The organism is Roseovarius confluentis (assembly GCF_002917925.1).
GTDB lineage: Bacteria > Pseudomonadota > Alphaproteobacteria > Rhodobacterales > Rhodobacteraceae > Roseovarius > Roseovarius confluentis.
On the sequence record NZ_PPFE01000008.1, the window covers coordinates 112,708 to 168,680 of the forward strand.

53 protein-coding genes (2 of these 53 only partly in view) are annotated in these 55,973 nt (G+C 64.6%); 35 read left to right on the forward strand and 18 right to left on the reverse strand.

What is annotated here, in order from left to right:
• Window positions 1-71, forward strand: the end of a protein-coding gene (gene ispG, locus C2I35_RS16760) for a flavodoxin-dependent (E)-4-hydroxy-3-methylbut-2-enyl-diphosphate synthase (protein ID WP_103764199.1). It extends 1,063 nt beyond the left edge of the window; 71 of the gene's 1,134 nt are visible here — the last part of the coding sequence; its start codon lies beyond the left edge, outside the window; the stop codon is at window positions 69-71.
• 39 nt (window positions 72-110) lie between these two features.
• On the opposite strand, the gene C2I35_RS16765 is transcribed toward ispG, so the two are convergent.
• Window positions 111-863 (reverse strand): DsbA family protein, encoded by a 753-nt coding sequence (locus tag C2I35_RS16765; protein ID WP_103764200.1) that lies wholly within the window; start codon window positions 861-863, stop codon window positions 111-113.
• Window positions 864-1,076: 213 nt separating this feature from the next.
• Here C2I35_RS16765 and C2I35_RS16770 point away from each other — a divergent pair, with 213 nt between their 5' ends.
• From C2I35_RS16770 to C2I35_RS16795, 6 genes are all read left to right on the forward strand, one after another.
• Complete coding sequence (locus tag C2I35_RS16770; protein ID WP_103764201.1) at window positions 1,077-2,288, forward strand: N-acetylmuramoyl-L-alanine amidase; 1,212 nt, start codon at window positions 1,077-1,079, stop codon at window positions 2,286-2,288.
• Between the two features lie 88 nt (window positions 2,289-2,376).
• Entirely contained in the window at window positions 2,377-4,899 is a 2,523-nt protein-coding gene (locus C2I35_RS16775) for a penicillin-binding protein 1A (RefSeq protein ID WP_103764202.1), read from the forward strand.
• 98 nt (window positions 4,900-4,997) lie between these two features.
• Window positions 4,998-6,128, forward strand: a complete 1,131-nt coding sequence (prfB, locus tag C2I35_RS16780; RefSeq protein ID WP_103764203.1) for a peptide chain release factor 2 — start codon at window positions 4,998-5,000, stop codon at window positions 6,126-6,128.
• A complete protein-coding gene (locus tag C2I35_RS16785; RefSeq protein ID WP_146050059.1) occupies window positions 6,121-6,945 on the forward strand; it encodes a hypothetical protein in 825 nt (274 codons plus the stop codon). The genes prfB and C2I35_RS16785 overlap by 8 nt, the downstream gene beginning before the upstream one ends.
• Entirely contained in the window at window positions 6,935-8,347 is a 1,413-nt protein-coding gene (locus tag C2I35_RS16790) for an amidase (protein WP_103764205.1), read from the forward strand. Before C2I35_RS16785 ends, C2I35_RS16790 begins: the two co-directional genes overlap by 11 nt.
• Before the next feature lie 72 nt (window positions 8,348-8,419).
• Window positions 8,420-9,259 (forward strand): DUF2189 domain-containing protein, encoded by an 840-nt coding sequence (locus tag C2I35_RS16795; RefSeq protein WP_103764206.1) that lies wholly within the window; start codon window positions 8,420-8,422, stop codon window positions 9,257-9,259.
• Window positions 9,260-9,261: 2 nt separating this feature from the next.
• Here the strand turns inward: C2I35_RS16795 and mazG are convergent, their stop codons facing one another.
• The gene (mazG, locus tag C2I35_RS16800) at window positions 9,262-10,074 is read right to left on the reverse strand and encodes a nucleoside triphosphate pyrophosphohydrolase (protein WP_103764207.1); all 813 of its coding nucleotides are present in this window, start codon (window positions 10,072-10,074) and stop codon (window positions 9,262-9,264) included.
• Window positions 10,075-10,138: 64 nt separating this feature from the next.
• On the opposite strand from mazG, the gene C2I35_RS16805 reads away from it, so the two are divergent.
• Genes C2I35_RS16805 through C2I35_RS16815 form a run of 3 tightly spaced genes read left to right on the forward strand, consistent with a single transcriptional unit; the run spans window position 10,139 to window position 12,706 of the window.
• Window positions 10,139-11,308 (forward strand): M20 aminoacylase family protein, encoded by a 1,170-nt coding sequence (locus C2I35_RS16805; protein WP_103764208.1) that lies wholly within the window; start codon window positions 10,139-10,141, stop codon window positions 11,306-11,308.
• 16 nt (window positions 11,309-11,324) lie between these two features.
• The gene (speB, locus tag C2I35_RS16810; protein WP_103764209.1) at window positions 11,325-12,287 is read left to right on the forward strand and encodes an agmatinase; all 963 of its coding nucleotides are present in this window, start codon (window positions 11,325-11,327) and stop codon (window positions 12,285-12,287) included.
• Window positions 12,288-12,298: 11 nt separating this feature from the next.
• Window positions 12,299-12,706, forward strand: coding sequence for a DUF1499 domain-containing protein (locus C2I35_RS16815; protein WP_103764280.1), 408 nt, complete (start codon window positions 12,299-12,301; stop codon window positions 12,704-12,706).
• Here the strand turns inward: C2I35_RS16815 and C2I35_RS16820 are convergent.
• Window positions 12,701-12,922 carry a hypothetical protein gene (locus C2I35_RS16820; protein ID WP_103764210.1) on the reverse strand — a complete coding sequence of 74 codons (222 nt, stop codon included), beginning with the start codon at window positions 12,920-12,922 and terminating at the stop codon, window positions 12,701-12,703. The genes C2I35_RS16815 and C2I35_RS16820 overlap by 6 nt on opposite strands.
• A 62-nt stretch (window positions 12,923-12,984) precedes the next feature.
• On the opposite strand from C2I35_RS16820, the gene prfA reads away from it, so the two are divergent.
• From prfA to C2I35_RS16835, 3 genes are all read left to right on the forward strand, one after another.
• Complete coding sequence (prfA, locus tag C2I35_RS16825; protein ID WP_103764211.1) at window positions 12,985-14,034, forward strand: peptide chain release factor 1; 1,050 nt, start codon at window positions 12,985-12,987, stop codon at window positions 14,032-14,034.
• Window positions 14,031-14,870: a peptide chain release factor N(5)-glutamine methyltransferase gene (gene prmC, locus C2I35_RS16830; protein ID WP_103764212.1), complete on the forward strand. Its 840-nt coding sequence runs from the start codon at window positions 14,031-14,033 to the stop codon at window positions 14,868-14,870. Before prfA ends, prmC begins: the two co-directional genes overlap by 4 nt.
• A 222-nt stretch (window positions 14,871-15,092) precedes the next feature.
• A complete protein-coding gene (locus C2I35_RS16835; RefSeq protein ID WP_103764213.1) occupies window positions 15,093-15,662 on the forward strand; it encodes a DUF4167 domain-containing protein in 570 nt (189 codons plus the stop codon).
• A 36-nt stretch (window positions 15,663-15,698) separates the two neighbouring features.
• Here C2I35_RS16835 and rsmA read toward each other — a convergent pair whose 3' ends face one another.
• From rsmA to lptF, 6 genes are read right to left on the reverse strand one after another with little or no spacing between them, the layout of a single operon-like run.
• Window positions 15,699-16,535: a 16S rRNA (adenine(1518)-N(6)/adenine(1519)-N(6))-dimethyltransferase RsmA gene (gene rsmA / locus C2I35_RS16840; RefSeq protein WP_103764214.1), complete on the reverse strand. Its 837-nt coding sequence runs from the start codon at window positions 16,533-16,535 to the stop codon at window positions 15,699-15,701.
• The gene (pdxA, locus tag C2I35_RS16845) at window positions 16,532-17,512 is read right to left on the reverse strand and encodes a 4-hydroxythreonine-4-phosphate dehydrogenase PdxA (protein WP_103764215.1); all 981 of its coding nucleotides are present in this window, start codon (window positions 17,510-17,512) and stop codon (window positions 16,532-16,534) included. Before pdxA ends, rsmA begins: the two co-directional genes overlap by 4 nt.
• Entirely contained in the window at window positions 17,509-18,765 is a 1,257-nt protein-coding gene (locus C2I35_RS16850) for a peptidylprolyl isomerase (protein WP_342749723.1), read from the reverse strand. The genes pdxA and C2I35_RS16850 overlap by 4 nt, the downstream gene beginning before the upstream one ends.
• A complete protein-coding gene (locus tag C2I35_RS16855; protein ID WP_103764216.1) occupies window positions 18,753-20,978 on the reverse strand; it encodes an LPS-assembly protein LptD in 2,226 nt (741 codons plus the stop codon). Before C2I35_RS16855 ends, C2I35_RS16850 begins: the two co-directional genes overlap by 13 nt.
• Window positions 20,975-22,066: an LPS export ABC transporter permease LptG gene (lptG, locus tag C2I35_RS16860; RefSeq protein WP_103764217.1), complete on the reverse strand. Its 1,092-nt coding sequence runs from the start codon at window positions 22,064-22,066 to the stop codon at window positions 20,975-20,977. Before lptG ends, C2I35_RS16855 begins: the two co-directional genes overlap by 4 nt.
• Window positions 22,063-23,202 carry an LPS export ABC transporter permease LptF gene (gene lptF, locus C2I35_RS16865; RefSeq protein WP_103764218.1) on the reverse strand — a complete coding sequence of 380 codons (1,140 nt, stop codon included), beginning with the start codon at window positions 23,200-23,202 and terminating at the stop codon, window positions 22,063-22,065. Before lptF ends, lptG begins: the two co-directional genes overlap by 4 nt.
• Before the next feature lie 193 nt (window positions 23,203-23,395).
• Here lptF and C2I35_RS16870 point away from each other — a divergent pair, with 193 nt between their 5' ends.
• Both C2I35_RS16870 and C2I35_RS16875 read left to right on the forward strand, forming a co-directional pair.
• Window positions 23,396-24,868 (forward strand): leucyl aminopeptidase, encoded by a 1,473-nt coding sequence (locus C2I35_RS16870; protein ID WP_103764219.1) that lies wholly within the window; start codon window positions 23,396-23,398, stop codon window positions 24,866-24,868.
• Window positions 24,868-25,323, forward strand: coding sequence for a DNA polymerase III subunit chi (locus tag C2I35_RS16875; RefSeq protein ID WP_103764220.1), 456 nt, complete (start codon window positions 24,868-24,870; stop codon window positions 25,321-25,323). The genes C2I35_RS16870 and C2I35_RS16875 overlap by 1 nt, the downstream gene beginning before the upstream one ends.
• Window positions 25,324-25,337: 14 nt before the next feature.
• On the opposite strand, the gene C2I35_RS16880 is transcribed toward C2I35_RS16875, so the two are convergent.
• From C2I35_RS16880 to C2I35_RS16890, 3 genes are read right to left on the reverse strand one after another with little or no spacing between them, the layout of a single operon-like run.
• Window positions 25,338-25,919 carry a retropepsin-like aspartic protease family protein gene (locus C2I35_RS16880; protein ID WP_103764282.1) on the reverse strand — a complete coding sequence of 194 codons (582 nt, stop codon included), beginning with the start codon at window positions 25,917-25,919 and terminating at the stop codon, window positions 25,338-25,340.
• 24 nt (window positions 25,920-25,943) lie between these two features.
• Entirely contained in the window at window positions 25,944-26,564 is a 621-nt protein-coding gene (locus C2I35_RS16885; protein WP_103764221.1) for a MarC family protein, read from the reverse strand.
• 46 nt (window positions 26,565-26,610) lie between these two features.
• A complete protein-coding gene (locus tag C2I35_RS16890; protein WP_103764222.1) occupies window positions 26,611-28,476 on the reverse strand; it encodes an ABC-F family ATP-binding cassette domain-containing protein in 1,866 nt (621 codons plus the stop codon).
• A 132-nt stretch (window positions 28,477-28,608) separates the two neighbouring features.
• Between C2I35_RS16890 and ndk the strand changes: the two genes are divergently transcribed.
• Complete coding sequence (gene ndk, locus C2I35_RS16895) at window positions 28,609-29,031, forward strand: nucleoside-diphosphate kinase (protein WP_103764223.1); 423 nt, start codon at window positions 28,609-28,611, stop codon at window positions 29,029-29,031.
• A 70-nt stretch (window positions 29,032-29,101) separates the two neighbouring features.
• On the opposite strand, the gene C2I35_RS22655 is transcribed toward ndk, so the two are convergent.
• Window positions 29,102-29,227, reverse strand: coding sequence for a hypothetical protein (locus C2I35_RS22655; RefSeq protein WP_274594292.1), 126 nt, complete (start codon window positions 29,225-29,227; stop codon window positions 29,102-29,104).
• A gap of 198 nt (window positions 29,228-29,425) precedes the next feature.
• Here C2I35_RS22655 and C2I35_RS16900 point away from each other — a divergent pair, with 198 nt between their 5' ends.
• The 7 genes from C2I35_RS16900 to C2I35_RS16930 all read left to right on the forward strand — a co-directional run bounded on the left by C2I35_RS16900 (window position 29,426) and on the right by C2I35_RS16930 (window position 37,246).
• The gene (locus tag C2I35_RS16900; RefSeq protein ID WP_103764224.1) at window positions 29,426-30,058 is read left to right on the forward strand and encodes a helix-turn-helix domain-containing protein; all 633 of its coding nucleotides are present in this window, start codon (window positions 29,426-29,428) and stop codon (window positions 30,056-30,058) included.
• Between the two features lie 85 nt (window positions 30,059-30,143).
• Window positions 30,144-31,037 (forward strand): class II glutamine amidotransferase, encoded by an 894-nt coding sequence (locus tag C2I35_RS16905; protein WP_103764225.1) that lies wholly within the window; start codon window positions 30,144-30,146, stop codon window positions 31,035-31,037.
• Between the two features lies 1 nt (window position 31,038).
• The gene (locus C2I35_RS16910; protein WP_103764226.1) at window positions 31,039-31,710 is read left to right on the forward strand and encodes a GltB/FmdC/FwdC-like GXGXG domain-containing protein; all 672 of its coding nucleotides are present in this window, start codon (window positions 31,039-31,041) and stop codon (window positions 31,708-31,710) included.
• 11 nt (window positions 31,711-31,721) lie between these two features.
• Window positions 31,722-33,059 carry an FMN-binding glutamate synthase family protein gene (locus tag C2I35_RS16915; protein ID WP_103764227.1) on the forward strand — a complete coding sequence of 446 codons (1,338 nt, stop codon included), beginning with the start codon at window positions 31,722-31,724 and terminating at the stop codon, window positions 33,057-33,059.
• A gap of 42 nt (window positions 33,060-33,101) precedes the next feature.
• Complete coding sequence (gene glnT, locus C2I35_RS16920) at window positions 33,102-34,436, forward strand: type III glutamate--ammonia ligase (protein ID WP_103764228.1); 1,335 nt, start codon at window positions 33,102-33,104, stop codon at window positions 34,434-34,436.
• Window positions 34,437-34,494: 58 nt separating this feature from the next.
• A complete protein-coding gene (locus C2I35_RS16925) occupies window positions 34,495-35,448 on the forward strand; it encodes a TAXI family TRAP transporter solute-binding subunit (RefSeq protein WP_103764229.1) in 954 nt (317 codons plus the stop codon).
• A gap of 10 nt (window positions 35,449-35,458) precedes the next feature.
• Window positions 35,459-37,246 (forward strand): TRAP transporter permease, encoded by a 1,788-nt coding sequence (locus C2I35_RS16930; RefSeq protein ID WP_103764283.1) that lies wholly within the window; start codon window positions 35,459-35,461, stop codon window positions 37,244-37,246.
• Between the two features lie 178 nt (window positions 37,247-37,424).
• Here C2I35_RS16930 and grxD read toward each other — a convergent pair whose 3' ends face one another.
• From grxD to purL, 4 genes are all read right to left on the reverse strand, one after another.
• Window positions 37,425-37,787, reverse strand: coding sequence for a Grx4 family monothiol glutaredoxin (gene grxD, locus C2I35_RS16935; RefSeq protein ID WP_103764230.1), 363 nt, complete (start codon window positions 37,785-37,787; stop codon window positions 37,425-37,427).
• Complete coding sequence (locus tag C2I35_RS16940; protein ID WP_103764231.1) at window positions 37,784-38,020, reverse strand: hypothetical protein; 237 nt, start codon at window positions 38,018-38,020, stop codon at window positions 37,784-37,786. The genes grxD and C2I35_RS16940 overlap by 4 nt, the downstream gene beginning before the upstream one ends.
• Before the next feature lie 4 nt (window positions 38,021-38,024).
• Window positions 38,025-38,267, reverse strand: coding sequence for a BolA/IbaG family iron-sulfur metabolism protein (locus tag C2I35_RS16945; protein ID WP_057793905.1), 243 nt, complete (start codon window positions 38,265-38,267; stop codon window positions 38,025-38,027).
• Window positions 38,268-38,427: 160 nt separating this feature from the next.
• Complete coding sequence (gene purL / locus C2I35_RS16950; protein WP_103764284.1) at window positions 38,428-40,593, reverse strand: phosphoribosylformylglycinamidine synthase subunit PurL; 2,166 nt, start codon at window positions 40,591-40,593, stop codon at window positions 38,428-38,430.
• A gap of 146 nt (window positions 40,594-40,739) precedes the next feature.
• Between purL and C2I35_RS16955 the strand changes: the two genes are divergently transcribed.
• Window positions 40,740-41,771, forward strand: a complete 1,032-nt coding sequence (locus C2I35_RS16955) for a pyridoxal-phosphate dependent enzyme (RefSeq protein WP_103764232.1) — start codon at window positions 40,740-40,742, stop codon at window positions 41,769-41,771.
• The gene (locus C2I35_RS16960) at window positions 41,768-42,898 is read left to right on the forward strand and encodes a M24 family metallopeptidase (RefSeq protein WP_103764233.1); all 1,131 of its coding nucleotides are present in this window, start codon (window positions 41,768-41,770) and stop codon (window positions 42,896-42,898) included. Before C2I35_RS16955 ends, C2I35_RS16960 begins: the two co-directional genes overlap by 4 nt.
• A gap of 494 nt (window positions 42,899-43,392) precedes the next feature.
• On the opposite strand, the gene C2I35_RS16965 is transcribed toward C2I35_RS16960, so the two are convergent.
• Entirely contained in the window at window positions 43,393-44,286 is an 894-nt protein-coding gene (locus tag C2I35_RS16965) for a LysR family transcriptional regulator (RefSeq protein WP_103764234.1), read from the reverse strand.
• A gap of 178 nt (window positions 44,287-44,464) precedes the next feature.
• Between C2I35_RS16965 and C2I35_RS16970 the strand changes: the two genes are divergently transcribed.
• From C2I35_RS16970 to C2I35_RS17015, 10 genes are all read left to right on the forward strand, one after another.
• Window positions 44,465-47,884 (forward strand): indolepyruvate ferredoxin oxidoreductase family protein, encoded by a 3,420-nt coding sequence (locus C2I35_RS16970; protein WP_103764235.1) that lies wholly within the window; start codon window positions 44,465-44,467, stop codon window positions 47,882-47,884.
• 91 nt (window positions 47,885-47,975) lie between these two features.
• Complete coding sequence (locus tag C2I35_RS16975; RefSeq protein WP_103764236.1) at window positions 47,976-48,839, forward strand: lysophospholipid acyltransferase family protein; 864 nt, start codon at window positions 47,976-47,978, stop codon at window positions 48,837-48,839.
• A gap of 22 nt (window positions 48,840-48,861) precedes the next feature.
• Window positions 48,862-49,677: a glutamate racemase gene (locus C2I35_RS16980; protein WP_103764237.1), complete on the forward strand. Its 816-nt coding sequence runs from the start codon at window positions 48,862-48,864 to the stop codon at window positions 49,675-49,677.
• 71 nt (window positions 49,678-49,748) lie between these two features.
• The gene (gene argC, locus C2I35_RS16985) at window positions 49,749-50,777 is read left to right on the forward strand and encodes an N-acetyl-gamma-glutamyl-phosphate reductase (protein WP_103764238.1); all 1,029 of its coding nucleotides are present in this window, start codon (window positions 49,749-49,751) and stop codon (window positions 50,775-50,777) included.
• 27 nt (window positions 50,778-50,804) lie between these two features.
• Complete coding sequence (gene ccmE, locus C2I35_RS16990; protein ID WP_103764239.1) at window positions 50,805-51,251, forward strand: cytochrome c maturation protein CcmE; 447 nt, start codon at window positions 50,805-50,807, stop codon at window positions 51,249-51,251.
• A gap of 67 nt (window positions 51,252-51,318) precedes the next feature.
• The gene (locus tag C2I35_RS16995; RefSeq protein WP_103764240.1) at window positions 51,319-51,930 is read left to right on the forward strand and encodes a holin-associated N-acetylmuramidase; all 612 of its coding nucleotides are present in this window, start codon (window positions 51,319-51,321) and stop codon (window positions 51,928-51,930) included.
• Complete coding sequence (locus C2I35_RS17000; RefSeq protein WP_211286168.1) at window positions 51,921-52,508, forward strand: holin family protein; 588 nt, start codon at window positions 51,921-51,923, stop codon at window positions 52,506-52,508. Before C2I35_RS16995 ends, C2I35_RS17000 begins: the two co-directional genes overlap by 10 nt.
• Before the next feature lie 256 nt (window positions 52,509-52,764).
• Window positions 52,765-54,732 (forward strand): heme lyase CcmF/NrfE family subunit, encoded by a 1,968-nt coding sequence (locus tag C2I35_RS17005; protein ID WP_103764241.1) that lies wholly within the window; start codon window positions 52,765-52,767, stop codon window positions 54,730-54,732.
• Complete coding sequence (locus C2I35_RS17010; RefSeq protein WP_103764242.1) at window positions 54,729-55,181, forward strand: cytochrome c-type biogenesis protein; 453 nt, start codon at window positions 54,729-54,731, stop codon at window positions 55,179-55,181. The genes C2I35_RS17005 and C2I35_RS17010 overlap by 4 nt, the downstream gene beginning before the upstream one ends.
• A 73-nt stretch (window positions 55,182-55,254) precedes the next feature.
• Window positions 55,255-55,973 carry the 5' portion of an enoyl-CoA hydratase-related protein gene (locus C2I35_RS17015; RefSeq protein ID WP_103764286.1) on the forward strand. The gene runs 61 nt beyond the window's last position, so 719 of the gene's 780 nt are visible here — the first part of the coding sequence; it begins with the start codon at window positions 55,255-55,257; its stop codon lies beyond the right edge, outside the window.

The window sequence follows — 55,973 nt, forward strand, 5'->3', positions numbered from 1 at the left end:
TCGAAGAGGTCGAAAAGAAGGCCGCCGCGTTGGAGGCCGAGGGAGCGGAAGAGCCGCAAGCTGCGGAATAAGTATATATTGCAGCGGCTTGCAGATGGTTCTTCGCGCGGTCACCCGCCGTTGCGGATATCCTCTGCGATCAATTCCATCTCGGCTTGCGGGACATAGCCGCGCAGCATCTGGTTTTCCATCACGAAGGACGGCGTGCCGGAAATCTGAAGGGCGCGGCCAAGCGCGTGGTTGGTCTCGATCACCTCGGAGACGGCGTCGCTTCCCATTTCCGCGATGATTTCGTCGAACGGAAGGCCGAGCGGTTCGGCGATCCGGCGCAGTGCCGGTTCGGTGATATCACCGGAATAGGCAATCAGTGCCTCGCTGACGGAATGATAGGCCTCATCCCCGGCCACCTGCCGGGTTGCGATGGCAAAGCGCGAGGCGGTCACCGACTGTTCGCCAAGAATGGGAAACTCCTTCAGCACGAAGCGGATGTTGCCGTCTTCTTCCAGCAGGTTGGTCACCTCGGGGTGGGCGCGTTTGCAGTAGCCGCAACGGTAGTCGATGAACTCGACCAGGGTGATGTCGCCCTCGGGATTGCCGCCGACCCAGGAACTGTCGTCGTTGAAGAGCGCGTCCGCGTTTTCCGCGACAAGGTCCTGATCGTTTTGCGCCTGCGCCTCGGCCTCGCGCTGTTCCAGGACCGAGACGGCCTCCATGATCACTTCCGGATTTTCCAGAAGGTAGGCGCGAATTTCCTCGCGAAAGGCTTCGCGTTCGGCGTCGGACATGGACTCGAGGTCGAGCGCGCTGACGGGCAGGGCGCAACTCAAGGTCAGGGCGGTCGCTGAGACAAGGCGGCGGATCATCCGGGGCTCTCCTGTACGTAAGACGTGGCATGTGTCGGGTTTCAGAGCGATAAGGTCAAGGCGTTATAGGTCCGATCCCCTGATCGTGATGAATGGCGTGGATGCCGTTTGGGACCGGACGTACCGTCAGAGCAGCGAAAAAGCGGGCTGTGGGAATCGCCGGGGCTGGTGTAAGGTGTGGTTCAACAAGACCGATGAAAGCGGCTGAGCAGTATGATCCGGGTGTTTCTGGCTTTGATGATGTGCCTTTGGGCAATGGGTGCGAACGCGCAGTCCTTTGGCGGGCTGGCGCGTGTCGACATGGAGGGATCGCGCCTGTCGGACACGCGGCAGGGGCTGGTTCTGGAACTGGCGCTGAGCCAGGGCGTGCCGTGGCGCGTGTTCACGCTGGACGCGCCGGAACGGCTGGTGGTCGACTTCCGCGAAGTGGACTGGCGCGGCGTGGACGGTACGCTTTTGGACATGGCGGAGCGTGCGCGCGAGGTGCGCGTGGGGTCGTTTCAGCCCGGCTGGTCCCGCATGGTGGTCGCGCTGACGGGGCCGTTTGGCATCGAGGCCGCGGATATGGCGTTGGATGCGGAAGCCGGCACGGCGCAGCTTGTGATCGAACTGGAGGAGACGTCACCAGAGACGTTCGCCGCAGCCGCTGGAGCGCCAGACCTGCCGGGTTGGGATTTGCGCAAGGCCTCTGGTCTGGATCGCATGGAAAAGGATGCGGACAAACCCTTTACCGTGGTGATCGACCCGGGCCATGGCGGGATCGATCCGGGGGCCGAAAAGGATGGTCTGGCGGAAAAGGATCTGATGTTGGCGCTGGCGCGGGAAATGAAAGATGTGCTGGTGCGCGACGCCGACATCCGGGTGGTTCTGACGCGCGAGGATGACAGCTTCGTCTCGCTGGAACGGCGCGTGGCCATCGCGCACCAGGTCCGCGCGGATTTGTTCCTGTCGCTTCATGCCGATGCGCTGAGCGAGGGGCGGGCGCATGGTGCGACCGTCTATACCCTGTCCGACAGCGCGTCCGACAAGGCCTCCGAGGCGCTGGCCGAACGGCATGACCGGGCCGACCTGCTGGCCGGGATCGACCTGACCGGCTCGGATGACACGGTCGCCGACGTGCTGATGGACCTGGCCCGGTTGGAAACACAGCCCCGTGCAGGCCAGCTTGCCAAGGCGATCCAACTGGGCATTCGCGAGAACGGCCTGCCCTTGAATTCGCGGCCCATGAGGATGGCGGGATTTTCGGTGCTGAAGTCGCCGGATATCCCGTCGGTGCTGCTGGAGGTGGGTTTTCTCAGTTCCGACCGTGACCGGGCGAATATCGCCGACAAGGCCTGGCGGGACCGGATGGCACAGGCGGTCAGCGACGCGGTCGTCGCCTGGAGAATGGCCGACGCCGCCAATGCCGAACTGGTGCGGCAATGAGGCGCTTATGGTCGTCCCACGCGGGAATGTGTTTTGACGCGCTTTGCGGCGACGACTATATGAGGGCGACTTTGAAAGGACCTTTGTCTTGTTGAGACCCATCACCACTTTCCTTGGCACCATCTTCAGCCTCGTGACGCTTGTTGTCGTGGTGATCGCGCTGTCGATCGGCGCGGTGTTTCATATCTATGGCAAGGATCTTCCCAGCCACGAAAGCCTGGCCAATTACACCCCCCCGACGATCAGCCGGATCTATTCGGGCGAGGGGCGCATCATCGACGAGTTCAGCCGCGAGCGGCGGCTGTTCACCCCGGCGGAGGATATTCCCGACCTCGTGAAGCAGGCGTTCATCTCGGCCGAGGACAAGAATTTCTACAACCATGGTGGCTATGACGCGCGCGGGATCGCCGCGGCGGTGGTCGAGGCGGTGCGGTCGCGCGGGCAGAACGTACGCGGCGCGTCCACCATCACCCAGCAGGTGATGAAGAACTTCCTGTTGTCCGGCGACCGGCGCATCGAGCGCAAGATCAAGGAGATCATCCTGGCCACGCGGATCGAGGAGACGCTGAGCAAGGAAGACATCCTCGAGCTTTACATGAACGAGATCTTCCTCGGTCAGAATTCCTATGGCGTGACGGCGGCGGCGCAGACCTATTTCAACAAGCCCCTGCGGGAACTGGCCCCGCACGAGGCGGCGTTCCTGGCGTCGATGCCAAAGGCGCCGTCGGATTATCATCCGGTGCGCGAAGCAGAGCGGCTGATGTCGCGGCGCAACTTCGTTCTGAAGGAGATGTACGAGAACGGGTACATCGACGAGGCGAGTTACGAGACCGAGGTGGCGATGCCGCTCAAGTCGGTTCAGAACGGCGATTTCGAACCGTTTTCCGCCCAGCTGCCGCCGCGCGATTATTTCACCGACGAGATCCGCCGCCAACTGAGCCAGGATTTCGGCGAAGGCGAGTTCTTTTCCGGCGGGCTGGCCGTGCGGGCCACGATCGACCGCGAATTGCAGAACATCGCGGCGGAGGCCCTGCGCGAACAGCTGGAAACCTATGACCGCGGCACGGGCCGGTGGCGCGGGACGGGCAAGACCCTGCCCGCCGAGGCGCTGGAAAGCGAAGAGGCATGGCGCGCGGCGCTGGCCGACACGCGGGTCGCGCGCGACATCGAACTTGACGGGACATGGTACCCCGCCGTGATCCTGGAGATCGGGGACCAGCAGATGCGTCTGGGCATCGAAGGGGTCGAGGAGACCGAGGCCGAGCCCCACGTGGTTCCGCGCGACGATATCGCCTGGTTGCCCGGCAACTTCCAGCAAACCTTCGAGCGGGGCGAGATCGTCCATGTGCGGCGCATGACAGCCGACAGCGATGGCAGCTTTATACGCTGGACGCTGCGGCAGGTGCCGCAGGTGCAAGGCGGGTTCGTTGCGATGGACGTCAACACCGGCCGCGTGCTGGCGATGCAGGGCGGGTTTTCCTATCAGCACTCGGTCTTCAACCGCGCCACGCAGGCCAAGCGCCAGCCCGGATCGAGCTTCAAGCCCTTCGTCTACGCCTCCGCGCTGGATAGCGGCTATACGCCCGCGACGATCGTCGTGGACGCCCCGATCGAGATCAACACGCCGCAGGGTCTGTGGCGGCCCAAAAACTCGTCGAACAAGTTCTACGGACCGACACCGCTGAGGACGGGGATCGAGCAGTCGCGGAACCTGATGACGGTCCGCCTGGCCGAAGAGGTCGGCATGGAGACGGTGGCGCGCTATGCCGAGAAATTCGGTGTCTATGACAACATGAAACCGTTCCTGGCAAACGCGTTGGGGTCGGAGGAGACCACGCTATATAAAATGGTGGCGGCCTATTCGATGTTCGCCAATGGCGGTGAGCGGGTCCAGCCGACGCTGGTGGACCGGGTGCAGGACCGCTATGGCCGCACTGTTTACCGTCACGACACGCGCGATTGCACCGATTGCAACGATCCGGGTATCCCGCGGTCGCGCGGCCCGCGGATCGTGTCCGATCGTGAACGCGTGATGGATCCGGTGACGGCCTATCAGCTGACCTCGATGATGAAGGGTGTGGTTGACCGGGGCACGGCCCGCGGTGCGATCAACCTGCCGGTGCCGATCGCCGGCAAGACCGGCACCACCAACGATGCGCGCGACGTGTGGTTCGTGGGCTTTTCATCCACCATCGCGGCGGGCTGTTACATCGGTTATGACCAGCCGCGCGGCATGGGGCGGGGCGCTTACGGGTCGTCGATGTGCGGTCCGGTCTTCCAGGCGTTCATGGAGAAGGCGATCGAGAAATACGGTGGCTCCAACTTCAAGGTGCCCGAGGGCTGTGACTTTATCAACATCGACCGGTATTCCGGCTCGCGTCTGCCCGAGGGCGCATCCGGCGCGAACGTGGTGTCAGAATGTTTCCGCGAGGGCGAAGACCCGCTTTTCGGGATCACCTTCGATGGCGGTTACGCGATGGGCGGCGATTTCGACCTGTTCCAGGCGGGAGAGACCGAGCAGGTGCGCGAGGTTACCACGTCGACCGGCGACAAGGCGCAGGTCGGGCAGAAATCCAGCTTTGGCAACATGAGCTCGGGCGGCCTGTACTGACGGGCCGGCCGGCTGCTTCGCACAGGTGCGCGTGATCTTGTCCGCGGCGAAGGGCCTTGATATCACCAAGCCCTGAGCAGACCAAGGACACCGCCCAAATGCGCGCCGAGATACAGACACTTGTTTCCGAGATCGAAACTTCGCTGGAGCTGTTGCGTCAGCGGATGGCGTGGGAGACCGCGCAGCACCGGCTGGAAGAGTTCAACGCCCGCGTCGAGGACCCCAACCTGTGGGACGACCCGACAAAGGCGCAGGCGTTGATGCGTGAGCGGCAGGCGCTGGTCGATGCCATCGAAACGCATGATTCCATCAAGGCGGAGCTGGAAGACCAGACCGGCCTGATCGAGCTGGGCGAGATGGAAGAGGACGACGAGGTCGTGTCCGAGGCCGAGGAGGCGCTGCGGCGTCTGGCCAAGAGGGCGGCGGCGAAGGAGCTGGAGGCGCTGCTGAACGGCGAGGCCGACAGCAACGACACCTTCCTGGAAATCAACGCGGGCGCGGGCGGCACGGAAAGCTGCGACTGGGCCAACATGCTGGCGCGGATGTATGTCCGCTGGGCCGAGCAGCATGGCTACAGCGTCGAGCTGCAGTCCGAGACGCCGGGCGACGAGGCCGGGATCAAGTCTGCGGCCTACAAGATCAGCGGGCACAACGCTTATGGCTGGCTGAAATCCGAATCGGGCGTGCACCGGTTGGTGCGTATTTCGCCCTACGATTCGGCAGCCAAGCGGCACACGTCTTTCAGCTCTGTCTGGGTGTACCCGGTGGTCGACGACAATATCGAGATCGAGGTCAATCCCAGCGATATCCGCATCGACACCTATCGCAGTTCCGGCGCGGGCGGTCAGCACGTGAACAAGACCGACTCGGCGGTGCGGATCACGCACCATCCCACGGGGATTGTCGTGACCAGTTCGGAAAAATCGCAGCACCAGAACCGCGATATCGCCATGAAGGCGCTGAAATCGCGGCTGTACCAGCTGGAGCTGGACAAGCGGAATGCCGATATCAACGCCGCGCACGAGGCCAAGGGCGATGCCGGCTGGGGCAACCAGATCCGGTCTTACGTGCTGCAACCCTACCAGATGGTGAAGGACCTGCGCACCGGGCACGAGACCAGCGACACCAAGGGCGTGCTGGACGGGGACCTGGACCCATTCATGGCCGCCACGCTGGCGCTGGACGTGTCGGGCAAGTCCCGCGCCGAGGCGCAGGGCGAGGATGTCTAGCGCTCTGGCCGCAGCGAGCGTCGTACTGACGCTGGCCGCGGGCGGCTTGCGCGCGCAGGAAGACACTCTGGGTGAGGTATTGGCAGACCATGGCTGCGTGGTTGGACCGTCGGAAGTCACGGCCGATGACGGTTTACCACGGGAATTGCGCGACGAATTGATAGCCTATGCCGAAACGGCATTGGACGCCGGACAGGCGAAGCGGCAGGGCGAGTGGATCGTGCTGGGACCGGAGCTGTGCACCATCCGTCCGCCGGAAATCGACAGCGCTTACGACATCACCGCGCCCGTCGTTGCGCGGAGTATCAGCGCCGTCGATGCCTATGCGGAGTTCGAGGAATACGGCTGTTTTGTCGCGAGCGAGGAGATGCAGCAGGATCTGATGGAGCAGGACGGCTTGACCCGCGACGCGGCGGCGGTCGTGTATCTCGAGGTTCTTGCCGAGGGCGTCCGCTCGGGCCAGGTCAGCTTTTTCTCCGACGATCCGCTGCGCACGCCGATGGGGTTTCAAGTTCTGACGGGCGAGTGTGCGGATGTGCCAAGGATCGACGACATCCGGCGCAGCCAGGCGCTGATGCTGGAGCATTTCGACACGCTGGTGCGCGATAATGCGAGCCGCGTGACCTGCGAGGCGAACGGCGCGCCGGTCACCGTCGAGGTGGGGCAGACGCTGACGGATCTCACGAACGGTGAGGCGGTCAACGCCTGGACGATGATGGACATGCTGATGCTGGCGATCGGCGCAGGCTGGGTCGAGGGGATCAGCGCAACCGAGCGCGGCACCCCGCGTCCGCCGATCTGTTCCTATGACGAGTGATCCGCTGACATTGAGCGCGGCGGATCAGGTGGATGCGATCCGCGCGGGACGGTTGCGCGCGACCGATCTGATGGCGGCGACACTGGACCGGATCGATGCCGTGAATGGCCCGCTCAATGCCATCGTGTCGATGCGCGACCGGGAGACGCTGTTGAACGAGGCCCGGGCGGCGGACAAGGCCGAGGCCAAAGGCCCGCTGCACGGTTTGCCACTCGCGGTAAAGGATCTGGCCGATGCCGCGGGATTGCCGACCAGCCATGGCTCGCCTGCGTTTGCCGGGCAGATCGCCACCGGGGACAGTCCGCATATCGCACCGCTGAGGGCGGCGGGCGCGGTCGTGATCGGCAAGACCAATACGCCGGAATTCGGGTTGGGCAGCCACACGTACAACCCCGTTCACGGGGTCACCGCGAACCCCTATGAGCTTTCGCACAGTTGTGGCGGGTCGTCCGGTGGTGCCGCCGTGGCGCTGGCGGCGGGGATGCTGTCGGTTGCGGATGGCTCTGACATGATGGGCAGCCTGCGCAACCCGGCGGGGTGGAACAACGTCTACGGGATGCGCCCCAGCTGGGGTAGGGTGCCGGGCGGGGCGGAGGGTGATCTCTTCCTGCATCGGCTATCGACCAATGGGCCGATGGCCCGCTGCCCCGGCGACCTTGCGTTATTGCTGGACGTGATGTCGGTGCCGCAGGCGGGCGTCGTGCCCGGGCCGGAGTTTGCGCCGGTAGGCGCGCTGCGTGGCGAAGCGGCAGGCTTGCGCGTGGCGTGGCTGGCGGATTGGAACGGCGCATTGCCGTTCGAAGGCGGTATCCTGTCCCTGTGCGAGGCGGCGCTGGATGTGCTGGGGCGGGTGGGCTGCACCGTGGACAGCCCCGCGGCGCCGTTTTCCCACGAGGCGCTGTGGCAGTCCTGGACCACGTTGCGCAGCTGGGCCATCGCGTCGGACAAGTCGCCAATGTACGAAGACGACACGCTGCGCGGGCATCTCAAGCCCGAGGCGATCTGGGAGATCGAGCAGGGCCGCGCGCTGTCGGCGCTGGACGTGCACGCGGCGAGTGTGCTGCGGTCCGACTGGCTGCGCGCCGCCGACGCTTTTTTCGAGCGGTTTGATGTGATCGCGCTGCCGACAGCACAGGTCTGGCCATTCGACAAGACGCTGGACTGGCCGAAGACGGTCGCCGGGCAGGGGATGGACACCTATCATCGTTGGATGGAGGTGGTTGTGCCGGCGAGCCTGCTGGGTCTGCCAGCGGTCGCAGTGCCAGCCGGGTTCGGGCCGCAGGGCCTGCCGATGGGGCTGCAACTGATCGGGCGGCACGGCGACGATGCGCGCCTGCTGGAGCTGGCCGAGGCCTACCATCGGGAAACGCTCTGGCCACAAACCTGCCCTCCGGCGCTTTGATCGTCGGACGGTCAAATTGAGCTTTGTCAGGATCAGTGGTGGCGGTAAGCTTTCGGTCCAAGGGAGGATGACATGGCAAAGAGGGAGAAGCCCGAACAACCCTTGGGCGTTCCGCCGATGGGAGCCGTCACCTGGGGCATGCTGAGCCGCGCCCTTGCCCGAAGCTGGCAGGATATGCGCCGCGCGCCCGGCTACGCGATCCTGTTCGCGGGCGTTTACGTCGCCATCGGCTGGTTCATGATCTGGGTCACGTGGGTGACGGGGCAGACATACTGGCTGATCTTCGCCGCCGTGGGCTTTCCGCTGGTGGGGCCCTTCGCTGCGGTCGGCCTCTACGAGGTCAGTCACCGGCTGGAGAACGGCACGCCGCTCGTGGCACGGGACATCCTGGGCGTGATCTTTGACCAGCGGCACCGGCAATTGCCGTCGATCTGCGCCGTGGTGATCGTGGTGTTCCTGTTCTGGTTCTTCCTGGCGCACATGATCTTCGCGTTGTTCCTGGGCTTTTCGACCATGACCAACGTGTCCTCGACCTACGATATCTACCTGACGCGCGAAGGCCTGACGATGCTGGCCGTCGGGGGCGCCGTGGGCGCGGCCTTCGCGATGCTGCTCTATTCGATGACGGTTATCGCGTTGCCGCTTCTACTGGACCGAGAGGTTGATTTCGTGACGGCGATGATCACCAGCATACAGACCGTGGCCGGCAACCCCGGCCCGATGCTGGGCTGGGCCGTGATCGTGGCAGTTTTGACGTTTGTCGCTCTTTTGCCGGCGTTCCTGGGGCTTTTCGTGGTTCTGCCGCTTCTGGGGCATGGAACCTGGCACCTTTATCGCCAAATCGTCGCCGCTGGAACGCGGGAGGAAAACGCCGGCTTTGACCGGCAACAGGATGGTGCCACGGCAACCTGATCTCAGGCTTTCTCCTCGCGCTTGGCCTGGTCCCAGAGCGTGTCCATCTCGGCCAGACCGGACTCTTGCGGCGTTTTGCCCTGTTCGGACAGCAACGCCTCGATCCGTTCGAACCGGCGGGTGAACTTGGCGTTGGCGCGGCGCAGGGCCTGTTCGGGGTCGACCTTCATATGCCGCGCGAGGTTGGCCATGACGAAGAGAAGATCGCCGAATTCCTCCTCGACCTCGTCCGGGCCGAGCGTGTCGGCGGCTTCTTGCAACTCGTGCGCTTCCTCGGTGATCTTGTCGAGCACGTGCGAGGCGTCGGGCCAGTCGAAGCCCACCCGCGCCGCGCGTTTCTGCAGTTTTACCGCGCGCATGAGCGCCGGCAGGCCGACCGCGACGCCATCCAGAACACCGGTCTGGGCCTTGGCCGCCCGTTCGGCCGCCTTGACGGTTTCCCAGTCGCGGGTCTGCTCTTCGGCGGACTTGTCGCGGCTTTCATCGCCAAAGACATGCGGGTGGCGGGCCACCATCTTGTCGGCGATGCCGTTGGCCACGTCATCGAAATCGAACAATCCCTTGTCGTCGGCGATCTGGGCGTGGAACACGGCCTGCAACAGCAGGTCGCCAAGCTCGTCGCGCAGCTCGTTCCACTGGCCGCGCTCGATGGCGTCGGCGACCTCGTAAGCTTCCTCGATGGTGTAGGGGGCGATGGTGCCGAAATCCTGTTCGATGTCCCACGGGCAGCCGGTGTCGGGATCGCGCAGCGACCGCATGATCGCGCGCAGCCGGGGCATCCCGCCCTTGGGATCATGGATCAGGTCATCGGGCATTGCACCCTCCTTGGTTCTGGCGTTGAGTGGACCCTGACCGCAGAGCAAAGAGGAGTCCAGACGCTTGGCCATCATCAACCGGATCGCGGGGTTCGCAGACGACATGACGGCATGGCGCAGGCATCTGCACCAGCGGCCCGAACTTGGGTTTGACTGCTTCGAGACCGCGGCCTTCGTTGTGGAGCGGTTGCGGGAGTTCGGGGTCAGCGAGATCGAGACCGGGATTGCCCGGACCGGCGTGGTGGCGGTGATCGAGGGGCAGGGGCAGGGGCCGACCATCGGGCTGCGCGCCGACATGGACGCGCTGCCAATAGAGGAAACGACCGGCGTGCCCCATGCCTCGCAGACGCCAGGCGCGATGCATGCATGCGGGCATGACGGGCACACCACGATGCTGTTGGGCGCGGCGCGGTACCTGGCCGAGACGCGCAATTTCAAAGGTCGCGTTGCGCTGATCTTTCAGCCCAGCGAGGAGGCGGGGCCGGGCGGTGGGCGGATCATGGTCGAGGAAGGCATCATGGAGCGATTCGGGATCGAACAGGTCTATGCCCTGCACACCATGCCGGGGGATGCCGAAGGGCGGTTCAGCACCACGCCGGGGCCGATCATGGCGGCGGTGGACACGTTCCACATCGATATCACCGGGCAGGGCGGGCACGGCGCCTTTCCGCATCACACACGCGACCCGGTCGTGGCGGCGGCGGGGATGGTGCAGGCGATCCAGACCATCGTCAGCCGTAACCACCACGCGTTGCAGGACCTGGTCGTGTCGGTGACCCAGATCCACACCGGCAGCGCCGAGAATATCGTGCCCGAGACGGCCTATGTGAACGGCACGATCCGCACCTTTGCGCCGGAGGTGCAACAGATGGTGCACACGCGGCTGGAAGAGATCATCGCGGGGCAGGCGGCCTCTTACGGGGTCGAGGCGGCCTTGCGGATCGAGACAGGCTATCCGGCGACGGTGAACCATGTTGACCAGACGGCCTTTGCCGCCGAAGTCGCGGGCGAGGTGTCGGGCGCGGGCATGGTGAAGACCGACCGCCAGCGCGAGATGGGGGCAGAGGATTTCGCCTTCATGCTGAACGCGCGGCCCGGGGCCTACCTGTTCCTGGGGCAGGGCGAGGGGCCGGCGCTGCATCATCCCGGCTTTGATTTCAACGACAGAGTGGCGCCTGTTGGCGCGTCGTTCTTTGCCCGGCTGGTGGAGCGGGCGCAGCCGCTGAACGGATAATAAGGAGGCAACGAAGATGGCGCTTGAGGATGCGAAGAAACAGGTGGACCAGGCGTTCACGCGGGACGACCTGCGCGGCCTTTCGTTCGAGAACGCCTTTGGCGGCGCGCCGTCCTTTCTGCGGCGGAAATACAGCAAGTACCTGGAGGGCGTGGACGTGGCCATCACCGGCATCCCGTTCGACCAGGCCGTGACCAATCGCACCGGCACGCGGCTGGGGCCACGGGCGGTGCGTGAGGCGTCGAGCCTGCAGCCCTACGATCCGCCCATCTACTGGGACGGCTACAGCCCGCTGGAGGCGCTGGCGATCGTGGATTACGGCGATATGGCGTTCGATTATGCCAAGGTGTCGGAGTTTCCCGCCGCCCTGACCGCGCATATCCGTGGCATCCTGAAAGGCGGCGCGGCCAGCATCGCGATCGGCGGCGATCATTATATCTCGTTCCCGATCCTTCGCGCCTATGCCGAGAAATACGGGGCCCTGTCCCTGCTGCATTTCGATGCGCATTCCGACACCTGGGCGGATGACGACATGGAGCGGATCGACCACGGCACCATGTTCTACAAGGCGGTGAAGGAAGGGCTGGTGGACCCTGCACGTTCTATCCAGGTGGGGATCCGCACGGTGAACGAGGATAACCTGGGCGTGCCGACCCTGACGGCGCGGGAGGTGCACGAGATGGGGCCCGCCGCCGTGGCCGCGCGGATCAAGGATGTGCTGGGCGACGCGTCGACCTACATGACCTTCGATATCGACTGTCTCGACCCGGCGTTTGCGCCGGGGACGGGCACGCCGGTCTGGGGCGGGCTGGCCAGTTGGCAGGCCGCCGCGATCCTGCGCGATATCGCGGGGATCAACCTTGTGGGCGGGGACATGGTCGAGGTCTCGCCGCCGTTCGACACGACCGGGGCCACGGCCATCGCCGGCGCGCATGTGGTGATGGAGATGCTGTGCCTCTGGGGCTGGACGCGGCGATAGAGGGGGCAGACATGTATATCGTCACGCGGATCATTGTCGTTCTGGTGCTGGCGCTGTTCGCGCTTGGGGTCTACGTGCGGCTTGCGCCGTCTCATCCAGAAGACTGGCACGATCTGCCAAGTGGTCTGGAGCCTGGCGACGGTGAAGGCCGGGCGGTGCGCGTGGTGCCGGCCGAGGGGGACACGCTCGGTCGGCTCGATGCGATCATTCGCGACACGCCGCGGACGCGCGTTCTGGCAGGATCGGTCGAGGAGGGTATGATCACATACATCACCCGTTCGGCCCTGTGGGGGTTTCCAGACTACACGACGATTGCGCGGCAGGGCGACCAGATCGTGCTTTTCGGGCGGTTGCGGTTCGGCAAGTCGGATATGGGCGTCAACGCCAAGCGGCTGGACAAGTGGCTGGCGCAGTTATGAGCTGAGGCAGCCGTCGGATACCTTGCGCCACATCGGCACGTTCAACGACATCTGGCATTGCGCCATGAAGCTGCGGCCGTCGACCTGCATGCAGATCGTCTCGCCCATCTCGACCCGGGCGCCGGACTTGTCGGTGCAGTAGCACTCGACGGTTTTTCCCTGTGCCGAGGCCAGCACGGGGGCGAGGGCAAAGAGAAGGATGAAAATCCGTTTCATGAGATTATGCTAGCACGGCTTGGCGACTTGACCAAGCGCGAGGAATAGGCAACACCGCGCGGATGGTGCCTTTGGACAAACTTCGCGAGATCACGCAGCGGTTCGAGTATATCGAGGCGCAGATGTCGGCCGGGACGGGCGATATCGCGCAGCTGGGCCGGGAATACGCCGAACTGCGCCCGGTGGTCGAGGAAATCCGCGCCTATAACGAGGTGTTGGACGGGATCGGGAATGCCCGCGCGATGCTGGACGACCCCGAGATGAAGGATCTGGCCGCCGAGGAACTGGACGCGCTGGAAGAGCAACGCCCGGCGCTTGAGGAGCGGCTGCAACTGGCGCTGCTACCGCGCGACAAGGCCGATGCGCGGCCTGCCATCATCGAGATCCGGCCCGGTACGGGCGGCGAGGAGGCGGCGCTCTTCGCTGGCGATCTGCTGCGCATGTACCAACGCTATGCCGAGGCGCGGGGCTGGAAGCTTGAGATCATCGAGTTCAGCGAGACCGAGCTGGGCGGGGTGAAGGAGGTCGTGGCCAACATCAAGGGCGAGGGCGTCTTTGCCCGGCTGAAGTTCGAATCCGGCGTGCACCGGGTGCAGCGCGTGCCGGAAACGGAATCGGGCGGGCGGATCCATACCTCTGCCGCGACGGTGGCCGTGCTGCCCGAGGCCGAGGACGTGGATATCCAGATCGACCCGAACGACCTGCGGATCGACACGATGCGCAGTTCCGGCGCGGGCGGTCAGCACGTGAACACCACAGACTCCGCCGTGCGAATCACGCATATCCCCACAGGCATCGTCGTCACCAGTTCCGAGAAGTCGCAGCACCGCAACCGCGAGATCGCGATGCAGGTGCTGAAAACGCGCCTGTTCGACATGGAGCGCCAGAAGATGCATGACGAACGCTCGGCCAGCCGCGCCGCACAGGTGGGGTCGGGCGACAGGTCGGAGCGCATCCGGACCTACAATTTCCCGCAGGGGCGCATGACCGATCACCGGATCAACTTGACGCTCTACAAGCTGGACCAGGTGATGCAGGGCGACCTGGACGAGGTGATCGACGCGCTGATCACCGATGCGCAGGCCGCGCTCCTGGCGGAGATGGAAGGGTGAGCCAGACGGTTGCCGACCTCGTGCGCCACGCCGGGGTCGTTCTGACGGCCGCGGGCATCGAGGACGCGCCGCGCGAGGCGCGCAGCCTTGTGGCTCTGGCGTTGGAGACCCGTGCCGACCGGATCACGCTGATCGCCCGCGACCCCGCGCCGGCCGCAGCCGCGCAACGGCTGGAACGCTTGCTGGAGCGTCGCACGGTCGCGCGCGTTCCGCTGTCGCACCTGACGGGCTGGCGCGACTTCTATCATCACCGGTTCGAGGTCAGCGCAGCGGTTCTGGACCCGCGGTCGGATACCGAGACGCTTGTCGAGACAGTTCTGGAGCAAACGTTCGGCCACGTGCTGGATCTGGGGACCGGATCGGGGTGTATCCTGTTGTCACTGCTGGCGGCACGTGACGGAGCCGCGGGTGTGGGTACGGACATTTCGCCCGAGGCGCTGGCCGTGGCCGACCGCAACGCCCGCCGGCTGGAGGTGGCGGAGCGTTGCATGTTGCTGCGCTCGGATTGGTACGAGGCGGTCGAGGGCCGGTTCGATCTTATCGTGTCGAACCCGCCCTATATCGCGACGACCGAGATGGACGGCCTGTCGCCCGAACTGTCGCACGAGCCGCGCGTCGCGCTGACCGACGAGGCAGACGGGCTGTCGGCCTATCGTGTCATCGTCCCCGGAGCGCCCGCGCACCTGCGCCCCGGGGGACGGCTTCTGGTGGAAATCGGCTGGACACAGGCCGCCGAGGTGACGCGCCTTTTCGAACAGGCCGGGTTCCGCGAGACCTTCGTCAGGCAGGATATCGAGGGGCGCGACCGAGTGGTCGGGGGCGTTTGGCCCGGCTGAAATATGCTAAAACTGGGTGTTTCAGCGCGTTTTTTGGCAAAAAATCGCGCCAAGCCCTTGTTAAAACCGCTTGGGCATGTTTACTGGTGACCATCACGGCGTAGAGGGTCCTCGAGACACCCGTACGTGAATTCAAGCCAGCACATTGATCCGGTCATCATGGACGCGAGGGGCGTCACCCGGAACAAACAGCGCTTCAAGCAATAGGGCTGACAACCACTCATGAGATCATCGAAGTCACGTTCGCGGAACAAGTCCAACCGCAACCGCTCGCCTCAGGGCAATGTCGTGAACCGGGTTTTCGACAGTTCCGGTCCCGAGGGCAAGGTGCGCGGCACGCCGCAGCAAATCATTGACAAGTACAACCAGCTTGCCCGCGACGCTCAATTGTCCGGCGACCGGGTACTGACCGAGAATTACCAGCAATTCGCCGAGCATTACCTGCGCCTGCTGGGGTCTGCCCAGAAGGAACAGGACCAGCGCCGCGAGGAGCAGGAACGCCAGAACCGCGAGCGCCAGGCCGAGCGTGACCGTGAGCGCGCCCAGCGTCAGGAGCGCGACTCCAATGGTGGCGGCGACCAGGGTGACAACTCCGGGTCCGGTTCTGACTTGGCACAAAACGACAATGGCGGCGACAGCGGCCTCGTGGAAACGCCCGAAGATCAATCCAACGAGAAGCCGCAGAAGCCCAAGCGCAGTCGCAAGCCGCGCAAGAAGGCCGACGATGGCAACAATGATGGCGGCGATCAGGGCGATGGCGGAAACTCGGACGCTTCGACGGCTGCGGAGTAACCGGTGCCCTTCGTTGGCGGAGGGCATCTTCCAGGATTAACCGAGGTTGCGGGCGAGGGCGCAGAACTGCTCAAGCCCGACGGTTTCAGCGCGATCCGTGGGCTTGATTCCCGATGCGATCAACCTGTCCTCGATATCCGGAGCAAGCCCCTTCAATGCCGCGCGCATCATCTTGCGTCTTTGGTTGAAGGCGCGGGCAACAACCCGTTCCAACGCCTTCGGTTCTGCCGCAAAGCGCGGCGCGTCCAGCGACTTGAGATGCACCACCGCGCTCGAGACCTTCGGGGGCGGCGTGAACGCACCTGGCGGCAAGTTCAGAACGATCTGCGCCGAACTGCGCCATTGGGCCAGCACCGCCAGCCTGCCATAGGCCTTGGAGCCGGGCCGCGCCACGATCCGTTCGGCCACCTCGCGTTGGAACATCAGGGTAAGACTGTCCCAGAACGGCGGCCAGTCTTCGGGCGTAAGCCACCGCACCAAAAGTTCGGTGCCGACGTTGTAGGGCAGGTTCGCGGCGATCTTGATCGGCGGTGACAAACGCGCGGCCGGATCGATGTCCAACGCGTCGCCGTGGATGATCTCCAGCCGCCCGGGATACACGGCGGCGATCTCTTCCAGCGCGGGCAGGCAGCGCGCATCTTTCTCCACGGCCAGGACGCGCCGGGCGCCCTCGGCCAGCAGACCGCGCGTCAGCCCGCCGGGGCCGGGGCCGATCTCGAGCACATCGGAATTGCCGATGTCGCCGGCCATGCGGGCGATCTTGGCCGTCAGGTTCAGGTCCAGCAGGAAATTCTGCCCCAGGGACTTTCGGGCGCTCAGACCATGCGACGCGATGACCTCGCGCAGGGGGGGCAGGGCGTCGATGCCGCTCATCCGCGCGCCCGACCAAGGCGTGCGGCAAGGCGCACGGCCTCGATCATGGACGAGGCATTGGCAATCCCCTGGCCCGCGATGTCCAGCGCGGTGCCATGATCCGGCGAGGTGCGCACGAAAGGCAGACCCAGGGTCACGTTCACACCACGGTCGAAATCCAGTGTCTTGATCGGGATAAGCGCCTGGTCGTGATACATGCAGATGGCGGCGTCATACGTGGCACGGGCCGCGGCATGAAACATGGTGTCGGCGCTGAGCGGGCCGCGCAGGTCCATACCTTCGCCGCGCAACTTTTCGAGCACCGGACCGAGGAGTTCGATCTCCTCCCGGCCCATCTTGCCGCCTTCGCCCGCGTGCGGGTTCAACCCGGCCACGGCAAGGCGCGGGACAGCAATCCCGAAGTCGCGGATAAGGCCGGCATGGGTGATGCGGATTGTCTGTTCCAAAACATCAGCGGTCAGGGCGGAGGGCACCTGTGACAAAGGCATATGGATGGTGGCCGGCACGACGCGCAAATTCTCCGAGGCGAGCATCATGACGACGCGCTCTTTACCGGCAAGATCGGCGAGGAATTCGGTGTGTCCGGGAAAGGAGAAACCCGCCCCGTCCTGCAAGGCCTTCTTGTGAATGGGCGCGGTGCATAGCGCGCCCACGGCGCCGTCGTTCAGGAGCGTGACAGCCGTGGTGACCATGTCGATCACCGATTGGGCGTGGTCGGGGTTGGGCTTGCCGTGCGTCAACGGCCCTTTGAAACGATGCGCCAATACGGGCAGGGCGCTCTCAGCGGCCTCGGCCACGTCACGGATATCTTCGATACAGGCCACCGGCACGTCGCCGGGCAAGTGGTCGGGGTCGCCCAGGTACAGTATCGGGACCTCGTCCTTCAGCGCAGCCCACGCGCGGGCCGCAATTTCCGGCCCGATCCCCGCGGGTTCGCCGCAGCTAATGGCGACGGTCAACGCAGAAGGTGAGGTCATTCCAGCTCGACGATCCGCGCCGCTGCCCGCAGCTCCTCGAGATAGGCATTGGCGTAGCTGTCCAGGCGACGGCTCTGGATGAAATTCGTGATCTGTTCGGCGGTCGGCGCCTCGCCCTCGGTCTTGGGGGTTCTGCTGCACAGCATCAGAACAACCAGCGTCTGACCACCGGCGCGGGTGACACCTGTGGAAATTTCGCCGGGATCGAGTTTCGCCAACTCGAACCGGATGTCGTCAGGGATCTCGGCGGGAGGCTTGCTGCCGCGCTCCAGCACGCGCTCCGGCTGGCCTTGGGCGATGCCGTAAAGATCGTTGCATGTATCGGTATCGGCGTCGATCTGCGCGGCGCGGGCCAGCGTCTGCTCGGTGCGCCCGCCTTCGATGTAATAGGCGGCGTACTCGATCTCTTCGTATTCCCGCTCGGGCTGCTCGATCTCTTCGATGTCACGCAACTGGAACAGGGCGATGGCGCCTTGCAGCGGCAACGGGTCGCTGACTTCCCCGGGGCCAAGCCCCAGCACCACCGGGCGCAGGCCTTCGGGAAGGTCGTTTACGGCGACCCATTCCATCCGTCCTCCGCGGGCGGCGCTCTCGGTGGCCGAGTAACGCCGCGCGGCGGCGGCAAATTCCGCCTCGGACGTATACTGGCTTATGCGGTTCGCGCGTTCCTGTATGGTCTGCGGATCGCCGCTCGCCAGTGGCATGATGATCTCTGACAGAAGCACGCGCACGCTGGTTTCATTACCGACCGAAAGGCGGGCGCGGTCGATGTCATCCTCGTCGATGTTGATCTGCGGGCCGAAGCGACCACGAGAATATTCACGCCAGGTCATACCGGCCCGGACAAACTCGCGAAAGGTCGACGGGTCGACACCGGCCTGCTGCAATGAGCCGAGCATCTGCTCTGCATCCATGTTGGCCCGTCCGGCGAATTCTTCCATCCCGGCCATGAGTTGTTCGTCGTCCAGTGCGAAGCCCACCGCATTGGCGGCGTCGAGCTTCAGTCGATCCTCGATCAGCTGCTCACGGGCCAGTTTCTCGGGATCGCCCGGCGCGCGGAACAATTGAAGCATCCTGGCACGTTGAGAGATCTCGTAGCGCGTAATGGCCTGGTCGTTGACCTTTATGACGGCGTCGAACGGGCTTTGCTGCGCCTGTGCCGGGACCGTACCGGTCACGGAAGTGGTCGTGAATATGGAAAGCGCCAGAAGCGCGGAAGATAGAAAGGTAAGTCTTGGCATCATTGCTCGCATGTCCGGACGTAGCTTTTGTCGCGTGTCTTTGTGGTGAAACCGCGCAGGCCCACCGTGAAACTGATATCGGTCGATGGCTCGAGGATAGTGGAAGAGGTGAACCGACGCGAGGCCGAAAGCGTAACGTCCACGCACTCGTTCGTGTATGTGACCCCGACCCCGGCGCGGACGGATTCGTCGCTGGCCACGTCGTAGCGCCAATCGGCGTTGCCGGTCCAGTGCCGCGACAGCCGATAGGAGGCGTCAAAGGCCCATTCCGAGATGTTGTTGGGCCGGGCCTCGGCCACGTCGTTTCGCAGCCAGATATAGGTACCGCCCACGGCGGCACGGTCGTTGCGCCAGCTGGCACGGGCCTCGGCCTTGGTGGTGACGAAATCGTCGTCGAAAAGTCCCCGCGCTGTAATCGCGAGCCCGTCATCGGTCTTGAACTGTCCGGCGACCAGCAGGTCCGAATAGCGATCCTGCAGGCCCGAGGAATTGGTGAAGGCAAAGCCGCCCGCCGGGTCGATCTGGGTTTCTTCACGCACGACCTGTCCCACGGCGAAAGAGCTTTGCCAGCCCTTGTTGCCATAGCGCGTCCAGCTCAGGCCGTAGGCCGAGTTGAAGCCGCGTTCCCGCCTGTCCGGTGCGGTAAAGCGGGAGGTGGCGAAAAGATTGCCCTCGTCGAACTCGATCCGGGTGCTTTCGTCGTTGGGTACCAGTGGATTGCTGCCTCCGACCCATGACAGCTGCATGACCGGTTCGACCACGTGGGTGGCCCCCGACGTCGTCGTTTTGACAAGCGGCCATCGCAGTTCGACCGAGGCTGATGGCGTCACCTCGACCGCGTCGGACTGGCTTGTGACGCCGGCTTGCCTGATGTGGAAGCTGTCGACCGCCAGCCCAAGCTGCGCTTTGGTCAGCACGCCCGGGCCCAACGTCCACGACCGGTGCCAGTCTGCGCTGAGAGTGAAGCGGGCAACGTCGCGGCCATCGGCGAAAGGATCGAAATCCGGCCCGTCAACGGCAAGGCCGGAGGTTCTGTAATGCGCGTGGCTGAGGACCCCGAGACGAAGTTCTCCGCCCGGCGCATAGGCAAGCTGGATACGTTTTTCGTATTCGCCATTCGAGACCAACGTGGGCAGCGTCGTGTTGCTTTCGCCCGCCCGCAGCGAGTGAAAATGGGTGAATGCCACCCGGACATATTCATCCCGCCGGGCACGTTCGACCGAAATCTCGCTGTCCAGACGGTCCTTGTCGGAGTAGCCGTAATCCAGCAAGTAGGTGTCGTCGTTCACCGCCTCTATATCAAAGCGCAGAGTGAAATCCCGGGGCAGGGCAAAGGTGCCCTCTGCAAAGACATAGGATTTGAAATTGCGTCCGCCGATATCGTCGTCGCTCAAAGCCCCGGTGACCTCGATCTCGCCTGTGCGGAAGGCCTGCCTGTAGCGAAGTTCCAGCGTCCGGCTTTCGGTCGACAGGTACGGTGTGACGGTCAGATCCTTGTGATCGCCGATACGGATGAAATACGGCACACGGGCGCCAAATCCGAGGAGCGAGGAATTGTGCAGCGAAGGCACGAGAAAGCCGGTGGCCCTCTCTAGCGTCGGATCGGGCAAGCGCAGGCGGGGCAGGTAGAAAACCGGCGTGTCCAGAATGCGGAATTGCGCACCGTCGAAATAGAGCTGCCTTTCCTTCTGGTCGTGAACGACCCGGCGCGCGCGCAGTTGCCAGAGCGGCGGATTCTTCGAGTTGCACACCCGGCAGGAGGTGACGGCGGCCTTGTAAAGCTGATTGTAGCGTCCGTTCACCCGGGCCAGTTCGTTTGCCGCCAGTTGGACCTGATCGTCCATCACGATCCGCGCGCCTCGGAGCAGCCCGTTACGCATCTCGCGGTCCAGCTCGGCACTGTCGGCCAGCACCAGCATCGTGCCATCGGCCTCTTCCAGCGAAATCGGCCCCGTCACCCGAAGGGTTTCGGTGGTCCGGTCGTAGACGATCTGCGAGGCCTTGAGCCTGCGCCCGTCGTAAAGCGCCTCGACATTCCCGCTTGCGACCAGTTGTTCGTTCCCGGACAGGAAAACGTCATCTGCCACAAGGACAGCTGGCATCGTGGCGCCGGTTGCAGGTGCCGGCGACGGATCGACGCCGCCCTGTGCAACGGCGTCCCCCGCCCAGATGATCCAGGTCGCAAGCCCCGCGAGCAAGGCGCATATGCACGCCCACGGCCTCATCCGTCCTCCATGTGCAGCAGGATGCCTACCGCCAGCATGAAAGACGCAACCGGCGGCGCCCACGCCGCCAGGTAAACCGGGATCTGCCCGTTTTCCCCAAGGATCTGCGCGAAATTGCGGATGTAGTGCAGCGTGAAGCCCAGCATCACGGCGATCAGCACCGAAATGCCGGTATTGCTCAACCGCGCGTGCCGCATGGTGAACGCCGCCGCGACCATGACCAGTGCCACCAGGAAAAGCGGGCGCGACAACTCCATCTGGAACCACACTGCATAACGGCGTGCGGAAAATCCGGCCTCCTCAAGCTGGTTGATGAACCCGGGCAGATCCCACAGCGAGATATATTCGGGCTTGCCGAAGCTGTCGATGATGCGGTCCTGCGTCAGGGCGGAGGGCAGTTCCAGCTGCGCCACTTCCCGTGCCGTCGCTTCGGGGTTCTGACCCAGCGTCAGCTCCCATATCTTGGCGTTTTTCAGCTCCCACTGACCGGCGGCAAGACTGGCGGTTTCAGCCACGATCCGGCGTTCCGGCTGTCCCTCGGGCGAAAATTTGATGAACGTCGCTTCGTACAGAGTGGTTACATCCGAACTCGCCCTTGCGGCGTGAATTACCGTCTGGCCCTCGGCACTGCCCTGGCGCAGCCACAGGCCCTCGGAGGCGATGGCCAGCACGCTGGTGCCACCGCCCATATAGGTGTTGACCACGTTGTTGTAGCGTTTCGAGGCGGCCGCCACGAGCGGGTTCAACATGGTGATCGAAATGATTCCGATCAGCGCGGCAACGGTCAGCGGCGCCGCCAGGCTGCGCAGGGCCGACCGCCCGGCGGCACGCACGACCACCAGTTCAGAGGACCGCGCAAGCCGCAGGAACAACGCCACGGCGGACAGGATCACGACCAGTGGCAGGATCTCGTAATTCGCGTGCGGGACATTCAGCAGGACCACGCCAAGCACGTCCATGAACGGCAGGTTCGGAAAATCCTGCAACTCGTCGACAAGGTCGATAAGCGCCAGAAGGATCACGAAGACCGAGGCGATTGCGACAAAGGTCCACAGGAACTTGCGGGCAAAGTAGTAGTGAAGGATCACGCCGCACCCTCCGCCGGGCCGGAGGAATCGCTGCGAGCGCCGAACGGCCACAAACGGCGCCAAATGCCGGGATAAGCCGCAATGTACAGCAGGATAATCGTGACCAGCGCTCCCACGCCGGTCGGCACGTACATCAGTGGCCAGGCGCTGGCGCTGGCCAGAACGGCGCCCGACACACCACCTTCGACCATCTTGATAAGCACCAAAAGGGTAAAGGCGCCGATGATCTGCCACCAGACACCGAAGCGGCTGTAGGTGCCGACCAGGAGTGTTGCAAACCCGATCAATGCAGCGACGATACACATCAGCGCCTGCGCGAACCTGCCATGCGCCTCGTAGAGCACTTCGGGCACCGTGCTGCCGGTGGACTCGGCCATCTCAACGGGACGGAACAGAAGATCGCCCGTCAGGGCGAAATCGACCCGGTTCAGGTTGGTCGGATCGCGGGAAATCAGACTGCTGATATCATACGAAAAATCGTCGAAATGCGTCGTGAAGAGGCGGTTTCCCTCGGCCCGCAGGTTCTGCGCCAGCCCCTCCACCATCACCAGCTTGGTGCCTCCGCCCTCTTGCACCAGGTAGGCCTGGGTCGAGGTGTAGGTCACCGGAATCTCGGAATTGCGCCTGTCCGACAGGAAGACATCGCGCAGCTCGCCCTCTGGCGTGATGTCGCGGATGTAGAAGGTGATGCCGGGGGCAGGGTGCAGGAACTCTCCCTCCGTCAACAGCTTGGCCGTGATGTTCTGGCTGACCTCGGCCTGGCGCAGGCGCAGCTGGCTGAGGCTCTTGGGGATCAGGTAGTGGCTCAGCACCGACATCATCAAGGCAATTATGATGCCGAAGATCAGAACCGGCCGGATCAGACGCCAGGGCGAGTAGCCGGTCGCCTGCATCACCGTCAGTTCGGATTCCGTAGTCATCCGGTTGGTCACGTAGACCGCGCCCGCAAAGGTCGCGATAGGAAGCACGACGCCGATCACGCCGGGCAGGGTGAGGGCGGTGAACTCAAGGAATATCCAGGCAGGCTGGCCATCGCCGATCAACCGGTCGAACATCCGCACCGCCTTGTTGATCCAGAAGATCGACACCAGCACGAGTGCGAAGAACCCGAACAGCACCATGAATTGCGACAGCATGTACCTGTCGAATCTGGTCACGCATCCCCCCCGGAATTTAGCAGCATTTCACGGCAAGTTATGCGATTTGACTGCGGGGGAAAACCGTTAAAGCGACGCGGACCGGCGGTTTGCAGCCGGCACTGGCCTTCCCGCCCGCAAGACGCTACGTCTGGGGACGACAGACAGAAAATTTGCGCGCAAGGAGCATCATATGAGCACCCCCGTTTCCGTCACCTTCACCGAGCTGGACCTTGACGCCATTGCCGAAGCAGAAGGCCGCGTGGCGGTGGTGGTCACCCCGAACGGCAAGATGGGCCCCGGTGCGCGGCGCGTGAACCGGCTCACCAAGGGCGCGGTCAAGCGCCTGTTGGAAAGCGAGGCCTGGGAAAAGACCAAACCCGGGCAGGTCGTCACGATGGCGTGGCCCACGGGCCTTGCCGCCAAGGCGCTGGACGTGCTGTGCCTGGAACGCGGGGCCGACCCGGTCGAGACGCGCAAGGCCGGTGCCGCCCTGGGCAAGCTGAAAGGCGAGGCGCCGCTTCTGGTGCTGGCAGGCACTGCGCGGCGGCTGGGCGAACTGGCGCAGGGTATCGTGCTGCGGGCCTATTCGTTCGACGCACGCAAGTCCGAGCAGCCCGAGGAGCAGGGTCCGGTTTCGATCATGGTCGGCAAGCCGGACGAGGCGACCGAGACGGCGAAATCAGCGCTTGCCGTTGCCGAGGGCGTGCTTATGACCCGCGACCTGGTGTCTGAACCGGCCAACCACCTGACCACGACGGAATTCGCCAAGCGGATCAAGGAGATGGAGAGCCTCGGCCTCAAGATCACCATCCTTGAGGAAAAGGACCTTGAAAAACATGGCATGGGGCTTTTGCTCGCCGTGGGGCAGGGCTCGGCGTCACCCACGAAGGTCGCGGTCATGGAATGGTCCGGCGGGCGAGATGGCGATGCGCCATTGGCGCTTGTTGGCAAGGGCGTGGTCTTTGACACCGGGGGGATCTCGCTGAAGGTGCCCACGGGCATGGAAGACATGACCATGGACATGGGCGGCGCAGGCGTTGTGACGGGCACGATGCGCGCGCTCGCGCTGCGGCAGGCCAAGGCCAATGTCGTGGGCCTTGTCGGGCTGGTCGAGAACATGCCGTCGGGTGAGGCCTATCGTCCCGGTGACGTGTTCACCTCGATGAAGGGCGACACGGTCGAGATCATCAACACCGACGCCGAGGGCCGTTTGTTGTTGGCCGATGTGCTGTGGTACGCGCAGCAGACCTACAAGCCCGCGGCGATCATCGACCTTGCGACGCTGACGGGGGCAATGATCATCGCGCTTGGGCATGAAAACGCGGGCGTGTTTTCCAACGACGACAATTTCGCGGACAAGTTCCTGCGCGCGGCCAAGAACGAGGGCGAGGGCGCATGGCGTTTGCCGCTGAGCGAGGCCTATGACAAGCAGCTCAAGTCCGACATCGCCGACATGAAGAACGTGGGCGGACGCCCCGCGGGGTCGATCACCGCGGCGCAATTCCTGCAACGCTTCGTCGAGGAGGGCACGCCGTGGATTCACCTTGATATCGCGGGCGTGGCGCGGGTGACCAAGGACACCGATTTCGCCCCCAAGGGCTCGACCGGCTGGGGCGTGATGACCCTCGACCGGCTGGTGGCCGATCAATACGAAGGGGAGTGATGGGCGCGGTCTTTTTCTACCACCTGACCCGCCGCCCCTTGGAGGCGACGCTGCCGATGTTGCTGGACAAGGCCCGCGGCGCGGGCTGGCGCGTGCTGGTGCGCGGCACGCAGGAGGCGCGGCTGGACTGGCTGGACGAGAAACTGTGGCTGGGACCCGAGGAGGCGTTTCTGGCGCATGGCCGCTCGGGCGCGCCGCATGACGCCCGCCAGCCGATCCTGCTGGGCACGGGGGAGGCCACCAACGGGGCCTCCTGCATCATGAGCGTAGACGGCGCCGAGGTCTCACCCGACGAAGTGCAGGCGCTTGAACGGGCCTGTATCCTTTTTGACGGCAACGACGATCACGCCCTGAACCATGCGCGTGGCCAGTGGAAGGCGCTGACCGGCGCGGGCTGTTCGGCGCAATACTGGTCCGAGGACTCCGGCCGCTGGGAGAAAAAGGCCGAGGCGTAGGGGCGGCGCGCCGTCTAGCGGGTCAGAATCATCCGCCCATCGGAAATCTGAACGCTCGAGAATCGCTCGAGATAGCTCATGCCCAAGAGAGACTTGTCCAATTCGCCGCCATTGACGGAGGCCGCGATGCCACGATCCTCAAGCGGGCCGATGGTCAGGCTGTCGAGCCGCACCTGCGCCGTACTGACCGTACCGTTGGCGGTGCCAGCGCGCCCGATGAAAGCGAGATCATCCGTATTCAGGCCTGCGCGTTCGGCATCGGCGCGGGTCAGCACGATCAGCGTGGCGCCTGTATCCACCACGAAGTCCACGGGCGCCCCGTTCACCTGGGCCGTGACGTAGTAATGACCGTCCAGCGCCCGGCGCAACTCGATCTGGTCTTCGCCCAAGCTCGTGTAGGATGCGGGGCGTGCGGTGTTGCGGATGTCGCCCCAAAGTCCGACGGCGGCGATGGCGCCCACGAAGATCAGCCCCCAGACCACCATGTACTGCATGTTCTTGCCCAGCGAGGTCCGGTTCTGCGCAAAGAACCACGCCACGACGGCGGCGCCGAGCAGCACGAGATAGAGCAGGCGGGCGGTGTCATCTCCGGTCATGGTCAAGATATAAGGAGCGGCGCGTCAGCCCGCCAGTCCAAATCCCTTGAGCCCGTCCAGCACGAATTGAACGGCCAGCGCGGCCAGGAGCATCCCCAGCAGGCGGGTGATTACGTTGATGCCGGTTCGCCCCAAGGCACGCTCCAGCAGGCCGGCGGTCAGGAACAGGAGGAACACGAGGAGGACCACGCTGAGCATCACGCCGATGACCCAGGCCAGCCCTTCGACTCCGGGTTGCTGTCCGGCCAGCAGGATCACGGTGGTGATAGCGCCCGGGCCGCCAATCAGTGGAATCGCGAGGGGATAGATCGACGGATCCTCGCGGTCGTCTTCCTCGTCCGCCTGATCCTTGCGCCGCTTGGTGCGCCGTTCGAACAGCATGTCGAGCGCGGTCAGGAACAACAGCAGGCCGCCCGCGATGCGGAAGGCGGGCATCGAGATGCCGACGAAGTCCAGCACGGATTCGCCAAAACTTGCGAAGACGATCAGGATCAGGGCCCCGGCGATGCAGGACCGCAGCGCAATGGCGCGGCGGCGCGACGGGCCGTCGCCTTGAGTCAGCGCCACGAAAAGCGGGGTCATGCCGATAGGGTCGATGATGACGAAAAGCGCCACCCACGCGGTGATGAGAAAGCTCGGGTCCATGCGCCATGGTTTGCGACGGGATGCGGGCGTTGTAAACCGCCCAGCGTCAGTTTTCCGCCGCGTCCAGCCGTTCCAGCGCAGCCATCCACAGCGCCTCGGCCCGGTCGAGACCATCCATCACCTCGGCATACTTGCGCTGCCAGGCTTCCATGTCGTTGGCTTTGGCATCGGCGTAAATCGTGGGATCGGCCAGCTTGGCCGCGATCTTGTCGCGCATCACGTTCAGCTTTTCCACGCGCTGCTCACAGGCCTTCACGTCTTGCCGCAGTTCGAGAACGGCATCGCGAGAGGGACGCTTGGATTTCGGCGCGGGCTTTTCCGCGGGCAGCGTTGCCGCGTCTTTTTTCGGCGGCTTCTGGTCCAGCAGGGCGGCGCGATAGGTCTGCAGGTCCCCCTCGTAGGGCTTGACCGTGCCGTCCTTGACCAGCCACAGCCGGTCGGCCACCAATTGCAGCAGGTGCATGTCGTGGCTGACAAGGATGATCGCGCCGGTGTAATCGGTCAGCGCCTCGACCAGCGCTTCGCGGCTTTCGATATCGAGGTGGTTGGTGGGCTCGTCGAGGATCAGCATGTGCGGCGCGTCGGTGGTGGCCAGCATAAGCGACAGCCGCGCTTTTTGCCCGCCCGACAGTTTCGCCACCTTGGTGTCGGCCTGTTCCGCGCCGATGCCAAAGCCGCCCAGCCGCGCGCGCAGCTTGGCCTGGCCGTCATCGGGATAGAGGCGGCGGATGTGATCGAGCGGGCTTTCGTCGAGATGCAACTCGTCGACCTGGTGCTGCGCGAAATAGCCGACGCGGAGCTTCGAGGCGGCATGTTTCTTGCCTTCGAGAACCTCGAGTTTTCCGGATAACATCTTGGAAAGCGTGGATTTTCCTTCACCGTTGCGCCCCAGAAGCGCGATCCGGTCGTCCTGGTCAATGCGAAGCGACAGGCGCCGCAAAACCGGCACGCCGTCATAGCCCGTGGCCACATTGTCCAGCCTCAGGATGGGCGGCGACAGCTGGTCGGGCTCGGGGAAGGTGAAGCGGCGCAGCGCGGCCTCTTGCGGGCGCGAGATCGGCTTCATCTTTTCCAGCGCCTTGATGCGGGATTGGGCCTGTTTCGCCTTGTCCGCCTTGTAACGGAAGCGGTCGACATAGGATTGCAGATGGGCGCGGCGCGCCTCCTGCTTTTTTGCCTCGGCCTCGGCATTTGCAAGCCGTGCGGCCCGGGTTTCTGCAAAGGTGTCGTAGCCGCCCTGGTAGAGCGTCAGGTTCCGGTCCTCCAGATGCAGGATCGCGCCGACGGCGCGATTGAGGAGCCCGCGGTCGTGGCTGATGACCAGAACGGTATGGGGATAGCGGGCGAGGTAGCTTTCCAGCCAGAGCGCGCCTTCGAGGTCGAGATAGTTCGTCGGCTCGTCGAGCAGCAGCAGATCGGGCGCGGTGAAGAGCACGGCGGCCAGCGCCACGCGCATCCGCCAGCCGCCCGAGAAGGCCGAACAGGGCTGGGCCTGTTCCTCGTCGGTGAAGCCAAGGCCCTTTAGGATGGTCGCGGCACGGGCCTCGGCGCTCCAGGCGTCGATATCGGCCAGCCGCGTTTGGATCTCTGCGATCCGGGTGCCGTCCGTCGAGGTTTCGGTCTCTGCCATCAGCGCGCTGCGTTCGGTGTCGGCGGCCAGCACCGTGTCGATCAGCGACACCTCGTTGCCCGGCACCTCCTGGTCGACGCCGCCGATGCGGGCGCGTTCGGGCAGGGAGATCGTGCCGGTGTCCAGCGGCAGCTCGCCCCGGATCATGCGGAAAAGTGTAGTCTTGCCGGTGCCGTTGCGGCCCACCAGACCCACCTTGTGGCCTGCGGGAATGACAGCCGAGGCGCCCTCGATCAGGGGGCGGCCGGCGACCGAGAAACTTATGTCTTCAAGACGCAACATGCGCACCGCATGCCGTATCGGGCCCGCGCCGTCAATCGCAGCTTTTCAATCATGCACCCCCATGCTATCGGGGCGCCGAATGACGGCGCAGACATGGGGTTTGCGCCATGACTTACACGAAAAGAGGCTACAATGGCTGTCGAACGCACGCTCAGCATCATCAAACCCGATGCCACCAAACGTAACCTGACCGGCAAGATCAACGCCAAGTTCGAGGATGCCGGCCTGCGCATCATCGCGCAGAAGCGGATCCACCTGTCCAAGGCGCAGGCCGGTGTGTTCTACGCCGTGCACGCGGAGCGTCCGTTCTATGACGAACTGTGCGAATTCATGGCGTCCGAGCCGGTTGTCGTGCAGGTGCTGGAAGGCGAAGGCGCGATTGCCAAGAACCGCGAAGTGATGGGCGCCACGAACCCTGCCGATGCGGCCCCGGGCACGATCCGCGCGGAATTCGCGGAATCGGTCGGCGAAAACTCGGTCCACGGTTCTGACGCTCCGGAGACGGCGGCGGTGGAGATCGCCTATTTCTTCTCGGGTCTCGAACTGGTCGGCTGACGCAACCGAGACACGAATTCACAAACGGCGTGGTCTTAGGATCGCGCCGTTTTTGTTTGCGCTTGGCGCGTCAGATCGCGGCGAAGTCGGTGAAGACCTGCCTGGACACGATCACCTTTGCGCCTTGCGTCACGGTGCTGCGCGGTGTCGGCGCGGGTTTCTGCGACTTCTGGGGGAGGTCGGGGGTCGTTGCCATTTGCCTGCTCCTTATTATAGGTCAGACCGGCCGAACAGCGCCGACCGGCGCCTGGTTATCAGAGCAGTGTTTCGGAAAAGACTGTCAGGAATTGGGCCTAAATGTGGCCGGATTGTGGCGAGCCGTGCGAATTTTATATCGTAATTCCGGCCGGGACCGTGCAAGGGTAAGTTCCGAAACGAGAAAAGTACGAAGAAAATGGCCCCCGGAAAGCTGAATCAGGACCCCCACAAGGTTCGTGAACATCAGGACATGAACCTCGAAACCGCCATCGGGCGGGCAGTGCGAGAGTTTCGCAAGGCCCGCAGCATGACGGTGTCGGACCTGTCGGACGTCACGGGCCTGTCCGTCGGGATGCTGTCGAAGATCGAGAACGGGGTCACGTCGTCGTCCCTGACCACGCTGCAGGCGCTGTCCACGGCGCTGAGCGTTCCGATCACGGCCTTCTTCCGCCGGTTCGAGGAGCGGCGCGAGGTGGTGCATGTCAAGTCGGGCGAGGCCGTGGAAATGGAGCGCGCCGGCACACGGGCCGGGCACCAATATAACCTGCTGGGTCATATCGGCGCCAATAATAGCGGAGTCGTGGTCGAGCCTTATTTGATCACGCTGAACGAGGAATCCGACATCTTTCCCACCTTTCAACACGAAGGGATCGAGATGCTTTATATCCTCGAGGGTGAGGTGGGCTATCGCCACGGCGACCAGAGCTTTCACCTGCGCCCTGGCGACAGCCTGTTTTTCGACGCCGACGCGCCGCACGGCCCGGACGAGCTGCTGCGGCTGCCGATCCGTTACCTATCGGTGATCTCGTATCCGCAAGGCGACCGGTGAATATTCCCCAGAAGAATATTTAATTCCCCGTATTGCATCTTTCTTATGGTCGTATTAGCGTCTCCGCAACATAGGAGACACTGTCATGTGTGGAATCGTTGGACTGTTCCTGAAGGACAAAACGCTTGAGCCGCGCTTGGGCGAAATGCTGACCGATATGCTGATCACCATGTCCGACCGCGGGCCCGACAGCGCGGGCATCGCGGTCTACGGCACGGATCGGGACGGGCAGGCGAAACTGACGCTGCAAGCCGCCGAGCCGAGCCAGTTCGAGGGGCTCGCCGAGGAGATCGGCAAGGAAGTCGGCGCGCGCGTCGAGCAACGTGTGATCGACACGCATGCCGTGCTGAGCCTGCCGAAGGACAAGCTGTCGGCGGCGCGGCAGGCGATCAAGCGGCTGCGCCCGGATATCCGGGTAATGAGTGCCGGCGACATCATCGAGATCTACAAGGAGGTCGGCCTGCCAGGGGACGTGGCGAAGCGGTTCGACATTCCCAAGCTGACCGGCAGTCATGGCATCGGGCACACCCGTATGGCCACCGAAAGTGCGGTCACCACACTGGGGGCGCACCCGTTTTCCACCGGCGCGGATCAGTGCCTTGTCCATAACGGTTCTCTCAGCAATCACAACGCGCTGCGGCGACAACTGGCCCGCGAAGGGATCGAGGTGGAAACGCAGAACGACACCGAGGTGGCGGCGGCCTACCTGACGTGGAAAATGCAGCAAGGTCATAGCCTTGGCGAGGCGCTGGAGGCAGGACTCGCGGATCTGGACGGTTTTTACACCTTTGTCGTCGGCACCAAGGACGGGTTCGGCGTGCTGCGTGATCCCATCGCCTGCAAGCCGGCCGTGATGGCCGAAACCGATCAATACGTGGCCTTCGGCAGCGAGTATCGTGCGCTGGTGAACCTGCCGGGGATCGAGGATGCCCGCGTGTGGGAACCCGAACCCGCCACTGTTTATTTCTGGAGCCATTGAGATGCAGACTTACGACTTGGAAGCGGATGGGCTGCGCGGGCTGAATGCCACGCTGCAAGCGGCCAGCGGCAACGAGACCGGCTGGGAAGTGGTCAACCCGCGCGGCAGCCATGCGATTGCCGTGGGGCTGGATGCGCCGCTGGATGTGACCGTGAAGGGCTCGACCGGGTACTACTGCGCGGGCATGAACCAACAGGCGACGGTGCGCGTCGCGGGCAATGTCGGCCCCGGCGTGGCCGAGAACATGATGAGCGGTACGGTGATCGTCGAGGGTGACGCCAGCCAATATGCCGGGGCGACCGGGCATGGGGGGCTCTTGGTGATCAAGGGCAACGCCTCGTCCCGCTGCGGGATCTCGATGAAGGGGATAGACATCGTGGTGGGCGGCAATGTGGGGCATATGTCGGCCTTCATGGGGCAGGCGGGGCACCTGGTGGTCTGCGGGGATGCGGGCGATGCGCTTGGCGACTCGATCTACGAGGCGAAGCTGTTCGTGCGCGGCAGCGTGAAAAGCCTGGGCGCCGACTGTATCGAAAAGGAGATGCGGACCGAGCATGTCGAGAAACTGACCGAACTTCTGGAGAAGGCCGGGATCGACGCCGACCCGTCGGAGTTCAAGCGCTATGGCTCGGCCCGCAAGCTCTATAATTTCAAAGTCGACAACGCCTATTGAGGAGACGGACCATGAGCGACAATCAAAAATCCGCTCCGCGGACTTTGCCGAAGTATTCCAATACCTTCACACCTGACGTTAACGCGGAAATCCGGCGGGCCGCGGCCACCGGTATCTACGATATCCGCGGCGGCGGGGCCAAGCGGAAGGTGCCGCATTTCGACGACCTTGTGTTCCTGGGCGCGTCCATGTCGCGTTACCCGCTGGAAGGCTATCGCGAGCGGTGCGATACGAACGTGGTGCTGGGGTCGCGCTATGCCAAGAAGCCGATCGAGCTGAAGATCCCGATCACCATCGCCGGCATGAGCTTTGGCGCGCTGTCGGCGCAAGCGAAAGAGGCGCTCGGGCGCGGGGCGTCGATGGCGGGCACCTCGACCACCACTGGCGATGGCGGCATGACGCCCGAAGAGCGCGGGCAGTCAAAAACTCTGGTTTATCAATACCTTCCGAGCCGGTATGGCATGAACCCCGACGACCTGCGCAAGGCCGATGCCATTGAGGTTGTCGTGGGGCAAGGCGCCAAGCCCGGCGGCGGCGGGATGCTGCTGGGTCAGAAGATATCGGACCGCGTGGCCGAGATGCGCACGCTGCCCAAGGGGATCGACCAGCGCTCGGCGTGTCGGCACCCGGACTGGACGGGGCCGGATGACCTTGAGATCAAGATCTTGGAGTTGCGCGAGATCACCGGCTGGGAAAAGCCTATTTACGTCAAGGTCGGCGCGGCGCGCCCGTTCTTCGACACGACGCTGGCGGTGAAGGCCGGCGCGGACGTGGTGGTGATCGACGGCATGCAAGGCGGCACGGCGGCCACGCAGGACGTGTTTATCGAGCATGTCGGCATCCCGACGCTGGCGTGTATCCGCGAGGCCGTTGCCGCGCTTCAGGAACTGGGCATGCACCGCAAGGTGCAGCTGATCGTCTCGGGCGGCATCCGCACGGGTGCCGACGTGGCCAAGGCGCTGGCGCTTGGCGCCGACGCGGTCAGCATCGGCACGGCGGCCATGGTGGCCATCGGCGACAATGACCCCAAGTGGGAGGCCGAGTACAACGCGCTCGGCTCTACCGCCGGGGCCTATGACGACTGGCACGAGGGCCGCGACCCGGCGGGCATTTCCACGCAGGACCCGGAATTGTCCAAACGCCTTGATCCGGTCGAGGCCGGGCGGCGGCTGAACAATTACCTTCAGGTTCTGACGCTGGAGGCACAGACGCTGGCCCGGGCCTGCGGCAAGAACCACGTGCACAATCTGGAGCCAGAAGATTTACAAGCCCTTACCGTGGAGGCCGCCGCCATGGCGCGGGTGCCTTTGGCGGGAACCTCTTGGATTCCCGGACAGGGCGGTATGTAATCGACAACAAAAATCAGAACGACAAGAAACGGGGAGACGACAATGGCCACGGACCTGGCGAAATTTGCCGACAAGAACGGCGTCAAATACTTCATGATATCCTTCACGGACCTCTTTGGCGGGCAACGCGCCAAGTTGGTTCCGGCGCAGGCGATTGCCGACATGCAGGAGGATGGCGCGGGGTTCGCGGGCTTTGCCACGTGGCTGGACATGACGCCGGCCCATCCCGACATGCTGGCCGTGCCGGACCCGGAGTCGGTCATTCAACTGCCGTGGAAGCCCGAGGTCGCCTGGGTCGCCGCCAACCCGGTGATGGAAGGCGAGGACGTGGCGCAAGCGCCCCGGAATGTGCTGCGTCGCCTGATCGACGAGGCTGCCGAGGAAGGCCTGCACGTCAAGACCGGCGTGGAGGCGGAGTATTTCCTGCTGACGCCGGATGGCAATGCGCTGTCGGACGAGTTCGATACCGCCGAGAAGCCGTGCTATGACCAGCAGGCGGTGATGCGCCGCTATGACGTGGTGCGCGAGATCTGCGACTACATGCTGGATCTGGGCTGGGGCCCGTACCAGAACGACCACGAGGACGCGAACGGCCAGTTCGAGATGAACTGGGAGTTCGACGACGCGCTGGTGACCGCCGACCGGCATTCGTTCTTCAAGTTCATGACCAAGTCGGTGGCCGAGAAACACGGCTTTCGCGCCACCTTCATGCCCAAGCCCGTCGAGGGGCTGACAGGCAACGGCGCGCATGTGCATATCTCGGTCTGGGACGCGCCGGGGGACAAGGCCAAGACCAATGTCTTTGCCACCGACACCGCCGAGGGCAGCCAGACGGCAGAGCTGGGCCTGTCGGACCGGGGCGCAAACTTCCTGGGCGGGATCATGAAGCACGCCAGCGGCATGGCGGCGATCACCAATCCGACGGTCAACAGCTACAAGCGGATCAACGCGCCGCGCACCACCTCTGGGGCGACATGGGCGCCCAACACGGTGACGTGGACCGGCAACAACCGCACGCACATGGTGCGCGTGCCGGGGCCGGGGCGGTTCGAACTGCGGCTGGCGGACGGGGCGGCGAACCCGTACCTGTTGCAGGCCGTGGTCATCGCGGCGGGTCTCAGCGGGATCCGATCCAAGGCCGATCCGGGCAAGCGGTATGACATCGACATGTATGCCGAAGGCCACAAGGTGCGGGGTGCGCCGAAACTGCCGCTGAACATGCTGGATGCCTTGCGTCTTTACGGCAAGGACAAGGAGTTGAAGGCGATGTTGGGTGACGCGTTTTCGTCCGCCTTCCTGAAGATGAAGCGGCAGGAATGGGATTCCTACATGGCGCATTTCAGCCAATGGGAAAAGGACCATACGCTGGATATCTGACCATTGACCCTGCCCGGGGCGCATGTCTTGATGCGCCTCGAACACTTGGGAGGATACCATGAAATTCCACCGTATGACCGCCGCCGTTCTGGCGGGATCGATGCTCGCGTTTCCGGCGGCCGCCGAGACGCGCGTGACCTATAAATCCGCCAAGACGGCCTCGTCCTATTACCAGATGGGGGTGCAGATCGCCGAAGCCATGCAAGAGGCCTCGGACGGCGAAATCAGCGTGACGGTCGAGGAAAGCCAGGGGTCGGTTCAGAACGTGATGGAAGTGCGGGCGCGGGGGGCTGACTACGTCTTTACCACACCCCCGGTACTGGTCAGCCTGGCACAGGGTGGCAAGGCGATGTTCGAGGGCAAGGGCGACCCGGCCTTTGACGAGATCCGCGCGCTGTTTCCGATTCCGTCGCTGACCATGCATTTCGTCATGTCCGAGGAGAGCGGGGCCACGACGCTGGACGATCTGGAAGGCAAGACGATCCTGTTGGGCAAGGGCAGCTTTGGCGCGACGGAGGGCGAGAAGTATCTCGATCTCTTCGGGCTGGCCGACAAGGTCGAGATCGCGGACGTGGAGTTGTCGAACGCGGTGCCGGCGATGCAGAACGGCCAGATCGACGGATTCGTGACCGCAGGCTCGTGGCCCGCGCCGAACGTGGTGGAGGCCGCGGCCTCGACCGGCGTGACGGTGCTGTCGCTGAGCGATGAACAGATCGCCGAGACCAAGCGCACAAGGCTGGTCATCCCCGCGGGCACCTATGCGGGGCAGGATGAGGAGATCGTGACGACCTCGCTGCCGGTGGCGGCCTACACGACCACCCAGATGGATGACGAGACCGCCTATCAGCTGACCAAGACCTATTGGGAGAACAAGGCCAGGCTTGCGGAATCCTCGGCATGGTGGAACGGCGTGGACGAAGGCCTGATGGAGAACATCACCGGCCAGATCCACCCCGGAGCCGTGCGGTATTACGAAGAGGCAGGCATGACCCTGACCGACGCGCAGAAGTGACCACGTGAGCCTGACGACCCCCGATCCCGCCGCGCAGGCCGGTCCTGCGCGGTTTTTCTGGCTTGGCCTGGCGCTGGCGTCGGTGGTGTTTCACATCGGGCTGGTGTTCTGGGGGCTGGTCCCGAACCTTGTGAGCCGGCCGATGCACCTGGTCTTCGTGCTGCCCTGGGTGCTGATCTGGGGGCAGGTGGGGCTGACACGCCAGAGCGGGTACGTGCTGGCGGCGCTTGGCGTGGGCGCGGCGCTTTGGGTCGTGGTCAACCGTGACATCCTGGGGGACCAGTACGGATTTCTCGAAGGACGGGGGCAGGTGGCCATCGCCGCCGTGCTGATCCTCGTGGTGCTGGAAGCGGCGCGGCGGGCGATTGGCTGGCCTCTGCCATTGGTGGCGGCCATCGCGCTTCTATACGGGCTGTTCGGGCAATATATCCCGGGCCGTTTTGGCCATTCCGGCACGCCGGTCGAAAGCTTTCTTGGCACGCTGACTATTGCCGAAGGCGCGCTTTGGGGATCGCTGACGCAGGTGTCGGTGAACGTGGTGGCGATCTTTGTCATCTTCGGCGCGGTGCTGAACGCGGGCGAGGCGGGGCAGGGCTTCATGAACGTGGCCGCTGCCGCTGCCGGACGTCTGAGAGGGGGCGCGGCGAAGGTGTCGGTGCTGAGCTCGGCGCTCTTCGGGTCGATCTCGGGCTCGGCTTCGGCCAACGTGGCCTCGACCGGGGCGGTGACGTTGCCGGCGATGGAGAAGCTGGGATACCCCAAGCGGATCGCAGGCGCGGTGGAGGCGGTGGCCTCGTCCGGCGGGCAGATCATGCCGCCGCTGATGGGGGCGGGGGCCTTCGTCATGGTCGAGCTGACGGGGGTGCCCTATACCGGCATCATGGCTGCTGCGGCGCTTCCGGCGCTCTTGTATTTCTGGGCCGTCTGGGTCGGGATCGACGGCTATGCGGCGCGGTTCGACTTGCGGGGACTTTCGGATGCGGACCGGCCCGCGCGGCGCGATGTGCTTGTAACATCGGGATTTTTCCTGGTGCCGTTCCTGATCCTGCTGTGGGGTATGTTCGTGATAGGGGTCACGCCGCAATATGCCGCGTGCCTATCGATCTTTGCCGGGGCGGCGCTGCTGCTCTTGGGGTCGGACCTGCGGGTGGACCTGTCGCGGGCCCTGGCGCGGGCCGAGACGGCGGTGATGACGGCGGCGCGGCAGGTGGCGCTGATCGGATCGATCATCTTTTGCGCCTCATTGGTCATAGGCGTGCTGGGCGTCACGGGGCTGGGGGTCAAGATCACGTCGCTGATCCTGTCGGCCTCGGGCGGGATGCTGTGGCCGTCACTGCTGCTGACCGCCTTTGCCTGCTTGATCCTGGGCATGGAGGTGCCGACAACGGCGGCCTACGTGATCTGCGTCTCGGTCGCGGGGCCGGCGCTGATCGAACTGGGGATGGAGCCACTTCAGGCGCATCTTTTCGTTTTCTGGTACGCCCTTCTGTCGACCATCACGCCGCCTGTTTGCGGCGCGGTTTTCATCGCGGCGGGCATGATCGGCGAGAACTGGCTGCGGGTCGCGCTCACGGCGATGACGCTGGGCGTGGGGCTGTACCTGATCCCGTTGGGGATGGTGGCAAATCCCGATATCACGGCGCTGGCCGAGACGCCCGGATGGGCGGTTCTGGCGATGGTCAAGGTGGGCGTGGGGCTGGCGCTGGTCAGCCTGTCGCTGGTTCTGAGGAAAGGCTGGCCGTTGCGGGGGGCGGCGTTTGCAGCAGGGTTGTTTTTGATCCTGTGGCCGATGTCTTAACGGCGAATCGGGGGCGAAAATCCACGTCGGTATCGCGTCGGTATCCGGGTGGTATCGCGACGGTGCCGTTGTCCGAAGGGCCGGAATGAACAGACCGTGCGCCGTTAAGCATTCGCAAAGAAAAACGCGACCCCCGAGCGGGGACCGCGCCTTGGATTAACTGGATCGAAAGACCCGCTCAGGCGTTGGCTTCGCGGATCTTCTCGGCGGCGTCCTTGTCATAGGTGACGCCGTTTTGCTCGAACAGCGTGTCGAGTTCGCCAGAGAGCGTCATCTCGGTAATGATGTCGCAGCCGCCGACGAATTCGCCCTTCACGTAGAGTTGCGGGATGGTGGGCCAGTCGGAATAGTCCTTGATGCCCTGACGGATGCCATCATCCGACAGCACGTTCACATCCATGAACTCGACGCCCATGTAGTTCAGAACGCCGGCCACGCGGGACGAGAACCCGCATTGCGGCATGGTCTTGGTGCCCTTCATGTAAAGCACCACGTCGTTGGCTTTGTTCGTTTCTTCGATTTGCGTCTTGGGATCGCTCATTTCTTGGTGTCCTTCGGTGCAAAGATTTTGGCGTAGGCTTGTGGATCGCGGGGGATTTCCCAGCGCCGGACGTTGCCGCCGCCCATTCCGGATTGATAGTCGGATTCCAGGACGTGCATTCCGGTCCCCGGTTCGCTGCCACGCTTGCCGGGGGATTTGCGCTGGCCCACGATGGCGACCGCGGCGATGGCGGCGAAAACCAGGGCCAGCAGGATGATCAGCGTCCAGCTCATGGGCCTAGTCCGGGGCCTTGGTGGTCAGGGCCAGGGCGTGCAGGTCGCCCGAGGGGCCGTCCATCTTGCCCTTGAGCGCGGCATAGACGGCCCGCTGCTGCTGGACACGGTTCTTGCCCCGGAAGCTTTCGTCGATGACCTCGGCCGCGTAGTGGTTCCCGTCGCCGGCCAGATCGGTGATGGTGATCTTTGCGTCTGGGAAGGTCTCGCGGATCAGGTCCTCGATTTCCTGGACTTGCATGGGCATGTGCGCGTCTCCTTGGTGTCTGTCCCTGATGTAGAGACGGTGGGGGCCGAGTGCAAGCGACAGGCGAGGTTTCGGGCGATGTCGTCCGTGGCGGGGCAGGCCGGGATTTCGTCCCGGCATTGGCGCGACAAGGCGGGGTGAAACCCCGCCCTGCGGGGTGTCAGGCGAAGGTGTCGCCGAAGGTGCCACGATAGATCGCGGCCAGCTCGTCCAGCGGGGCGCTGGAGCGGCCCATTTGCACGTCGCTGCCGGTGAAGCGGCCTACGGACTGGATCGGCACGCCGGCCTGGCCTGCGGCAATCATCAGCGCCTCGGCTTGGTCGAAGTTGCAGGCCACGAGGTAGCGGGCCTGGTCTTCGCCGAAGAGCGTCGCGGTCTCTTCGCTGTCGAGGCAGATTCCGACGCCGGCGGCCTCGGCCATCTCGAAGGCGGCGAGCGCGAGGCCGCCGTCGGAAAGGTCGGTGCAGGCCTTGATGTATTCGGCATTGGCGCGGATGAAGTCGCCGTTGCGCTTCTCGGCATCGAGATCGACGGGCGGTGCATCGCCTTCAACGCGGTTATAGACCTCGGCCAGAAGCGCCGACTGGCCCAGGTGGCCGGTGGTTTCGCCCACCAGAAGGGCCACGTGGCCGTCGCGGGCATGCCCGGTGATGGCGGTTTCGGGGTCCTTGATCAGGCCCACGGCGCCGATGGTGGGAGTGGGCAGGATGGCGCTGCCATCGGTCTCGTTGTAGAGCGAGACGTTGCCCGACACGATCGGCATGTCGAGCGCCGCGACGGCCGCGCCGATGCCCTTGATGGCCATGACGAACTGGCCCATGATCGCGGGCTTTTCCGGGTTGCCGAAGTTGAGGTTGTCGGTCGTGGCAAGCGGCACGGCGCCAAGGGCGGTTAGGTTGCGATAGGCCTCGGCCACCGCCTGTTTGCCGCCCTCGAAGGGGTTCGCCTTGACGTAGCGGGGGGTGACGTCGGAGGTGAAGGCGAGGTGCTTGTCGGTGCCGTGCACGCGGATGAGGCCGGCGCCCTGACCGGGTGTGCGGGCGCTGTCGGCCATGACCATTGTGTCGTATTGCTCGTACACCCACTGCCGACCGCAGTAGTTGACCGAGCCGATGAGGGCCTTCAGCCCGTCGATGGGATCGACATTGGGCACGTTCGCATCGTCGAGTGCCTCGGGCGTTTCAGGCTCTTCCCAAGGGCGCTCGTATTCCGGCGCGCTGCCCGACAGGGTGGCGAGCGGCAGGTCGGCCATGACCTCGCCTTTATGCATGATGAGGAAGCGGTCCTCTGCAATGGTCTCGCCGACGATGGCGAAGTCGAGGTCCCATTTCTCGAACACGGCGCGGGCTTCCGCCTCTTTTTCCGGGCGCAGGACCATGAGCATGCGTTCCTGGGATTCGGACAGCATCATCTCGTAGGCGGTCATGTTCGCCTCGCGCTGCGGCACGGCGTCGAGGTTGAGTTTCACGCCGAGGCCGCCCTTGTCACCCATTTCCACGGCGGAACAGGTGAGGCCGGCCGCGCCCATGTCCTGAATCGAGATGACGGCGCCGGTGGCCATCAGTTCCAGCGTGGCCTCCATCAGGCGTTTCTCGGTGAAGGGGTCGCCGACCTGAACGGTGGGGCGCTTTTCCTCGATGGTCTCGTCGAATTCGGCGGAGGCCATGGTGGCGCCGCCGACGCCGTCGCGGCCGGTCTTGGCGCCGAGGTACACGACGGGCATGCCGATGCCGGAGGCGGCGGAGTAGAAGATCTTGTCGGCATCCGCGAGGCCCGCCGCGAAGGCGTTGACGAGGCAGTTGCCGTTATAGGCCGGATCGAACCGCACCTCGCCGCCCGCGCAGGGCACGCCGAAGCAGTTGCCGTAGCCGCCGATGCCCTCGACCACGCCATGCACCAGCTGGCGGGTCTTGGGGTGGGCGACCTCGCCGAAGGAAAGCGAGTTCATCGAGGCGATGGGACGCGCGCCCATGGTGAAGACGTCGCGCAGGATGCCGCCCACGCCGGTGGCCGCGCCCTGGTAGGGCTCGATATAGGAGGGGTGGTTGTGGCTCTCCATCTTGAAGACCACGGCCTGGCCGTCGCCGATATCCACGACGCCCGCATTCTCGCCCGGGCCGCAGATCACTTGCGGGCCGTCGGTGGGCAGGGTGCGCAGCCATTTCTTGGAGGACTTGTAGGAGCAATGCTCGTTCCACATGGCCGAGAAGATGCCGAGTTCGGTGAAGCTCGGTTCGCGGCCGATGATATCGAGGATGCGGTCGTACTCGTCGGGCTTGAGCCCGTGGGCCGCGATCAGTTCGGACGTGATGGCCGGTTCCTGCATGTGAAACATGTCCCCCAAGGTGCGGTGCAGATGGCGCCCCTATTAGGCCATGAACGCAGCGGGGGGAAGGGGGTGCGGCGCGGTGCGTGCCATGGGCCTTGACGGATGCCGCGCGATGCCGTCGGGTTGTGCGGAAAGGAGTTGCCATGAAGACGATCGAGAACCCGTGGCGCGGACAGGGGCTGGTGGACGGGGTACTGGCCGAGATCCCCGGCCCCAGCGTGGACGCCGCCGCGCCCTTGCGGCTGTTGTCCGAGTGCCCGGCGCATGGCGAGACGCCGCTGGAGCGGCGCGAGGCGTTCGGCACGACGCTTTTCGTCAAGGACGAGCGCGGGCGCATGGGGCTGGGCAGCTTCAAGGCACTTGGGGCGGCTTATGTGATTGCGCACGAGGCCGCCGCGACGGGGGCGGAGGACATGGCGAGGGCGCTGGCGGAGCGGACCTATGTCACCGCGAGCGCGGGCAATCACGGGATGTCGGTGGCGGCGGGGGCGAAGGTCTTTGGCGCGAAGGCCGTGGTCTATATCGCCGAGACGGTGCCTGAAAGCTTTGCCGGACGCCTGCGCGACAGGGGCGCCGAGGTGGTGCGGGCCGGGTCAGACTACGAATCCAGCATGAAGGCCGCCGAGCAAGCAGCAACGGACAACGGCTGGACGCTGTTGTCCGATAGCTCCTGGCCCGGGTACGTGGACCTGCCCTGGCGGCTGATGGAAGGTTACCTGGTGATGGCCGAGGAGGCGGTGCGGCAGATGCCGGAGGTGCCCACGTATATTTTCCTGCAAGCGGGCGTCGGCGGGCTGGCGGGGGCCTGCGCGGCGCTTTTCCGGGCGCATTGGGGTGCGGAGCCGCGCATTGTGGTGGTGGAGCCCGAGGCCGCCCCGGCGTTGCAGGCGAGTATCGAAGCGGGTCGTCCGGTGGCGACCGAAGGTCCGGTCTCGGCCATGGGGCGTCTGGATTGCAAGGAGCCATCGCTGATCGCGCTGCGTGGTTTGTCGCGGGATGCCGATGCCTTCGTGACCCTCAGTGAGGACGAGGCGGCGGAGGTGCTGCCGGAATTGAAGCTTATGGGGCTGGAGAGCACGGAATCGGGGGCGGCGGGGCTGGCCGCCGCGCGGTTGATGGGCCTTGGACCCGACGAGCGGGTGCTGTGCATCCTGAGTGAGCAAGCCGTCGGATGATCCGGGGGTTCGAGCGGGCGGAGTACGAGACCCGGACCGCGCGGGCGCAGGTGCTGATGGACCGTGCGGGGCTGGGCGCGCTCTTGCTGACGACCGAGGCGGATGTGCGTTATTTCACCGGCTTTCTGACGCGGTTCTGGGAAAGCCCGAGCCGCCCGTGGTTCCTGGTGGTGCCGCGCGAAGGTCCGCCGGTGGCGGTGATCCCGTCGATCGGGGCGGCGCTGATGGGGCGCACGTGGGTCGAGGATATCCGCACGTGGTCGGCCCCCAACCCCGACGATGACGGTGTGAGCCTGCTGGCCGCAACGCTGCGCGAGGTGGGCGGCCCGGTGGGCGTGCCAATGGGGTACGAGACGCATTTGAGGATGCCTTTGCACGACTTCGAGCGGGTGAAAGACTTGGCCGGTCTGGCGTTCACCAAAGATGCGGGACTCGTGGCGCGACTGCGGGCTGTGAAATCCCCCTCCGAGATCGCCAAGATTGAAACCGCCTGTTCCATTGCCGGTCGGACCTTTGCCCGGGTGCCCGAGATCGCGGGGGAAGGCCGCCCGCTGGCGCAGGTCTTTCGCGATTTTCAGCGCCTCTTGTTGGAGGAAGGCGCGGACTGGGTGCCTTACCTTGCCGGGGGCGCCGCGCAGGGCGGGTACGCGGACGTGATCTCGCCCGCGCCCGAGACGCCGCTCTGTGCAGGCGACGTGCTGATGCTGGACACGGGCGCGGTATGGGACGGGTATTTCTGCGATTTCGACCGCAATTTCGCCGTGGGACATGTGGGTGAAGGCGTGGCAGAGGCGCAGGGGCGGCTTGTCGCGGCCACGGCAGCGGCGATGGAGATGGCCCGGCCCGGCGCGCGCGCCAGCGATCTGTGGCGGGTCATGTCGGGTATCGTCGGGGCGGGCGAGACGGCGGGACGGCTGGGGCACGGCCTGGGGATGCAGCTGACCGAGGGGCTGTCGCTGACGGCGCAGGACCAAACCGTGCTGGAACCCGGCATGGTGATCACGCTGGAGCCCGGGATCGACCGGCCCGGCGGGCTGTGCATGGTGCATGAGGAGGTGATCGTCATCACCGATGGCGGGCCGAAGGCGCTGTCGCCTCTGGCAGGGGGTGATATTGCGGTGATTTAGGGGAGGAAGGGACCGGGATCGTGGGGATCCGTCGTAGACGCTCCACAACCGGGTGCTGAGCCGCGCCATCGACGGGCCGTGGTGCGTCGATCCAGGGCCGGAGCAGGTGCGCTTTATTCCCAAGTTGCCGCAAAAGGAACGAGGGGTGCACTCACTTCAACGACTCGATGTGCCGTGGGGACGGCCCGTCGATGGCGCGGCGGAGCAGCTGGCTGCGCCTTGATCCCGCGCCAGCGAGCGAAGGGTCAGCAGCTGCTGCAACCTGATTTCATCATGCGTCAGCCATCCCGACAGGCCAAAAAAAAGGCCGAGCAATAAGCTCGGCCAAAGTCCAACAGGGAGGTATGAAGTGATCGGGTTGATCACCGTCATGACCGCGAATTAGTACCCGTTTTCCGAGCGTTCAAGGGTAATCAGGTCGCAGGAGGCGAAAACCTGCTATGCTGTTGCCGCATAGCTGCATCGGCGGTTGTCCGAGAAATGGGCGTAATGCCTTATTTTGCGACGTTTTTGCGATAGGCCACGATCTCTTCCTGGACGAAGTCGCGGAATGCCTTGATGCGTTGCGACTGGCGCAATTCCTCGGGGTAGGCGAGGAAGACCGGCACGTCCGATGACTGGACCTCCGGCAGGACGCGCACGATCTGGTCGAAATCCTGGCCGAGGTAGTCGGGCAGCACGCCGATTCCCAAATTGTTGAGCACGCCCTGCAACACGCCGTAATAGTTGTTCACCGTCAGCAGCGAGGGGATGTCGTAGGTCATCAGCTCGCTGACGAGCGTCGCGCCCGCGCCGACCTGCGCCGAGCGGGGGTTCTGGCAGATGATGCGGTGCTGGCTGAGGTCTTCCATCCGTTCCGGCGTGCCGCGCTCGTCGAGGTACTTCTGGGTCGCGAACAGGCACATGTTGATCATCATCAGGCGCTTGCGAATGAGGTCGGCCTGGCTAGGTTCCTTCATGCGGATCGCCACGTCAGCCTCGCGCATGGGCAGGTCGAGCACGCGTTCCTCGAGCATCAGGTCGATGTTGAGGTCGGGATAGGTGGCGAAGAGCTTGGGCAGGCGCGGGGCCAGCCAGAGCGTGCCGAAGCCGATGGTGGTGGTCACGCGCAACTCGCCGAATACCTCCTCCTCGCTGTCGCGGATGCGGGCGGTGGCGGCGTCCAGGCGCTTGACCATGGCGCGGGTGGCATCGAACAGAAGCTCGCCCTGCTCGGTCAGGATCAGGCCGCGGGCGTGGCGATGGAAAAGTGTGGCGTTGAGTGATTCTTCGAGCGCGCGAATCTGCCTCGAGACGGCCGATTGCGACAGGTGAAGCTGGTCGCCGGCATGTGTGAGGCTGCCGGCATCGGCCACAGCGTGAAATATTCTCAGTTTGTCCCAATCCATTTCGCAACTTTCAATGCAATCCAATCCCGCAGGCGCAATAGCAGAAAAACATCTGCGGTTCACAGCCGATAGCGTGGAAAAAACGTGAAACTTTGTGTTAGGTCACGTATTATGACCTAAAATACGCCTATATACCTAGCAATTGCGCGGGATCGCGCAAGCGCCTCGGGAGGACGACATGAGCGATCAGAAGATTTCCCTGAACGACCGGCTGGATTTGACCAAATCGCAGATTCTGCTGAACGGCACGCAGGCGCTAGTACGGCTGATGCTGATGCAGGCCGCACGGGACCGGGCCGAGGGGCACAATACCGCGGGCTACGTGACGGGCTATCGCGGCTCGCCCCTGGGTGCGGTGGACATGCAGATGGCGCGTGCGGAAAAGGTGCTGGCCGAGGCGAACGTGACCTTTCAGCCGGGCCTGAACGAGGACCTGGCAGCCACGGCCCTGTGGGGCACACAACAGGCGCAGCTGCGCGGCGAGGGCAAGCACGACGGCGTCTTCGGTCTGTGGTACGGCAAGGGGCCGGGGGTGGACCGCTCGGGCGACGTGATGCGCCATGCCAACATGGCCGGGACCGCGCCGCTGGGCGGCGTGCTGATGGCGATGGGGGATGACCATACCGGGGAGAGCTCCACGGTTTGTCACCAGTCGGATTGGGCGCTGGTGGATGCCTATATGCCGGTGCTGTCACCTGCCGGGGTACAGGAGATCCTGGACTTCGGGCTTTACGGCTTTGCGCTGTCGCGCTTTGCGGGCGTCTGGGCGGGGCTGAAAACCATGAAGGACACGGTGGAGGTGACCAGCGTGGTCGATGGCAGTCTCGACCGGATGAATTTCGTCCTGCCGGAGTTCGACATGCCGGATGGGGGCCTGAGCATTCGGCTTGGGGATCACTGGATCGCGCAGGAAGCGCGGATGATCGACCACAAGAGGTACGCCGCCGAAGCCTTTGCCCACGCGAACAAAATCGACAAGCGGGTGTGGGGTAAACCCGGCGCAAAGATCGGCTTCGTCGCTGCGGGCAAGAACTGGCTGGACCTGACGCATGCGCTGGACATGCTGGGGATCGACGCCGCCGAGGCCGAGCGTCTGGGGTTGACGACCTACAAGGTGGGCCAGACCTTTCCGATGGACATGAAGGGCTTTCACGACTGGGCCGAGGAGCTGGACCTGATCGTGGTGGTCGAGGAAAAACGCAAGCTGATCGAGATCCAGATCAAGGAGGCGATTTTCGACGACCGGCAGGGGCGGCGCGTCTATGGCTGGTACAAGGGCGGCGCGGGCGGCCTGCATTCCGAGGAACTGTTCCCGACGCGCATGGCGCTGGACCCGGTGATGGTGGCCGAGAAGATCGGCACCATCCTGGTGGAGGAAGGCCGCGGCACGGACCGCGTGAAGGCCGGGTTGCAACTAATTGACGAAGCGAAGAAATCGGACAACGCCGAAGAGCTGGCGGCGCGGTTGCCGTATTTCTGCGCGGGGTGTCCGCACAACACCTCGACCAAGGTGCCGGAGGGCGGGCGTGCCTATGCCGGGATCGGATGTCACATCATGGCGCTGTGGATGGACCGCGAGACCAGCGGGTTCACGCATATGGGCGCGGAAGGCGCGAACTGGATCGGCGAGGCGCCGTTTTCCAACCGCGAGCATGTGTTCCAGAACCTTGGCGACGGAACGTATAACCACTCGGGCGTTCTGGCCATTCGCGCGGCGTTGGCTGCGGGTGTGAACATCACGTACAAGATCCTTTACAACGACGCGGTCGCCATGACCGGCGGGCAGACCAACGAGGGCGGTCTGGGGCCGGACCGGATTGCGCGAGAGTTGCAGGCGATGGGCGTGGAGCACATCGCGGTGGTCTATGACGAGAAGGAAGAGCCGGAGAAGGCGCATTTCCCCTCGGGCATCGGCTGGCACGAGCGGGCCGAGATGATGCAGGTGCAGCAGAAGTTTCAGGAAATCAAAGGCGTATCGGCCATTATTTACGTGCAGACCTGCGCTGCCGAGAAGCGCCGCCGCCGCAAGCGCGGCACCTTTCCGGACCCCGACAAGCGGGTCTTCATCAACACCGATATCTGCGAGGGCTGCGGGGATTGCGGGGTGCAGTCGAACTGCGTCGCCATCGTGCCCAAGGAAACCGAACTTGGCCGGAAGCGTGCCATCGACCAGTCGAGCTGTAACAAGGATTTTTCGTGCCTCAAGGGGTTCTGCCCGTCCTTCGTGACGCTGGAAGGGGCGAGGATCCGCAAGGAGGCGTCGGCCGATCTGGACCTGCCGGATCTGCCGGAGCCCGCGCTGCCCAGGATCGACGGCACCTATAACGTGGTGATCACCGGCGTCGGCGGCACCGGCGTGGTGACCATTGGCGCCGTCATGGCGCAGGCGGCGCAGATCGACGGCAAGGGCGCGGGCATGATGGAGATGGCCGGGCTGGCGCAGAAGGGTGGCGCAGTTCATATCCACTGCCGGATTGCCGAGAAGCCAAGCGATATCAGTGCCATCCGGGTTGCCACGGGCGAGGCGGATGCGCTGATCGGCGGCGACCTGGTTGTCAGCGCCGGAGCCAAGACGCTGGGACTGACGCGGAAGGGGCGCACGGGCGGCGTGGTCAACAGCCACGAGATCATGACCGGCGATTTCACTCGCGACACCGAGTTCACGCTGCCGACCGACCAGCTGGCGCTGTCGCTGAAGGCGCGGATGCAGGACGACGTGGTGCTGTTCGACGCCAGCGAGCTTGCTCGGGTGGCGATGGGCGACGCCATTTTTTCCAACATGATCATCTTTGGCGCGGCATGGCAGCGGGAGCTTGTGCCACTCAGCAAGGCGTCCATCGACGCCGCCATTGAACTGAACGGCGCGGCGGTGGAGCGCAACCTGCGGGCCTTCGATATCGGGCGGTGGGCCGCGGAGCACCCGCAAGAGGCGGACCGGATGGTGACGCCGACCGTTGTGGAAAAGCCGAAGTCGCTGGAGGAGAAGATCGCGTTCCGCGCCGATCACCTTGTCGGCTACCAGGGCAAGCGGCTGGCGAAACGGTATCGCAAGCTGGTCGACGGAATAGAGAACGGGACCGTGCGCGAGGCGGTGGCCTTGGGCTATCACAAGCTATTGAGTTACAAGGACGAATACGAGGTCGCGCGGCTGCTGATCCAGAGCCGGAAAAAGGCCGAGGAAGAGTTCGCGGGCGATTTCGACATGACCTTTCACCTGGCCCCGCCGATCCTGAGCAAGACCGGCCCGGACGGGCGGCCGAAGAAGCGGCAGTTCGGGGCGTGGATGGAAAAGCCGATGCGCTTGATGGCCAACTTCAAGGGCTTGCGCGGCACGCCGCTGGACATCTTCGGCTATAGCGAGGAGAGGCGCATGGAACGTGCCCTGATCCGCGAGTACGAGGCGGACATGGCCGAGGTGCTGCCCAAGCTGGAGGGCAAGACCCAGGACGCCATCGTGGCGCTGGCGGAATTGCCATTGCAGATCCGCGGCTTCGGCCCGGTGAAGATGGCGAACGCGCAAAAGGCGGCCAAGCAGCGCGAGCATCTTTTGCAGGTGATCCGCGACGGGGGGCAGGACGTGGCGCGGGCGGCACAGTAGGGCACTCCCGTGTTTGTTACCTAGAATTCATCGCCCTGTTACGTGGCGGGGCGATGTAGTTGGATGCACGCGAATCGAGACGGAAGGTGAGATGCGCCAGGAACGCCACGTGGCCCGTGACATCAGCTATGCCTATTCGGCGCAGACCCGCGGGGGCCGCGCCATGATCCGCACGATGGAAAACCTGACGGGCCGCATTCGGCTGATCAAGCGGGCGGCGGGCTATGAGCAGGAAGTCGCAGCGGGCCGCGATTTCTGGCAGGTGATGGTGGAGCGGTATGGCCTGACGCTGGACGTTGTGGGCGGGCGCCTGGACAACATTCCGCGCACCGGGCCGCTGATCCTGATTGCGAACCATCCCTACGGCATTCTGGATGGGATGATGATGGGGCATATCCTGAGCCAGACGCGGGGCGATTTCCGTATCCTCGCGCACAAGGTGTTCCGCAAGGCCGAAGACCTGAACCGGATCATCCTGCCGATCAGCTTTGACGAGACGAAAGAGGCGGTCGCGCTGAATATCGAGACCCGCAAGACAGCGCTGAATTATCTGCGTGACGGCGGGGCCATCGGCATTTTCCCCGGCGGCACGGTCAGCACGGCGGCGAAACCCTTTGCCCAGCCGCTCGACCCCGGCTGGCGGGGCTTCACGGCGCGGATGGTGGCGAAATCGGATGCGACCGTGGTGCCGATCTTCTTCGAGGGGCACACCAGCCGGTTGTTCCAGCTGGCCAGTCACTTGCATTACACGCTGCGCATGGGGCTGCTGATCAAGGAATTCTGCAAGCGGGTGGACACACGCGTGCAGGTCGTGGTGGGCCAGCCGATCTCGCAGGACGAATTGCGCGCACGGGCCAAGGACACAAAATCCATGATGGCGTTTCTGCGGCACAAGACGTATGAGCTTAGCACGCGTCCGGTGAACCCGGACGAGATTGGCTTCGAATACGACTAGGGGCGCGGGCAGCGCGGGACATATGGCAGTTGGAATTTTCGACAGCGGGCTTGGTGGCCTGACGGTTCTGAGCGCCGTGGAGGCACGGTTGCCGGAGGTGGCACTGGTGTATCTGGGCGACAATGCCAACGCGCCTTACGGTGTGCGCGATCCCGAGGATATCTTTGCCCGCACCAAGGCGCATGTGCATCGGCTGTGGCATGACGAGGGGTGCAACCTGGTGATCCTTGCGTGCAACACGGCGTCCGCCGCCGCCCTGCGCCGGATGCAGGAGGAAGGCGTGCCGCCGGGCAAGCGGGTGCTGGGCGTCTTCGTGCCGCTGATCGAGGCGCTGACCGAGCGGCAGTGGGGCGACAATTCCGCCCCGCGCGAGGTGGCGGTGAAGCATGCCGCGCTTTTTGCAACGCCCACGACTGTCAGCAGCCGGGCGTTTCAGCGGGAACTGGCCTTTCGCGCCATCGGCGTGGACGTGGAGGCGCAGGCCTGCGGCGGCGTGGTGGACGCCATCGAGGATGGCGACATGATATTGGCCGAAGCGCTGGTGCGCAGCCATGTGGACGCGCTCAAGCGCAAGATGCCCAATCCGCAGGCCGCCGTTTTGGGGTGCACGCATTACCCGCTGGTCGAGGACGTGTTCCAGGCGGCCTTGGGGCCGGAGGTGCAGGTGTTCTCGCAGCCCAACCTGGTGGCGGCGAGCCTGGCCGATTACCTGTCGCGGCATCCGGACATGGCGGATGGCGGGACCGGCGTGCGGTTCCTGACCACGGGCGACCCCAAGCGCACCTCGGACCGGGCGACGCAGTTCCTGCGACGAGGGATCACGTTCCAGGCCGCCTGAGGCCAGCGCGTCGCATTGCGGGGCCGCGCATTCTTCCTTACATGACTGTTAACTGACGAAAGAGGTCTGACATGACCCATAAAATCGCCATTCTGGGCGCCTCGGGCTATACCGGCGCCGAACTTGTCCGGCTGATCGCGACGCATCCCGGGCTGGAGATTGCCGCGCTGTCGGCCAATTCCAAGGCCGGGCAGACCATGGCGCAGGCGTTTCCGCACCTGCGGCACCTCGACCTGCCCACGCTGGTGACGATCGACGAGATCGACTTTACCGGGATCGACCTGTGTTTTTGCGCCCTGCCGCACAAGACCAGCCAGGAGGTCATCTCGGCGCTGCCCAAGGATCTGAAGATCGTGGATCTGAGCGCGGATTTCCGGCTGCGCGATCCGGCCGCCTATGAGAAATGGTACGGCAACCCCCATGCGGCGGTGGAGATGCAGAAAGAGGCCGTCTATGGCCTGACCGAGTTTTACCGCGATGCCATCCGCGAGGCGCGGCTGGTGGCCGGAACAGGGTGCAACGCCGCGACCGGGCAATACGTACTGCGCCCGCTGATCGAAGCCGGGGTGATCGACCTCGACGACATCATCCTGGACCTGAAATGCGGGGTGTCGGGGGCCGGGCGGAGCCTGAAGGAAAACCTGCTGCATGCGGAGTTGTCGGAGGGGTATCACGCCTATGCTCTGGGGGGGACGCACCGGCATCTGGGCGAGTTTGACCAGGAGTTCTCGGCCATCGCGGGGCGCGACGTGCACATCCAGTTCACGCCGCACCTGGTGCCGGCGAACCGGGGGATTCTGGCGACGGGGTATGTGAAGGGCGAGGCGAAGGCGGTTTACGAGACGCTTTACAACGCTTACGCGGATGAGCCGTTCATCGAGGTGTTGCCCTTTGGCGAGGGGCCCAGCACCCGGCATGTGCGGGGGAGCAACTTCTGCCATATCGGCGTGGTCGCGGACCGCATCGAGGGGCGGGCCATCGTGGTCGCCGCGCTCGATAACCTGTGCAAGGGGTCGAGCGGGCAAGCCTTGCAGAACGCCAACCTGATGTTAAATCTGGACGAGACGACGGGGCTGATGCTGGCGCCGGTGTTTCCGTAGTTTCCCTGAGGAGGACGGGGTAGCGCGATGAAATCACTGAAGAAAAAGAGGCGCGTGCAGGTCATTGCCGTGACGGCGATTGCGCTGATCCTGGCCACGGGCCTGATCGGCTATGCCATGCGCGACGGCATCAACTTCTTCCGCTCGCCAAGTCAAGTAATGGCCGAACCGCCCGCGCCCTCGGAAACCTTCCGGATCGGCGGGCTGGTCGAAGAAGGCACTCTGGTGCGTGGCGAGGGCGAGACCGTGAGTTTCAGCGTGACTGATGGCGGGGCGTCGGTGCCGGTGCGCTATACCGGCGTTCTGCCGGATCTGTTTGGCGAGAACGAGGGCATGGTGGGCCTGGGCCGCTACGAGGACGGGGTTTTCACCGCGACCGAGATCCTGGCCAAGCATGACGAGGAATACATGCCCAAGGAAGTCGTCGATGCGCTGAAGGAACAGGGCGTTTACCAGGAACCGGACGGTAGCTAAGCCACGCATTAACCATTCCTGACAATCCTTGCCGGCGAGTTCAAATCGCTGGCCAAGGGGGCGCGGAATGCAGACTGTCTCGGAGATCGCAGAGGATATCCTGGCGCGGGAAGGCGGGTTCGTGAATGACCCCGACGACCCGGGCGGGGCCACCAACCATGGCGTGACCATCCACACGATGCGGCGGCTGGGGTTGGACCTTGACCGGGACGGGGATGTGGACGTGGCCGATGTGCGTCGTCTCAGCCGGGCGCAGGCGCAGGACATCTTCATCGACCATTATTACCACCGGCCCGGGATCGCACGGCTGCCGCAGGTTTTGCAGGCCAGCGTGTTCGACATGTACGTGAATGCGGGGTCCAACGCGGTGAAGATCCTGCAACGGCTGTTGCGGCAGATGGGCCACGAGGTGGCCGTGGACGGAATCATCGGCCCACAGACCATCGATGCGGCGGAGCTGGCGCATGGCGTGGCGCCGCTGCATATTGCCGATGCCTACGGGATCGCGCGGCGGAATTACTATTTCCGGCTGGCCGATCAGCGCCCCGCGTCGCGCAAGTTTGCGCGCACCCGGTCGGGTGGCAAGGGCGGCTGGATCCGGCGCGCCGAGGCGTTCATCTCGTCGCGCTATCACATGACGCCGGCGGAGTTTCGGGATCGGGTGGCGAAATGGGACTGATCGAGACGGTCCTGAGCCTGGTCTTCGGCGGGGGGCGCAATGCGGTGGCGGAAACGGCCCAAGTGTTCCGGGTGAATGCCGAGAAATCGGATGAACGCGCCGCCGAATTGCAGGGCGCGGCGCTGGCGCAGCTTGCGGCCGAGTTCAGGGCCGAGCGCAAGGGCTGGTACGACCGGTTAATCGACGGGCTGAACCGGGTGCCGCGCCCGGCCATGGCGCTTGGGACGCTGGGGTTGTTCGTCGCGGCGATGGTCGATCCGATCTGGTTTTCCGAGCGGATGCAGGGGATCGCACTGGTGCCCGAGCCGTTGTGGTGGCTGCTGGGGGCAATCGTCAGTTTCTATTTCGGCGCGCGGCATCAGGCCAAGGGGCAGGAGTTTCAGCGCTCCATCGCCGCCACGATGGCCCGCACCCCACAGGTGGTGGGCAACCTGAGATCCTTGCGCGCGTTGGACGCGGGCAGCGCGGGCGTGGCGGATACCGGGCATGATGCGGGGCTGGCGTTGCAGGTGCAGGAGGTGGAAAGCGAGCCGAACGCGGCCTTGCGCGAGTGGCAGGAGGCGAGCCACGGGCGGTAAACTGACGGCGCGGAATCAAGGCGCGGTACGCGCCGCCGCGCCATCGCTGCCGCCCACCCAGGGGGCGGCGATTTGGCAGACGCAAGCGCTCTGCTTGGACGTTTTTCGGATTTGGCTGGGGTTAAGGTCTGCTGCTCTGGCGTCGGCGCGCCACCCCGGGGGGCAGCGACGGCACGGCCGCGCCCCGCGACAATGTGATCACCCGTCGCACCCGAAATGCGTTGGAGGCGAGGCCCGGGGCGATTATAACCGGGCCATGATCACCGAGCTTGGACATTTCGCCCTCATCCTCGCCTTCTTCGTGGCGTGCTTTCAATCCGTCGTGCCGCTGATCGGCGCACACAAGCGATGGGCGGGGTGGATGGCCGTGGCCGAGCCCGCCGCTACGCTGCAATTCGTGCTGACGCTGGGGGCCTTTGCGGCGCTGACTTGGGCCTTCGTGACCTCGGATTTCTCGCTGGAACTGGTGGTGGCCAACAGCCATTCCGCGAAACCGATGCTTTACAAGATCACCGGCGTCTGGGGGAACCACGAAGGCTCGATGCTGCTGTGGGTGCTGATCGTGACGCTGTTCGGGGCCTTTGCCGCATGGTTCGGGGGCAACCTGCCGCCGACGCTGAAGGCGCGGGTGCTGTCGATACAGGGTCTGATCGGTGTGGCGTTCTTTGCCTTTATCCTGTTCACCTCGAACCCGTTTCTGCGCATGGAAGTGCCGCCTTTCGATGGGCGTGACCTGAACCCGCTATTGCAGGACCCGGGCCTCGCGTTCCATCCGCCGTTCCTCTACCTCGGCTACGTGGGCCTTTCGATGACCTATTCCTTCGCGCTGGCCGCCCTGATTGAAGGCCGCGTCGATGCGGCCTGGGGCCGGTGGGTGCGGCCCTATACGTTGGCGGCGTGGATCTTTCTGACCATCGGCATCGCGTTGGGGTCCTGGTGGGCCTATTACGAGTTGGGCTGGGGCGGCTTCTGGTTCTGGGATCCGGTGGAAAACGCCAGTTTCATGCCGTGGCTCATCGCCGCCGCGTTGCTGCATTCGGCCATCGTGGTTGAAAAGCGCGAGTCGCTGAAAAGCTGGACCATATTGCTCGCCATCATCGCCTTCGGGTTCTCGATGATCGGCGCGTTCATCACGCGCTCGGGCGTGCTGACCTCGGTCCATGCCTTTGCGACGGACCCGGAGCGCGGCGTGTTCCTGCTGATGATCACAGGGTTCTTCATGATGCTTGGCCTGTCGCTCTTTACCGCGCGGGCCGGGGCGATGCAGGCCAAGGGGGTCTTTGGCCTTGTGAGCCGCGAGACGATGCTGGTCGCCAACAATGTTCTTCTGGGCGTGTCGGCCTTCGTCATTTTCGTGGGTACGATCTGGCCGCTGGTGTCGGAACTCATGTTCGACCGCAAGCTGAGCGTGGGCGAGCCGTTCTTCAACATGGCCTTCACGCCGTTCATGGTGCTGTTGGGGCTGATCCTGCCGGTGGGCGCGATGCTGCCGTGGAAGCGGGGCAACCTGAGCCGGGTCGTGAGGCCGCTGGCGGGAGCCTTTGCGCTGGCCGTGGCGGTGGGTGCGCTGGCCTATGCCATGCAGACAGAGCGCAGCGCGCTTGGGCCGGTGGGCCTGTTCCTGGCGGCCTGGCTGGTGTCGGGCGCGGCGGTCGATTTGTGGAGCCGCACGGGCCGGGGCGGGGGCCGCCTGTCGCGGCTGAAACGCCTGCCGCGGGCGGACTGGGGCAAGGCCGTGGCGCATGCGGGCTTTGGCATCACCATCGCGGGTATCGCCGGGATGCTGGCCTGGGAGGCCGAGGATATCCGCGTGGCGCAGGTGGGCGAAAGTTTCGACGTGGCAGGCCTGACCATCACGCTCAACGACGTCCGCGAGGTGGAAGGGCCGAATTACCTGTCCACGATGGCTGACGTGACCCTGTCCAAAAACGGGTCCGAGATCAGCCAATTGAACCCCGAAAAGCGGGTTTACCCTGTGGCGGGGATGCCCACGACAGAGGCCGCGATCGACAATGGCATCCTGCGTGACGTTTACGTGGTGATCGGCGACGAGCAGGCGGCGGGCGGCTGGGCCGTGCGGACCTACTACAAGCCGCTGGCGAACTGGATCTGGGGCGGTGCGATCCTGATGGCGATCGGGGGCGCGCTGTCGCTGTCCGACCGGCGCTATCGCGTGGCGGCGGGTGCGCGCAAGACCCGCGCCGTGGGGGTGCCGGCGGAATGAAACGGCTTGTGCTGATCCTGTGCCTTCTGGCCTCGCCGCTTTGGGCGGTGCAGCCGGACGAGATTCTTGACGATCCGGCGCTGGAAGAGCGCGCGCGGGAGATCTCCTCGGGCCTGCGCTGCCTTGTCTGCCGCAACGAGAGCATCGACGATTCCAATGCGGACCTGGCCCGGGACCTGCGCCTTCTGGTGCGCGAGCGGCTTGTGGCGGGGGACAGCGACGAGGAGGTCATCGATTTCGTCGTGGACCGTTACGGCGAATACGTGCTGCTGAACCCGGTGGCGAGCGGCAGCAACCTAGTGTTGTGGCTGGCGGGGCCGGTGATGCTGCTGTTGGGCGGATTGCTGGCGGTGGTCTATATCCGCGGCCGCGCGCGGGCGAAACCGGAGGATGAGGCCGGGCTGAGCTGGGCCGAAGAGGCGCGGTTGAAGGAAATCATGAAGGACTGACGCGCCGTCGCGCGTTGCATTTCACGCCCGGGCGGGGTTGATTGGCGTCAAACGCCAGATGGAGGCCCGCCCGATGACCACCTATCAGACCCTGACCTATGACCTGACCGACGACATCGCCGTGCTGCGGATGAACCGCGCTGACAAGATGAACGCGCTCAATACCCAGATGCGGGCCGAGATTACCGATGCGATGCAGCGCGCCGGGCGCGAGGCGCGGGTGGCGGTGCTGACCGGCAATGGCAAGGCGTTCTGTTCGGGGCAGGACCTGTCGGACAACGGCACGGCGGCGGCGCTGGACGTGGAGCGCGTGCTGCGCGACGAGTACGAGCCGATGCTGCGGATGATCTCGGACTGCCCGGTGCCGACCATCGCGGCGGTCAACGGTCCGGCGGCAGGGGCGGGGGCCAACCTGGCGCTGGCCTTCGACGTTGTGATCGCGACCGAGAGCGCCTATTTCCTGCAGGCCTTTGCGCGGATCGGCCTGATCCCGGATGCGGGCGGCACCTACTGGATGCCGCGGCAGGTGGGGGCGGCCAAGGCGATGGGCGCGGCGCTCTTTGCCGAGCCGATTTCGGCGCGGCAGGCGGATGCCTGGGGGCTGATCTGGGAGGCGGTCGAGGATAACGCGTTCGAGATGCACTGGCAGGCGCGGGCGGCGCATCTGGCCAAGGGGCCGACGGCGGCCTATGGCGGGATCAAACGCGCGGTGCGCGGCAGTTGGGAAAACGGGTTCGACAAGCAGTTGGACCTGGAGGCGCAGTTGCAGGGCGAATGCGGCCGGACACGGGA

Excerpts from the sequence above, each read along its gene's own strand:
- C2I35_RS16765 (WP_103764200.1), bottom strand. The coding sequence starts at position 863 with ATGATCCGCCGCCTTGTCTCAGCGACCGCCCTGACCTTGAGTTGCGCC.
- C2I35_RS16770 (WP_103764201.1), top strand. The coding sequence starts at position 1,077 with ATGATCCGGGTGTTTCTGGCTTTGATGATGTGCCTTTGGGCAATGGGT.
- prfB (WP_103764203.1), top strand. The coding sequence starts at position 4,998 with ATGCGCGCCGAGATACAGACACTTGTTTCCGAGATCGAAACTTCGCTG.
- C2I35_RS16785 (WP_146050059.1), top strand. The coding sequence starts at position 6,121 with ATGTCTAGCGCTCTGGCCGCAGCGAGCGTCGTACTGACGCTGGCCGCG.
- C2I35_RS16790 (WP_103764205.1), top strand. The coding sequence starts at position 6,935 with ATGACGAGTGATCCGCTGACATTGAGCGCGGCGGATCAGGTGGATGCG.
- C2I35_RS16795 (WP_103764206.1), top strand. The coding sequence starts at position 8,420 with ATGGCAAAGAGGGAGAAGCCCGAACAACCCTTGGGCGTTCCGCCGATG.
- mazG (WP_103764207.1), bottom strand. The coding sequence starts at position 10,074 with ATGCCCGATGACCTGATCCATGATCCCAAGGGCGGGATGCCCCGGCTG.
- speB (WP_103764209.1), top strand. The coding sequence starts at position 11,325 with ATGGCGCTTGAGGATGCGAAGAAACAGGTGGACCAGGCGTTCACGCGG.
- C2I35_RS16815 (WP_103764280.1), top strand. The coding sequence starts at position 12,299 with ATGTATATCGTCACGCGGATCATTGTCGTTCTGGTGCTGGCGCTGTTC.
- C2I35_RS16820 (WP_103764210.1), bottom strand. The coding sequence starts at position 12,922 with ATGAAACGGATTTTCATCCTTCTCTTTGCCCTCGCCCCCGTGCTGGCC.
- prfA (WP_103764211.1), top strand. The coding sequence starts at position 12,985 with ATGGTGCCTTTGGACAAACTTCGCGAGATCACGCAGCGGTTCGAGTAT.
- C2I35_RS16835 (WP_103764213.1), top strand. The coding sequence starts at position 15,093 with ATGAGATCATCGAAGTCACGTTCGCGGAACAAGTCCAACCGCAACCGC.
- rsmA (WP_103764214.1), bottom strand. The coding sequence starts at position 16,535 with ATGAGCGGCATCGACGCCCTGCCCCCCCTGCGCGAGGTCATCGCGTCG.
- pdxA (WP_103764215.1), bottom strand. The coding sequence starts at position 17,512 with ATGACCTCACCTTCTGCGTTGACCGTCGCCATTAGCTGCGGCGAACCC.
- C2I35_RS16850 (WP_342749723.1), bottom strand. The coding sequence starts at position 18,765 with ATGCGAGCAATGATGCCAAGACTTACCTTTCTATCTTCCGCGCTTCTG.
- C2I35_RS16855 (WP_103764216.1), bottom strand. The coding sequence starts at position 20,978 with ATGAGGCCGTGGGCGTGCATATGCGCCTTGCTCGCGGGGCTTGCGACC.
- lptF (WP_103764218.1), bottom strand. The coding sequence starts at position 23,202 with ATGCTGTCGCAATTCATGGTGCTGTTCGGGTTCTTCGCACTCGTGCTG.
- C2I35_RS16870 (WP_103764219.1), top strand. The coding sequence starts at position 23,396 with ATGAGCACCCCCGTTTCCGTCACCTTCACCGAGCTGGACCTTGACGCC.
- C2I35_RS16875 (WP_103764220.1), top strand. The coding sequence starts at position 24,868 with ATGGGCGCGGTCTTTTTCTACCACCTGACCCGCCGCCCCTTGGAGGCG.
- C2I35_RS16880 (WP_103764282.1), bottom strand. The coding sequence starts at position 25,919 with ATGACCGGAGATGACACCGCCCGCCTGCTCTATCTCGTGCTGCTCGGC.
- C2I35_RS16885 (WP_103764221.1), bottom strand. The coding sequence starts at position 26,564 with ATGGACCCGAGCTTTCTCATCACCGCGTGGGTGGCGCTTTTCGTCATC.
- C2I35_RS16890 (WP_103764222.1), bottom strand. The coding sequence starts at position 28,476 with ATGTTGCGTCTTGAAGACATAAGTTTCTCGGTCGCCGGCCGCCCCCTG.
- ndk (WP_103764223.1), top strand. The coding sequence starts at position 28,609 with ATGGCTGTCGAACGCACGCTCAGCATCATCAAACCCGATGCCACCAAA.
- C2I35_RS22655 (WP_274594292.1), bottom strand. The coding sequence starts at position 29,227 with ATGGCAACGACCCCCGACCTCCCCCAGAAGTCGCAGAAACCCGCGCCG.
- C2I35_RS16900 (WP_103764224.1), top strand. The coding sequence starts at position 29,426 with ATGGCCCCCGGAAAGCTGAATCAGGACCCCCACAAGGTTCGTGAACAT.
- C2I35_RS16905 (WP_103764225.1), top strand. The coding sequence starts at position 30,144 with ATGTGTGGAATCGTTGGACTGTTCCTGAAGGACAAAACGCTTGAGCCG.
- C2I35_RS16910 (WP_103764226.1), top strand. The coding sequence starts at position 31,039 with ATGCAGACTTACGACTTGGAAGCGGATGGGCTGCGCGGGCTGAATGCC.
- C2I35_RS16915 (WP_103764227.1), top strand. The coding sequence starts at position 31,722 with ATGAGCGACAATCAAAAATCCGCTCCGCGGACTTTGCCGAAGTATTCC.
- glnT (WP_103764228.1), top strand. The coding sequence starts at position 33,102 with ATGGCCACGGACCTGGCGAAATTTGCCGACAAGAACGGCGTCAAATAC.
- C2I35_RS16925 (WP_103764229.1), top strand. The coding sequence starts at position 34,495 with ATGAAATTCCACCGTATGACCGCCGCCGTTCTGGCGGGATCGATGCTC.
- grxD (WP_103764230.1), bottom strand. The coding sequence starts at position 37,787 with ATGAGCGATCCCAAGACGCAAATCGAAGAAACGAACAAAGCCAACGAC.
- C2I35_RS16940 (WP_103764231.1), bottom strand. The coding sequence starts at position 38,020 with ATGAGCTGGACGCTGATCATCCTGCTGGCCCTGGTTTTCGCCGCCATC.
- C2I35_RS16945 (WP_057793905.1), bottom strand. The coding sequence starts at position 38,267 with ATGCCCATGCAAGTCCAGGAAATCGAGGACCTGATCCGCGAGACCTTC.
- purL (WP_103764284.1), bottom strand. The coding sequence starts at position 40,593 with ATGCAGGAACCGGCCATCACGTCCGAACTGATCGCGGCCCACGGGCTC.
- C2I35_RS16955 (WP_103764232.1), top strand. The coding sequence starts at position 40,740 with ATGAAGACGATCGAGAACCCGTGGCGCGGACAGGGGCTGGTGGACGGG.
- C2I35_RS16960 (WP_103764233.1), top strand. The coding sequence starts at position 41,768 with ATGATCCGGGGGTTCGAGCGGGCGGAGTACGAGACCCGGACCGCGCGG.
- C2I35_RS16965 (WP_103764234.1), bottom strand. The coding sequence starts at position 44,286 with ATGGATTGGGACAAACTGAGAATATTTCACGCTGTGGCCGATGCCGGC.
- C2I35_RS16970 (WP_103764235.1), top strand. The coding sequence starts at position 44,465 with ATGAGCGATCAGAAGATTTCCCTGAACGACCGGCTGGATTTGACCAAA.
- C2I35_RS16975 (WP_103764236.1), top strand. The coding sequence starts at position 47,976 with ATGCGCCAGGAACGCCACGTGGCCCGTGACATCAGCTATGCCTATTCG.
- C2I35_RS16980 (WP_103764237.1), top strand. The coding sequence starts at position 48,862 with ATGGCAGTTGGAATTTTCGACAGCGGGCTTGGTGGCCTGACGGTTCTG.
- argC (WP_103764238.1), top strand. The coding sequence starts at position 49,749 with ATGACCCATAAAATCGCCATTCTGGGCGCCTCGGGCTATACCGGCGCC.
- ccmE (WP_103764239.1), top strand. The coding sequence starts at position 50,805 with ATGAAATCACTGAAGAAAAAGAGGCGCGTGCAGGTCATTGCCGTGACG.
- C2I35_RS16995 (WP_103764240.1), top strand. The coding sequence starts at position 51,319 with ATGCAGACTGTCTCGGAGATCGCAGAGGATATCCTGGCGCGGGAAGGC.
- C2I35_RS17000 (WP_211286168.1), top strand. The coding sequence starts at position 51,921 with ATGGGACTGATCGAGACGGTCCTGAGCCTGGTCTTCGGCGGGGGGCGC.
- C2I35_RS17005 (WP_103764241.1), top strand. The coding sequence starts at position 52,765 with ATGATCACCGAGCTTGGACATTTCGCCCTCATCCTCGCCTTCTTCGTG.
- C2I35_RS17010 (WP_103764242.1), top strand. The coding sequence starts at position 54,729 with ATGAAACGGCTTGTGCTGATCCTGTGCCTTCTGGCCTCGCCGCTTTGG.